The organism is Mycobacterium pseudoshottsii JCM 15466, from assembly GCF_003584745.1.
Taxonomy (GTDB): Bacteria; Actinomycetota; Actinomycetes; order Mycobacteriales; family Mycobacteriaceae; genus Mycobacterium; species Mycobacterium marinum.
This window is the reverse complement of the sequence record NZ_AP018410.1, coordinates 2,593,731-2,651,401: the sequence shown is the minus strand read 5'-3', so window position 1 is coordinate 2,651,401 and position 57,671 is coordinate 2,593,731. Positions and strand designations below refer to the sequence as shown.

Annotated in this window: 46 protein-coding genes and 6 pseudogenes (2 of these 52 cut by a window edge); 18 read left to right on the top strand and 34 right to left on the bottom strand. The window is 64.9% G+C overall.

The window, feature by feature from the left end:
- The 7 genes and pseudogenes from MPSD_RS12085 to MPSD_RS12055 form a co-directional block, all read right to left on the bottom strand.
- A protein-coding gene (locus tag MPSD_RS12085; RefSeq protein WP_012394163.1) for an NINE protein crosses the window boundary here: on the bottom strand, positions 1–182 show its 5' end (the start). It extends 214 nt beyond the left edge of the window; only the first 182 of its 396 coding nucleotides appear in the window; the start codon lies at positions 180–182; the stop codon falls past the left edge of the window.
- A gap of 63 nt (positions 183–245) precedes the next feature.
- Positions 246–2,571 (bottom strand): annotated as a pseudogene (locus MPSD_RS30780) (prolipoprotein diacylglyceryl transferase).
- Positions 2,568–3,380 carry a tryptophan synthase subunit alpha gene (gene trpA / locus MPSD_RS12075; protein ID WP_036427377.1) on the bottom strand — a complete coding sequence of 271 codons (813 nt, stop codon included), beginning with the start codon at positions 3,378–3,380 and terminating at the stop codon, positions 2,568–2,570. Before trpA ends, MPSD_RS30780 begins: the two are co-directional and overlap by 4 nt.
- Positions 3,380–4,657, bottom strand: coding sequence for a tryptophan synthase subunit beta (gene trpB / locus MPSD_RS12070; protein WP_012394160.1), 1,278 nt, complete (start codon positions 4,655–4,657; stop codon positions 3,380–3,382). The genes trpA and trpB overlap by 1 nt, the downstream gene beginning before the upstream one ends.
- A gap of 35 nt (positions 4,658–4,692) precedes the next feature.
- A complete protein-coding gene (gene trpC, locus MPSD_RS12065; protein WP_012394159.1) occupies positions 4,693–5,511 on the bottom strand; it encodes an indole-3-glycerol phosphate synthase TrpC in 819 nt (272 codons plus the stop codon).
- A gap of 89 nt (positions 5,512–5,600) precedes the next feature.
- A complete protein-coding gene (locus tag MPSD_RS12060) occupies positions 5,601–6,248 on the bottom strand; it encodes a TIGR02234 family membrane protein (RefSeq protein WP_020787689.1) in 648 nt (215 codons plus the stop codon).
- 40 nt (positions 6,249–6,288) lie between these two features.
- The gene (locus MPSD_RS12055; protein WP_086084698.1) at positions 6,289–7,827 is read right to left on the bottom strand and encodes an anthranilate synthase component I; all 1,539 of its coding nucleotides are present in this window, start codon (positions 7,825–7,827) and stop codon (positions 6,289–6,291) included.
- 50 nt (positions 7,828–7,877) lie between these two features.
- Here MPSD_RS12055 and MPSD_RS12050 point away from each other — a divergent pair, with 50 nt between their 5' ends.
- The gene (locus MPSD_RS12050; protein WP_086084699.1) at positions 7,878–8,336 is read left to right on the top strand and encodes a peroxiredoxin; all 459 of its coding nucleotides are present in this window, start codon (positions 7,878–7,880) and stop codon (positions 8,334–8,336) included.
- Positions 8,337–8,360: 24 nt separating this feature from the next.
- Here MPSD_RS12050 and MPSD_RS12045 read toward each other — a convergent pair whose 3' ends face one another.
- Positions 8,361–9,443: a calcium:cation antiporter gene (locus MPSD_RS12045; RefSeq protein WP_086084700.1), complete on the bottom strand. Its 1,083-nt coding sequence runs from the start codon at positions 9,441–9,443 to the stop codon at positions 8,361–8,363.
- Between the two features lie 243 nt (positions 9,444–9,686).
- Here MPSD_RS12045 and MPSD_RS29245 point away from each other — a divergent pair.
- Both MPSD_RS29245 and MPSD_RS29240 read left to right on the top strand, forming a co-directional pair.
- Positions 9,687–10,148: pseudogene (locus MPSD_RS29245) on the top strand (protein kinase domain-containing protein); the annotation flags it as partial.
- Positions 10,149–10,156: 8 nt separating this feature from the next.
- A complete protein-coding gene (locus MPSD_RS29240) occupies positions 10,157–10,504 on the top strand; it encodes a TPM domain-containing protein (protein ID WP_232022824.1) in 348 nt (115 codons plus the stop codon).
- 25 nt (positions 10,505–10,529) lie between these two features.
- On the opposite strand, the pseudogene MPSD_RS12035 reads toward MPSD_RS29240, so the two are convergent.
- Positions 10,530–10,681: pseudogene (locus MPSD_RS12035) on the bottom strand (IS30 family transposase); the annotation flags it as partial.
- Between the two features lie 26 nt (positions 10,682–10,707).
- Positions 10,708–12,202, bottom strand: a pseudogene (locus tag MPSD_RS12030) (amino acid permease).
- Between the two features lie 593 nt (positions 12,203–12,795).
- Here MPSD_RS12030 and cphA point away from each other — a divergent pair.
- From cphA to MPSD_RS12010, 4 genes are all read left to right on the top strand, one after another.
- Complete coding sequence (gene cphA, locus MPSD_RS12025; RefSeq protein WP_036426659.1) at positions 12,796–15,531, top strand: cyanophycin synthetase; 2,736 nt, start codon at positions 12,796–12,798, stop codon at positions 15,529–15,531.
- A 178-nt stretch (positions 15,532–15,709) separates the two neighbouring features.
- Positions 15,710–17,752 carry a cyanophycinase gene (locus MPSD_RS12020; protein ID WP_020787697.1) on the top strand — a complete coding sequence of 681 codons (2,043 nt, stop codon included), beginning with the start codon at positions 15,710–15,712 and terminating at the stop codon, positions 17,750–17,752.
- Positions 17,753–17,773: 21 nt separating this feature from the next.
- Positions 17,774–18,118, top strand: coding sequence for a hypothetical protein (locus MPSD_RS12015; protein ID WP_020787698.1), 345 nt, complete (start codon positions 17,774–17,776; stop codon positions 18,116–18,118).
- Positions 18,119–18,122: 4 nt separating this feature from the next.
- Entirely contained in the window at positions 18,123–19,214 is a 1,092-nt protein-coding gene (locus MPSD_RS12010) for a succinylglutamate desuccinylase/aspartoacylase family protein (protein WP_015355998.1), read from the top strand.
- Between the two features lie 122 nt (positions 19,215–19,336).
- Here the strand turns inward: MPSD_RS12010 and hisI are convergent, their stop codons facing one another.
- From hisI to hisD, 8 genes are read right to left on the bottom strand one after another with little or no spacing between them, the layout of a single operon-like run.
- Complete coding sequence (gene hisI / locus MPSD_RS12005; RefSeq protein WP_011739710.1) at positions 19,337–19,672, bottom strand: phosphoribosyl-AMP cyclohydrolase; 336 nt, start codon at positions 19,670–19,672, stop codon at positions 19,337–19,339.
- On the bottom strand, positions 19,669–20,454 hold the full coding sequence (gene hisF / locus MPSD_RS12000) for an imidazole glycerol phosphate synthase subunit HisF (RefSeq protein WP_015355999.1): 786 nt from the start codon (positions 20,452–20,454) through the stop codon (positions 19,669–19,671). The genes hisI and hisF overlap by 4 nt, the downstream gene beginning before the upstream one ends.
- A 1-nt stretch (position 20,455) precedes the next feature.
- A complete protein-coding gene (locus tag MPSD_RS11995; RefSeq protein ID WP_012394147.1) occupies positions 20,456–21,268 on the bottom strand; it encodes an inositol monophosphatase family protein in 813 nt (270 codons plus the stop codon).
- Positions 21,269–21,274: 6 nt separating this feature from the next.
- Positions 21,275–22,009: a bifunctional 1-(5-phosphoribosyl)-5-((5-phosphoribosylamino)methylideneamino)imidazole-4-carboxamide isomerase/phosphoribosylanthranilate isomerase PriA gene (priA, locus tag MPSD_RS11990; RefSeq protein WP_015356001.1), complete on the bottom strand. Its 735-nt coding sequence runs from the start codon at positions 22,007–22,009 to the stop codon at positions 21,275–21,277.
- A gap of 11 nt (positions 22,010–22,020) precedes the next feature.
- Entirely contained in the window at positions 22,021–22,653 is a 633-nt protein-coding gene (hisH, locus tag MPSD_RS11985) for an imidazole glycerol phosphate synthase subunit HisH (protein WP_036426660.1), read from the bottom strand.
- Positions 22,650–23,282 (bottom strand): imidazoleglycerol-phosphate dehydratase HisB, encoded by a 633-nt coding sequence (gene hisB, locus MPSD_RS11980; RefSeq protein ID WP_011739705.1) that lies wholly within the window; start codon positions 23,280–23,282, stop codon positions 22,650–22,652. Before hisB ends, hisH begins: the two co-directional genes overlap by 4 nt.
- A complete protein-coding gene (locus tag MPSD_RS11975) occupies positions 23,279–24,427 on the bottom strand; it encodes a histidinol-phosphate transaminase (RefSeq protein WP_086084701.1) in 1,149 nt (382 codons plus the stop codon). Before MPSD_RS11975 ends, hisB begins: the two co-directional genes overlap by 4 nt.
- A complete protein-coding gene (hisD, locus tag MPSD_RS11970) occupies positions 24,424–25,740 on the bottom strand; it encodes a histidinol dehydrogenase (RefSeq protein WP_086084713.1) in 1,317 nt (438 codons plus the stop codon). Before hisD ends, MPSD_RS11975 begins: the two co-directional genes overlap by 4 nt.
- 111 nt (positions 25,741–25,851) lie before the next feature.
- Here hisD and MPSD_RS11965 point away from each other — a divergent pair, with 111 nt between their 5' ends.
- Positions 25,852–26,262 (top strand): nitroreductase family deazaflavin-dependent oxidoreductase, encoded by a 411-nt coding sequence (locus tag MPSD_RS11965; RefSeq protein WP_086084714.1) that lies wholly within the window; start codon positions 25,852–25,854, stop codon positions 26,260–26,262.
- 61 nt (positions 26,263–26,323) lie between these two features.
- Here the strand turns inward: MPSD_RS11965 and nadC are convergent, their stop codons facing one another.
- From nadC to nadA, 3 genes are read right to left on the bottom strand one after another with little or no spacing between them, the layout of a single operon-like run.
- Complete coding sequence (gene nadC, locus MPSD_RS11960; RefSeq protein WP_020787702.1) at positions 26,324–27,181, bottom strand: carboxylating nicotinate-nucleotide diphosphorylase; 858 nt, start codon at positions 27,179–27,181, stop codon at positions 26,324–26,326.
- Positions 27,181–28,755, bottom strand: coding sequence for an L-aspartate oxidase (locus MPSD_RS11955; protein WP_020787703.1), 1,575 nt, complete (start codon positions 28,753–28,755; stop codon positions 27,181–27,183). The genes nadC and MPSD_RS11955 overlap by 1 nt, the downstream gene beginning before the upstream one ends.
- Positions 28,752–29,810 carry a quinolinate synthase NadA gene (gene nadA / locus MPSD_RS11950; RefSeq protein WP_086084715.1) on the bottom strand — a complete coding sequence of 353 codons (1,059 nt, stop codon included), beginning with the start codon at positions 29,808–29,810 and terminating at the stop codon, positions 28,752–28,754. Before nadA ends, MPSD_RS11955 begins: the two co-directional genes overlap by 4 nt.
- Before the next feature lie 47 nt (positions 29,811–29,857).
- On the opposite strand from nadA, the gene MPSD_RS11945 reads away from it, so the two are divergent.
- Complete coding sequence (locus MPSD_RS11945; protein ID WP_036426662.1) at positions 29,858–30,565, top strand: NUDIX hydrolase; 708 nt, start codon at positions 29,858–29,860, stop codon at positions 30,563–30,565.
- Positions 30,566–30,921: 356 nt separating this feature from the next.
- Positions 30,922–32,262, top strand: coding sequence for a lipase family protein (locus MPSD_RS11940; protein ID WP_036426663.1), 1,341 nt, complete (start codon positions 30,922–30,924; stop codon positions 32,260–32,262).
- 45 nt (positions 32,263–32,307) lie between these two features.
- Here the strand turns inward: MPSD_RS11940 and MPSD_RS11935 are convergent, their stop codons facing one another.
- The 7 genes from MPSD_RS11935 to MPSD_RS11905 all read right to left on the bottom strand — a co-directional run bounded on the left by MPSD_RS11935 (position 32,308) and on the right by MPSD_RS11905 (position 38,125).
- The gene (locus MPSD_RS11935) at positions 32,308–32,880 is read right to left on the bottom strand and encodes a DUF2567 domain-containing protein (RefSeq protein WP_231395692.1); all 573 of its coding nucleotides are present in this window, start codon (positions 32,878–32,880) and stop codon (positions 32,308–32,310) included.
- 122 nt (positions 32,881–33,002) lie between these two features.
- Entirely contained in the window at positions 33,003–33,242 is a 240-nt protein-coding gene (bsaP, locus tag MPSD_RS11930) for a biotin synthase auxiliary protein BsaP (RefSeq protein ID WP_085979814.1), read from the bottom strand.
- Positions 33,243–33,245: 3 nt separating this feature from the next.
- Positions 33,246–34,295, bottom strand: a complete 1,050-nt coding sequence (bioB, locus tag MPSD_RS11925) for a biotin synthase BioB (RefSeq protein ID WP_015356010.1) — start codon at positions 34,293–34,295, stop codon at positions 33,246–33,248.
- 152 nt (positions 34,296–34,447) lie between these two features.
- Positions 34,448–34,957: a 2'-5' RNA ligase family protein gene (locus MPSD_RS11920; protein ID WP_020787707.1), complete on the bottom strand. Its 510-nt coding sequence runs from the start codon at positions 34,955–34,957 to the stop codon at positions 34,448–34,450.
- 1 nt (position 34,958) lies between these two features.
- Entirely contained in the window at positions 34,959–35,639 is a 681-nt protein-coding gene (gene bioD / locus MPSD_RS11915) for a dethiobiotin synthase (RefSeq protein WP_011739692.1), read from the bottom strand.
- Positions 35,636–36,805, bottom strand: coding sequence for an 8-amino-7-oxononanoate synthase (locus MPSD_RS11910; RefSeq protein WP_020787708.1), 1,170 nt, complete (start codon positions 36,803–36,805; stop codon positions 35,636–35,638). The genes bioD and MPSD_RS11910 overlap by 4 nt, the downstream gene beginning before the upstream one ends.
- A 6-nt stretch (positions 36,806–36,811) precedes the next feature.
- Positions 36,812–38,125, bottom strand: coding sequence for an adenosylmethionine--8-amino-7-oxononanoate transaminase (locus MPSD_RS11905; protein ID WP_015356014.1), 1,314 nt, complete (start codon positions 38,123–38,125; stop codon positions 36,812–36,814).
- A 93-nt stretch (positions 38,126–38,218) separates the two neighbouring features.
- Here MPSD_RS11905 and MPSD_RS28565 point away from each other — a divergent pair, with 93 nt between their 5' ends.
- From MPSD_RS28565 to treZ, 6 genes and pseudogenes are all read left to right on the top strand, one after another.
- Entirely contained in the window at positions 38,219–38,662 is a 444-nt protein-coding gene (locus MPSD_RS28565) for a hypothetical protein (protein ID WP_012394130.1), read from the top strand.
- A 345-nt stretch (positions 38,663–39,007) separates the two neighbouring features.
- Positions 39,008–39,772: an NlpC/P60 family peptidoglycan-binding protein RipD gene (gene ripD, locus MPSD_RS11895; protein ID WP_015356015.1), complete on the top strand. Its 765-nt coding sequence runs from the start codon at positions 39,008–39,010 to the stop codon at positions 39,770–39,772.
- 107 nt (positions 39,773–39,879) lie between these two features.
- Complete coding sequence (locus tag MPSD_RS11890) at positions 39,880–42,045, top strand: acyltransferase family protein (RefSeq protein WP_020787709.1); 2,166 nt, start codon at positions 39,880–39,882, stop codon at positions 42,043–42,045.
- A gap of 99 nt (positions 42,046–42,144) precedes the next feature.
- Positions 42,145–44,322 (top strand): glycogen debranching protein GlgX, encoded by a 2,178-nt coding sequence (glgX, locus tag MPSD_RS11885; protein ID WP_086084702.1) that lies wholly within the window; start codon positions 42,145–42,147, stop codon positions 44,320–44,322.
- Between the two features lie 3 nt (positions 44,323–44,325).
- Positions 44,326–46,623 carry a malto-oligosyltrehalose synthase gene (gene treY, locus MPSD_RS11880; protein ID WP_086084703.1) on the top strand — a complete coding sequence of 766 codons (2,298 nt, stop codon included), beginning with the start codon at positions 44,326–44,328 and terminating at the stop codon, positions 46,621–46,623.
- Positions 46,620–48,385 (top strand): annotated as a pseudogene (treZ, locus tag MPSD_RS11875) (malto-oligosyltrehalose trehalohydrolase). The gene treY and the pseudogene treZ overlap by 4 nt, the downstream one beginning before the upstream one ends.
- Positions 48,386–48,397: 12 nt before the next feature.
- Here treZ and MPSD_RS11870 read toward each other — a convergent pair.
- Entirely contained in the window at positions 48,398–49,723 is a 1,326-nt protein-coding gene (locus MPSD_RS11870) for an aminotransferase class I/II-fold pyridoxal phosphate-dependent enzyme (protein WP_036426665.1), read from the bottom strand.
- A gap of 41 nt (positions 49,724–49,764) precedes the next feature.
- Between MPSD_RS11870 and MPSD_RS11865 the strand changes: the two genes are divergently transcribed.
- Complete coding sequence (locus tag MPSD_RS11865) at positions 49,765–50,301, top strand: pyridoxamine 5'-phosphate oxidase family protein (RefSeq protein ID WP_020787715.1); 537 nt, start codon at positions 49,765–49,767, stop codon at positions 50,299–50,301.
- Positions 50,302–50,328: 27 nt separating this feature from the next.
- Here the strand turns inward: MPSD_RS11865 and ilvA are convergent, their stop codons facing one another.
- The gene (gene ilvA / locus MPSD_RS11860; RefSeq protein ID WP_011739681.1) at positions 50,329–51,609 is read right to left on the bottom strand and encodes a threonine ammonia-lyase; all 1,281 of its coding nucleotides are present in this window, start codon (positions 51,607–51,609) and stop codon (positions 50,329–50,331) included.
- 33 nt (positions 51,610–51,642) lie between these two features.
- Positions 51,643–52,081: pseudogene (locus MPSD_RS11855) on the bottom strand (nitroreductase family deazaflavin-dependent oxidoreductase).
- Positions 52,082–52,183: 102 nt separating this feature from the next.
- Here MPSD_RS11855 and MPSD_RS11850 point away from each other — a divergent pair.
- Positions 52,184–52,414: a hypothetical protein gene (locus tag MPSD_RS11850; protein WP_015356023.1), complete on the top strand. Its 231-nt coding sequence runs from the start codon at positions 52,184–52,186 to the stop codon at positions 52,412–52,414.
- Between the two features lie 7 nt (positions 52,415–52,421).
- On the opposite strand, the gene MPSD_RS11845 is transcribed toward MPSD_RS11850, so the two are convergent.
- From MPSD_RS11845 to dnaE, 3 genes are all read right to left on the bottom strand, one after another.
- Complete coding sequence (locus MPSD_RS11845; protein WP_086084716.1) at positions 52,422–54,296, bottom strand: lysophospholipid acyltransferase; 1,875 nt, start codon at positions 54,294–54,296, stop codon at positions 52,422–52,424.
- A 14-nt stretch (positions 54,297–54,310) separates the two neighbouring features.
- On the bottom strand, positions 54,311–56,137 hold the full coding sequence (fadD11, locus tag MPSD_RS11840; protein ID WP_086084704.1) for a fatty acid--CoA ligase FadD11: 1,827 nt from the start codon (positions 56,135–56,137) through the stop codon (positions 54,311–54,313).
- Between the two features lie 126 nt (positions 56,138–56,263).
- Positions 56,264–57,671, bottom strand: partial view of a DNA polymerase III subunit alpha gene (dnaE, locus tag MPSD_RS11835; protein WP_020787720.1) — the final stretch only. It continues 2,135 nt past the right edge of the window; 1,408 of the gene's 3,543 nt are visible here — the last part of the coding sequence; its start codon lies beyond the right edge, outside the window — the gene reads right to left on this strand; its stop codon occupies positions 56,264–56,266.

Sequence of the window (57,671 nt, the reverse complement as noted above, 5' to 3'; positions counted from 1 at the left end):
GTCTTCGACTTATCTGAAAACGGCTGGCCGGTAACGGGATGCCGGCCAAAAGGCGCCGCTGGGTCGTAGTAACTGCGGGGCGCCGAGTAGTCCGGATAGTACGGCGGCGGAAATGGCGGTGGGTATCCCGGTTGCTGTCCGGGACCAGCGCCGCCGCCGGCCCACGACTGGTCAGTCACCATTTCAGCATGCCAGATCCGATGAGCTGGTGCCCGAGCCGCTCGCCGAACTTGGCGGCCTGACGGCTACCGGCCCGAACGACGCATCCGGTTCCTCAGCCGCCACGCCAACCTTGCCGGGTTGGGCCGGTATCGCCGTCCACCGCCGCGCTCGGAGGCGGGCCCTCGCCGTCGCCAGCCGAGGTTTGGTCGGAGCCCTGCTCGATAGTTTGGCTCTGCTCCAACTCACTTTGGGTGTCGGATTCACCGGACGAAGTGTCCTCGGCCGAGTCCTCCGGTGCGGACTCGTCGGCTTCGGGCTCCTCGGAGTCTGCGGCGGGCTCGGGCGACTCATCGCCGGATTCTTCGGCTTCGGTTGCCGTGGCGTCAACGTCAACGTCAGCGTCCTCGGCCGCGACAGCGTCGAGATCGTCGCTCGCCGGCTCGGCGGGCTCGCCATCACCCTCGTCGGCGTCCGTCGCTTCAGCGGCCGCCACCGCCTCCGCTTCGGGCTCTTGGGGTTCGATCTCTTCGATATCTGCTTGCTCGACCACGACCTCGGGTTCTGCCGCGGTGGAGTCGTCGTCTGGCTCAGCATCGGCCTCGCCTGCCTCGTCAACCCCCTTTTGGCCACCATCTATGGCCTGCGCTGTCTTGTCCTCGGCCTCAGACCCCTCGGCCTCAGCGACCTCTTCTGCCTCTTTTGGCTCGTCCTCGCCCGCCTCAGCCTCTTCGGCCTCAGCGGCCACTTCGACCTCACCCTCGACCGCCTCGGCAGCCTCTATCTCACCCACCTCGGGTGCCTCAGCCTCAGCCGCCTCGTCAACCGCCTCTACCTCACCCACCTCAGCCTCTTCAGCCTCAGCAGCCGCCTCAACCTCGCCCTCGACCGCCTCAGCAACCTCTACCTCACCCGACTCAGCCTCTTCAGCCTCCTCAACCTCGCCCTCGACCGCCTCAGCAACCTCTACCTCACCCGGCTCAGCCTCTTCAGCCTCCTCAACCTCACCCTCGACCGCCTCAGCAACCTCTACCTCACCCGACTCAGCCTCTTCAGCCTCCTCAACCTCACCCTCGACCGCCTCAGCAACCTCTACCTCACCCGACTCAGCCTCTTCAGCCTCCTCAACCTCACCCTCGACCGCCTCAGCAACCTCTACCTCACCCGGCTCAGCCTCTTCAGCCTCCTCAACCTCACCCTCGACCGCCTCAGCAACCTCTACCTCACCCGGCTCAGCCTCTTCAGCCTCCTCAACCTCACCCTCGACCGCCTCAGCAACCTCTACCTCACCCACCTCAGCCTCAGGCGCCTCAGCCTCAGCAGCCTCGCCAACCTCACCCTCGACCGCGTCGGACGCTTCGTATCGGCTGTCGACTCATCTCCGGCGACCGCCGAACCAACGGTTTCTGGTTCGGCGACTTCGGCCGCCTTGGCCGTTTCTGCCAGTCCGGTTGGCTCGTCGCCTTCCGTATCGCCAGCTGGCGCTGCGGCGGTCGCGACCTCGCCGGCAGGTTCGGGTTCGGGCACTTCGTCAGCAGCGGCGGCCGTACCACGCACGCTTGCCGGATCCTCGCGGCCTTTGGGCGCCAAGATGATGTAGACAACTGCGCCAATGAACACGAACGTCGACGTGAAAGAGTTGATTCGGATGCCAGCGATGTGTGTAGCGGTGTCGTCGCGCAACAACTCGACGCAGAACCGCCCGACGCAATACAAGGCCACATAGGACGCGAACAATCGACCGTGACCGATTGTGAAGCGGCGGTCCAGATAGATCAACGCGGCGAATACCAGCAGGTTCCAAATCAACTCGTAGAGGAACGTCGGTTGCACCACGACCGCGACCTGCCCGGTCGAGACGCCGTCGAGCGAATGAACGTCGACGAATCCGGAGGGATCCCGACGATAGAAAATCTCCAGGCCCCACGGCACCGTGGTCTCGCGGCCGTACAGCTCCTGGTTGAAGTAATTCCCGAGCCGACCGATCGCTTGGCCCATCACCACGCCTGGTGCGACCGCGTCCAAGAAGGCAGGTAGTGGAATTCCGCGACGACGACAGCCGATCCAGGCTCCAACGGTGCCCAGCGTCACTGCACCCCAGATACCGAGGCCGCCATCCCAGATGCGCAGCGCCGCGCCCAACCCGGCGCCGCCTTCGCCAAAGTATGTCTGCCAGTCGGTGCTCAGGTGGTACAGACGCCCGCCGATCAAACCAAACGGGACCATCCACAAAGCGATGTCGTAGATCACCCCGCGCTCACCGCCGCGTGCGGCGAAACGCCGGTCACCGATCATCAGGCCCATAACGATCCCGATGATGATGAAGAATGCGTACGCGCGAATCGGCAGTGGCCCGAGATGCCAGACGCCACGCGGCGGACTGGGGAAATACGCAAGTACGGTCGCCGTCATGGCGAGTTCCTCTGGCGAACGCCAGCGGCAAGTTCCTCCGTCAGTGAGCGCAAACTCGGCAATCCGTCGCCCAACGCCGATACCAACGCCGATCCCACGATGACACCGTCGGCGTAGCGGCCGATCTCGGCGGCCTGTTCCCGCGACCGCACCCCCAAACCAACACCGACGGGTATGTCAGACACCGCCTTGACCCTCGCCACCAGATCGGGCGCAGCGTTCGACACAGCGTCGCGCGCGCCGGTCACCCCCATGGTCGACGCGGCATATACAAACCCGCGTGACGCCGCGACGGTGTTGGCCAGGCGTTCGGGTGTTGACGACGGCGCCACCAGAAAGATGCGGTCCAGCCCGTGTTCATCGGAGGCGGCAAGCCACTGTTGGGCCTCGTCGGGGATGAGGTCGGGAGTGATCAGCCCGTGCCCGCCGGCGGCCGCCAGATCCCGTGCGAATGCATCGACCCCGTACCGCAGCACCGGGTTCCAGTACGTCATCACAACGGCACGCCCGCCGGCCTTGCTTATCGATTCGACCGCGGTCAACGCGTCCCGGACTCGCACTCCCCCGCTCAGCGCCGCCTCGGTAGCCCGCTGGATAGTCGGGCCATCCATGCCCGGATCCGAGTAGGGAACGCCGACTTCGACTATGTCGCAACCTGATTCGACGAGCTCAGTCATCGCTCGCACCGATGTGTTCACGTCGGGGTAACCGGTGGGCAGATATCCGATCAACGCCGCGCGATTTTCTGCGCGGCACGAATCGAAAAGCGGTCCCAGCCTGCTGGCTTCGCGTTGTTCAACAGTCATGATCAAACCGACTTGTTCGCGCTGCCGCCAGGCGTCAGCAGACCGAACCATTTGGCGGCCGTTTCGACATCCTTGTCGCCCCGCCCCGACAAATTCACCACAATCACCGCACCCTTTCCCAGCTCACGACCCAGCTTGAGAGCACCGGCCACCGCATGGGCGGATTCGATGGCGGGGATGATGCCTTCCATCCGGCATAGCAGGCCGAATGCCTCCATCGCCTCGGAGTCGGTAATCGGCTGGTAAGTGACGCGCCCGATGTCCTTGAGCCAGGCATGTTCGGGGCCGACCCCGGGATAGTCCAGACCCGCTGAGATCGAATGGGATTCGATGGTTTGACCGTCTTCGTCCTGCAGCAAGTAGGAGAAGGAGCCCTGGAACGCTCCGGGCGAACCACCGGCAAACGTCGCCGCGTGCCGACCCGTCTCGACGCCGTCGCCTGCCGCCTCAAATCCCACCAATCGAACATCGGGATCGTCGAGAAATGCATGAAAGATCCCGATTGCATTGGATCCTCCACCGACGCATGCCACGACCGCATCAGGCAGCTTGCCCGCCTGACCTTGGATCTGCACACGAGCCTCCATGCCGATGATCCGCTGAAAATCGCGAACCATGGTCGGGAAGGGATGGGGCCCAGCCGCGGTACCAAAGCAGTAGTAGGTGCGATCGGCGTTGGTGACCCAATCCCGGAATGCCTCATTGATGGCGTCTTTGAGGGTTTTTGAACCGGTTTCCACGGCGACGACCTCAGCGCCGAGCAACCGCATCCTGGCTACGTTGAGCGCCTGACGCGCGGTGTCAACGGCCCCCATGTAGATGACACATTCCAGGCCCAGCAGCGCACACGCGGTGGCCGTAGCCACACCATGCTGTCCGGCGCCGGTCTCGGCGATCACCCGGGTCTTCCCCATCCGGCGGGCCAGCAATGCCTGACCGAGCACATTGTTGATTTTGTGAGAGCCGGTGTGGTTTAGGTCTTCTCGCTTCAGGAAGATTCGAGCTGAGCCAGCGTGCTCGCTGAGCCTGGTGGCTTCGTACAGCGGCGACGGCCGACCGGCGTAGTGCGTTTGCAGCCGATCGAGCGTGTCCAGGAAGTCCTGGTTTACCCGCTCTTTCTCGTACGCGACGGTGACCTCTTCGATCACCGCCATGAGCGCCTCTGGGACGTAACGGCCACCGTAGGCGCCGAAATGCCCGCCTGAATCGGGATCGTGGGAGGTCCGTTCTGCAATCGCGGAACTGGTCCGCGGCAGGTCCGGGCGAGATAGGTCAGCCATCACCGAAGCTCAACGGGCACGATTGTCATCCCCGGTTAGCGGGCTGGTTTTGGGCAGGACGGATGGGTGCCTGCGGTGACCAGATCAGCAACCGCCGCCCGTGGGTCACCACTCTTGACCAGCCCTTCGCCGACCAACACGGCGTCTGCGCCAGCACCGGCATACGCCAGCAGATCATTGGTGCCGCGCACGCCGGACTCGGCAATCCTGATCACGTTGCTGGGTAATCCCGGAGCGATTCGCGCGAAGCAGTCCCGGTCCACCTCCAAGGTGGTGAGATCGCGCGCATTGACGCCGATGACCTTGGCCCCCGCCTTCAATGCCCGGTCCGCCTCCTGCTCGGTGTGCACCTCGACAAGCGCGGTCATCCCCAGCGATTCGGTCCGGTCCAGCATGGACACCAGCGCTGACTGGTCCAATGCGGCGACAATGAGCAGCAGCATGTCCGCACCGTGCGCCCGCGCCTCATGGATCTGATAGGGCTGAACCACAAAGTCTTTGCGCAATAGCGGAATAGAGACTGCCGCGCGCACCGCATCGAGATCGTCGAGCGAACCCTGAAAACGCCGGCCCTCGGTCAACACACTGATGATGCGCGCGCCGCCATCCTCATAGGCACGCGCCAGCTTGGCGGGGTCGGTGATGGGCGCCAACGAGCCAGCAGATGGGCTGGCACGCTTCACCTCGGCGATGACACCAATACCCGGCTGACGCAGGGCGGCCATCACGTCCAGTGGCGGCGGCGCCGCCGCGGCGGCGGCCTTGATCTCGGTCATGCCGACAAGCGCCTCGCGCGCGGCAACGTCGGCCCGGACTCCCTCGAGAATCGAGTCAAGCACTGTTGCCGGACTCATGCCTGTCGTTTCCTTCCGATTTAAACCAGGCTCTACAGCCGATTTACGACGACGTCCATGAAGGGTAGCGACCGTCGGCGCACCCTTGTTCACCGACCCTCGGTGTCTGGCTCAGGCGGCCGATCGGTAGGGTCCTGGCCCTCGTCCAGAGCATCCCAGATCGTGCGCTCCGACATGTCCAATTCCGCGCTCTTCGACGCCTTTTCCGTGGCTATAGCCGCGTCCTGGGCACGCGCCACGGAACGACGGGAAGCGGGCGACGCGTACTTTGTGGCGTTGTCGCCGAGTGATTCGACGATCGATGCCGAGCGCATCAACAACGCCGCGGCGGCCAGCGTGCACACGGCAGCGCCCACCGCGAGTCCCGCCCCCACGTAGTGCCTCCCGCTACCCACCAACGTGATCACCGAGACTTGAGCGAGCTCGGCCCCACGCAGTGCGACATCGGGAATCACCCACAGACTGACACCGAGATATCCGACCGCGAGGCTCACCATCGCCAGCAAGGCCGCTAGCCCCCGCAGTGGCCAGCCACGCACTGCCAGCGCCGCGACCGCGGCGGCCAACATCAGAAGCGCCATGGGCAGCAGCGCGGTGGACCACGTCGCGCCCGACAGGGTCACCTCCTTGGGCGGGCCGAGTCCGTCGAATGACCGGATGACAACCCACCCCAACCGCGAAGCAATCCACAGCACGCCGGCCGAGATCACCAGCAACAACTGGGCGATCCCGATCATTAGTCGGCTGTTCCGCCGCGCCCGGCGGTCATTCCCGGTATCAGTCACTGCACGCCGCATCCGGACGGGCCAGGGTCTCAGCGGCCGCAATCGCATTCAGTACCGCCCGCGCTTTGTTTCGCGCTTCGTTGTATTCGTAGGGCCCGTTGGAGTCGGCCACGACACCACCACCGGCTTGGACGTACGCCGTGCCGTTACGCATCAGCGCGGTGCGGATAGCGATTGCGAAATCAGCATTCCCGGCGAAATCGAGGTAGCCGACCACACCGCCGTACAAACCACGGCGAGTTTTCTCCATCTCTTCGATCAGCTCCATGGCCCGGACTTTGGGAGCACCAGACAGCGTCCCGGCCGGGAAGCACGCGGTCACCGCATCCAAAGCGCTGTGGCCCGCGTCGAGCAGACCTGTCACGGTGGAGACCAGGTGCATGACGTGGCTATAACGCTCGATGTGGCTGTAGTCCTCAACGCGAACCGTGCCCGGTATACACACCCGTCCAAGGTCGTTGCGCCCCAGATCGACCAGCATCAGGTGCTCAGCCAGTTCTTTCTGGTCGGCCAGCAACTCCTTCTCCAGGAGCTGATCCTCTTCGTCGGTCTCACCACGCCAGCGGGTTCCGGCGATCGGGTGAGTCGTTGCGCAGCCGTCATGAACGGTGACCAACGCCTCCGGGCTTGACCCAACAATCGAAAACTCAACCGAGCCATGGTCATTCGGAACCTGAATCAAGTACATGTAGGGACTCGGATTGGTGACCCGCAGGATTCGGTAGACGTCGATCGGGTCCACCGTGGTGTCCATCTCAAAACGCTGCGACGGCACCACCTGAAAAGCTTCGCCGGCAGCAATCTCTTCCACCAGGTGCTCGACGATCGCGCCGTACTCCTCGACGGTGCGCTGAGCACGGTAGTGGGGCTCCGGTCGGCTAAAAGTGGCCACCGACGACGGCAAAGGCTTACTCAGGGCAGCGGTCATCACATCCAGCCGGGCGATGGCATCGTCATAGGCCCAATCGACTCGCTCGTCGGTGCCATCCCAATTCACCGCATTGGCGATCAGGGTGATCGTGCCTTCGTGGTGGTCGACCGCCGCCAAATCTGTAGCCAGCAACAACAGCATCTCGGGAAGATGCAAATCATCCACGGCCAGGTTCGGCAGACGCTCGAGCCGGCGCACCATGTCGTAGGCGAAGAAGCCGACCATGCCGCCGGACAGCGGCGGAAGCCCCGGCATCACGCCCGTGGCAAGCACCTCCAAGGTGGACTGCAAGGCGCGCAGCGGGTCCCCACCGGTCGGAGCGCCCTCGGGCGCGGTACCCAGCCACACCGCTTCGCCGTCCCGCACGGTCAATGCTGTTGGCGCCCCGGCACCGATGAACGACCACCGCGACCACGACCGGCCATTCTCCGCCGACTCGAGTAAGCAAGTTCCCGGCCGGCCGTCAGCCAGCTTCCGGTACGCCGACAGCGGAGTTTCACTGTCGGCCAACACCTTGCGCGTGACGGGAACCACCCGATGTTCCGCGGCCAATGAGCGGAAATTTTCACGAGTAATCGTGGTTGCAAGGTCTGCGCGCATCGGCCTATCCAATCAGACGCGCCGTCCGGCCCGAGCGTAGCCTGACGGCCATGAAAATTGGTGACACCGTGGCCGACTTCGAGCTTCCCGATCAGACGGGAAAACAATGCAAGCTCAGCGCTCTACTTTCCGACGGGCCGGTGGTTCTATTCTTCTACCCCACGGCGATGACCCCGGGGTGCACTAAGGAAGCCTGTCATTTCCGCGATTTGGCCGCCGAATTCACCGCAGTCGGCGCGAGCCGCGTCGGTATCAGCGCTGACTCCGTGCAAAAGCAGGCCAAGTTCGCCGACATGCAGCATTTCGACTATCCCCTGCTGTCAGATGCCGAAGGCACCGTCGCCGGCCAGTTCGGCGTCAAGCGCGGACTGCTCGGCAAATTGATGCCGGTCAAACGCATGACGTTTGTCATCGACACCGATCGCAAAGTTCTCAACGTGATCTCCAGCGAATTCAGCATGGACACCCACGCGGACAAGGCTCTAGAGACCCTCCGCGCCCGCGCATAACGCCCCGGCGACGCGCCCACGCTCTCAGGGGCTGACCGCAAGAAAGATGTATGCGGCCAACACCACCAGATGCAGTTCGCCCTGTAGCCGCGTCGCCCGACCAGGCAAGACGGTGAGCGCACTGACGACAACGGTCAGCACCAACAGCACCAGCTGCAGAGCTCCCAGGCCCAGCAAGAGCGGGCCGCTAAGCCAGATGGAAGCCAGCGCGATGGTCGGAATGGTGAGACCGATGCTGGCCATTGCAGAGCCGTACGCCAGGTTCAGGCTGATCTGGAGCCTCCCCTGCCGCGCCGCGCGCCCGGCGGCAAGCGTCTCCGGCAGCAGCACCAGCGTTGCGATGATCACGCCGACGAAGGACTGCGGAAAACCAGCCGCCACCACCATCCGCTCGATGATGGGCGACTCCATTTTGGCCAGTCCGACCACGGCGACCAAGGCAACCAACAAAAGCGCAAGACTCGTCATCGCCGCCCGGGTACTCGGCGGATCGGCGTGCCGGTCATCGTCGACGGCGCCTTTTTGCGCCACCGGCAGGAAGAAGTCCCTATGGCGGACGGTTTGGGTGAAAACAAACAGCAGATAAAGCGCCAGCGAGGCGACCGCGGCAAAACCGAGCTGGCCAGGTGAAAACTCGGGACCCGGCTGACTAGTGGTGAACGTGGGCAGCACCAGGCTCAGGGTCGCGAAGGTAGTCACCGTGGCGAGCGCGGTGCCGCTGCCATGGGCGTTGAACAACGTCACGCCGTACCGCTGCGAACCAAGCAGCAATGACAGCCCAGCAATCCCATTAGTAGTGATCATCACCGCAGCAAACACGGTGTCGCGTGCCAGCGTGGCCGCCTGGTGCCCGCCAGAAGCCATCAGGGTGACAATCAGAGCCACTTCAATGACCGTTACCGCGACCGCGAGCACCAGTGAACCGAATGGCTCACCGACCCGGTGCGCGACAACCTCGGCGTGATGCACGGCGGCCAGCACCGCCCCTGCGAGCAGCACTGCTTCCAGCAGACCCACCACGGGGCCGATGTGCTGGCCCCAGGAAAGTACCAACGCGACAAGCGCAAGCAGCGGGGCCACCACGGTCCACGACAGGCGTTTCCACATCAACTGCCATTGTCGCTGAGGGCTCCAAACAGCCGAGCACCCCCCAAGGCCGCTGGTCAACTCCGCAGCCTGTGTATTGTGCTGCGACGCGACACCCCCCGAGCATCGGGGCACCAACGTGATTGGTGAACTTCGAGATTGCTATCCGGCTTCTGTCCGGCAGCCACAGCCCCGGCCTGGGAGTCACCACTGCTCTGGGTAGTTTCCCGATGGCCCCCTCGGCGCGATCAGTAGCATGCTCACATGCCGACAAGCGCTGGCCACAGCGAAGGCCTCCAAGAAGGTGAGCTGTTCGCCGGGTACACCATCGTGCGCCGGTTAGGTGCGGGCGGAATGGGTGAGGTGTACCTGGCGCAGCACCCCCGACTGCCCCGGCGCGACGCACTCAAGATCCTGCCCGCCGAGTTCACCTCCAGCCAGGAGTTCCGTCAGCGCTTCAACCGTGAGGCCGACCTCGCCGCAACCTTGTACAACCAGCACATAGTCGGCATCCACGATCGCGGCGAATTCCACGGACAACTCTGGATCTCCATGGACTACGTGGAGGGAACCGACGCCGCTCGACTACTGAACACCCAGTACCCGACCGGAATGCCATATGCCGAGGTGGTGGAAATCATCGCGGCGGCAGGGCTCCCCCGGGCGTCGGCGCGACACCGCCGTCAAAGCCAACCCTTCAGTTGTCTGACCACGTCACCGACCAGTCGGCGGTATTGACTCCGGCCGAGCGCGTGGTCATCGCGCGAGCGGTCACCAAGCTCTACAACCAGCGCGGCATCGGCCTCTGGGTGGTCTACGTCAAGGATTTCGGCGGCCTCACGCCGGCGAAGTGGGTCGAGAACACCATGCGCGCCAACGGCTTTGCCGACACTGAGGCGATGCTCGCGGTGGCCACCGAGACGCCGGAATTCTCCTTCCGGGTCCCGGCCGCGGTCAGTTCCGGACGGGTGGTTGCTATCGAGGTGATCCGCCGTCAGCGCATCGAACCGGCCGTTTCCCAGCGCGAATGGACTCGCGCGGCGCTGGCCGCAGCCGAAGGCCTCGCCAACCTTTCCCCCTAGCTACTTCAGCCGAAAAAGCGCGCGCGTGTGGGTTGCGGGCTTCGGCCGACGTTTTCCAGCCGAGTGTCTTTCTGGGCCTGATGTTGTAGGCGTGAGCGACTGCTTCGATGTCTTCAGCGGACCATCGGGATAGATCGGATCCTTCGGGAAGTACTGGCGCAGTGCGCCATTGGTGTTCGGTTAGCGCCACACCCTCACCGTCGTCAGTGATCCCGCTGCGCCAGAACGTCACTGTCGCCGGCATCGGCTGGCATGGCACCGATCACGCCGTCACTGCCATCGTTCAACGCACTGTGATGGCGGCCCCACACGAAGTAGAACACCAGCACCACCGAGACCCCATATGGAGAACGCCAACCAGGTGTACCAGGGCAGGCCGAACAGGATGTATCCACACGCCAGGACCGACAACACCGGTGTCACGGGGTAGAGGGGCACCTTGAATCCACGCGGGAGATCGGGTTCACGCACCCGCAGGATGACGACGCCGACGGACACGACGATGAACGCGACCAGGGTGCCGATGGACACCACGTCCGCCAGATAGCTCAGCGGGACGAAGCCGGCAAGAATGCAGATCACCACCGCGACGATGATGGTGTTGTACACCGGTGTCATGTTGGGTGGGCGAACCTTGGCGAACACTGGGGGCAGAAGACCGTCCCGGCCCATGGCGAACAGGATTCGAGTCTGGCCGTACAGGACCACAAGTGTGACCGAGAATATGGAGATCACTGCGCCGGCCGCCAAGACCGAGCCCCAGTAGTGGCCTGAGACGACTCTGTCGAGGACGGTGGCCAGGCCAGCTTGCTGGCCCTCGAAATCCCGCCAGGGCTGCGCGCCCAGTGCGGCCACGGTAACAACCACGTAGACCGTTGTCACGGTCACCAACGCGGCCATGATCGCCAAAGGCATGGTCTTCTGCGGATTCTTGACTTCGCCACCGGCGGTGGACACCGCATCCAGGCCGATGTACGAGAAGAAGATCGTGCCTGCCGCCGCGCCGATTCCGGCGACACCGAAGGGCGCGAACTCAGCGAACCGATCGGCGTCGAAGGCCGTTAAGGCGATTACGGCGAACATCACCAGAACGCTCAGCTTGATCAGCACCATGATGGTGTTGACCTTCGCCGACTCGCTGGCTCCGCGGATGAGAAGGACGGCGCACAACCCGACCAATACGACAGCGGGAAGGTTGATGATTCCCGGGGATGCGTCACCCCACGGCGCAGCGGAAAGCGCCTGGGGCAGATGATGGCCGAAGAAATTGTCAAGCAGCTTGTTGACGTACTGGCTCCAACCCACCGCAACCGCGGCGGTGGACACGCCGTATTCGAGCAGCAGGCAGGCCGCCACACCCATTGCGACCAGCTCGCCGAGAGTGGTGTAGGCGTAGGAGTAGGTTGACCCCGAAACCGGTACGGCTGAGGCGAGTTCGGCATAACAGACCGCGGCAAGTCCTGCCGCGATTCCGGCGATCACAAATGAGGCAACAACCCCAGGACCGGCTTCTGGAACCGCCTCGGACAGCACGAAGAAGATGCCTGTGCCGACGGTGGCACCTACCCCGAACAGCGTGAGTTGGAACGTGCCGATACTGCGTTTCAGTTGATCGGAGGCGCCGTGAGCCACGGGCGCCCCGATCACGGGCCGTCGGCGCAGCATCTGCTGGATCAGGCCGATTGTCGGGGCCGCCATGCGCTCCTCCTTGATTGGGTCCAAGCTGATTGTCGGCCCTAACCGCTACGCTTGCCTGTCGAACGATTGCGCTCAACCCACCCGCGAAGGCCCGACTAATTGAAACAGTCGAATGGAATGGTTCGTGGGCTAACCCAGTTAAGCCGCGCAGCAGGACCGGCGGTTCCTGCGATGAAATCTGCCGCCGCCATGCCGATGGCAAGACTCGCGCAGGCAATACACAAGAATGCGCGGGGGCCACGATGTCGGGATTTCCGAGCGAAAACTAGCGAGCACGTTTGATCGGCGTTATCGATCCAGATACCGCAATAACCGCTGTAGCGGCCTGCCAGTGGTAGCGCGGGAATACCGCCACACTGTGCCCCAGACTCTCCGGGCGGCGACCACCGGGCCAACACTCGGCCCCGGTCCGGTCGGGTTGCCGGCGTTGGCCGGTCACCCTCTCCCCTCACCCATAAGGAGCCAGGTTCCTCGTGATGCTCCGGTTCTGCGGATGAGCGTTCCGCATGTTGGACTATGCTCCACTGCGTTGCGCGGCTCTGTCTGACCGCGTTCTCGTGTGCAGACACCCGACGCTTGATGAGGATGCCCCATTGAATATCGATTCCATTTCGGTCTATGTCGGTCCGAACGTTCATGCGCTGGAGGCGGTAATCCGGCTCCAAGTGGACGTCAAGCCGAGCTATGCGGAAACCCTCAGGGGCCTGGGGGCGGGCGTGATCGACAGACTGGCAGCGGTGTTGCCGGGGCTTGCGCTCGAACATGCCGAGTGGGTTGCCGCATTGCACGCCGGCGCGGGGCTTTCCATCGGCGATCTGGTCGCAAGGCTGGCTTTGGCGCTCGAGCATGCCGCTGGCATTGACGGCACACTGGCGTGGTCGAGATCGACGGACGATCCCGATATCGTCGAGGTGTTCTACAGCTATGGCAATGAAGACATCGGTATCGAGGCCGGCGAGGTTGCCTGCGACATGCTCGCGGCCATTGCCCGCGCCGACTCCGATGATCAAGAGGCTCCCGACCTCGACAAGAACGTCGAGGATTTCCTGACCTATGCCGACAGGCGTTCGCTGGGGCCCTCGGCCATGGAATTGGTGCGTACGGCCCAGGCCCGCGACATTCCGGTCTACCGGCTCAACGACGCCAGCCTGATCCAGATCGGCCAGGGCAAGTACCAGCAGCGGATTGAGGCGGCGCTGACGTCGAAAACCTCGCATATCGCCGTCGAAATCGCCTCTGACAAGAATCTCGCCAATAACCTCCTTGCCGATCTCGGTCTGCCCGCCCCGAGGCAGAAGCTGGTCTACAGCGTGGACGAGGCAGTGGGGGCGGCCGAACGCATCGGCTATCCCGTGGTTATCAAGCCGCTCGACGGCAATCATGGCCGGGGCGTCACCGTCAACATCACGTCCGAGGACGGCATCGCCGAGGCCTTCGAGACCACCGATGCCGAGGGATCGGCGGTGTTGGTGGAGACCATGCTGCGCGGCGACGACCACCGGCTTCTGGTGGTCAATGGCCAGCTCGCCGCCGCCGCGCGCCGGGTGCCGGGTCATGTGAAGGGCGACGGGCGCCACACCATTGCCGAGCTGGTGAATATCGTCAATCAGGACCCTCGCCGTGGCGTCGGGCATGAAAACGTGCTGACCCGGCTCGAACTCGATGACCAGGCGACGCGCTTGCTCGAGGAAAAGGGCTACACCGCAGAGACGGTCCCCGCCGAGGGCGAGGAAGTGTATCTGCGCAAGACCGCAAATATTTCGACGGGCGGCACGGCGGTGGATGTCACCGACACGATCCATCCCGACAACAAGCTGATGGCCGAACGGGCGATCCGGGCGATCGGGCTCGATGTCGGCGCCGTAGATTTCCTGACCACCGATATCACCAAGAACTATCGCGAGACCGGCGGCGGCATCTGCGAGATCAATGCGGGACCAGGCCTGCGCATGCACATCGCACCCTCCGAGGGCACGCCGCGCGACGTGGGCGGAGCGATCATGGACATGCTCTTCCCGCCCGGAACCCAGGCGCGCGTTCCCATCGCCGCCTTGACCGGAACGAACGGCAAGACCACGTGCTCGCGCATGCTGGCGCACATCCTGAAAATGGCGGGTCATGTCGTGGGGCAGACCTCGACCGACGCCGTGCTGATCGACGGCAACGTGACCGTCAAAGGCGACATGACCGGGCCCGTCTCCGCCAAGATGGTGCTGCGGGATCCCTCGGTCGACATCGCAGTCCTGGAGACGGCGCGCGGCGGCATCGTCCGCTCCGGCCTGGGCTACAACTTTTGCGATGTAGGCGCGGTGCTGAACGTCGCGTCCGATCATCTGGGGCTTGGCGGCGTCGACACGCTGGATGACCTTGCCCGGGTGAAACGCGTCGTCGCCGAAGTCACGCGCGGCACGGTGGTGCGGAACGCCGACGACGAGCAGACACTGAAAATGGCGGCCTTCTCGCCCGCCAGGCAGGTCATGTATGTGACGCGCAACCCGGAACATGAACTGGTGCGCGAACATATCCGGCTCGGCAAGCTTGCGGCCGTACTCGAGCAGGGCGTGAACGGCGACCAGATCGTGATCTACGACAACGGCACCCAAATGCCGCTGATGTGGACCCAGCTCATCCCGGCGACTCTGGAGGGCAAGGCACTACACAACGTCGAAAACGCCATGTTCGCCACCGGCATGGCCTATGCGCTCGGCAAGACACTGGATCAGATAAGCGCCGGATTGCGCACCTTCGACAACAGCTTCTTCCAGAGTCCAGGCCGGATGAATGTCTTCGATGAACACGGATTCCGGGTGATCCTCGACTACGGGCACAACGAGGCGGCGGTGGGGGCCATGGTCGACCTGGTCGACCGGCTCAAGCCGCGCGGGCGCCGGATCGTCGGCCTCACCTGCCCGGGCGACCGGCGCGACGAGGACGCGACGGCGATTGCGGCGAAGGTCGCCGGCCATTTCGACACCTATATCTGCCACCGCGACGACAATCTGCGCGATCGCGAGCCAGACGAAGTGCCCGAGCTGTTGCGCGACGCCCTGATCGCCGAGGGCGTCGCGCCCGACGCGATCAGCATCATCGGAGAGGAAGAAAAGGCCCTCGACGCGGCGCTCGAGCAGGCGCAGCCCGACGATTTGGTGCTGTACTTCTGCGAGGCGATAACGCGCTGTTGGAAGCAGATCATCCACTTCACCCCGAAATTCACCGCGCCCGAACCGGAGTCCGTCGCAAAGCGTCTGGCAACGTCCATATTCGACGTTCCCGATGGCTTCGCTCTCACGTCGGATGATCGAGGTGTGCTGATCGTTCCGGCGAAATGACACGGCAGCTCAGCAGAATCTCACTCACTGACCGTGGGAGCGCCACCCCGAAACTGGCGATCATCGGCGGCCGACTGGAGGACGACAATGCCGCCGTCTATCACGAGATGCACCGTCTGGCAGGCGGAAGGATCGTCTGGCAGGCGGAAGGATCGTCGTCTTCCCGACGGCTTCGTCGGTGCCTGATGAGGTCGGAGCCGAAGCGGTCGGTGTGTTTCGCGCCTATGGTTTCGATGCCGCCCTGGCCGGGGTTTACGGCGCCGGGGCGGTGGCGGCCGCGCAGGACACGGCGATCGCCGATCTCGTCGAGGACTATGGCAGCGTCTATTTCACCGGCGGCGACCAGGCCCTGATCACCGGGGCGCTGGCGCCGAAGGGCACGGAAAGCCGGGTGCTGAAGGCGATCCGCACAGCGCAGCTCAACGGTGCGATGGTCGCCGGGTCGAGTGCTGGGGCCGCCATGATGTCCGATGTGATGATTTCCGGCGGCACATCGCTGGAAGCTGCGACCTACGGTGTCGTCGATGACCCGGACGAGCCCGGAATGCTGCTGGAGCCGGGGCTCGGCTTCTTTCCCTGGGGCATGGTCGACCAGCATTTCATCAAACGCGGCCGATTCGGCCGGTTGGTCGTCGGCATGCAGGCGTCCGGCGCCAAGCGCGGCTTCGGCATAGACGAAAACACCGCGTTGTTCATCGAGGGCACGAGTGCGCGGGTGATCGGCGAATATGGCGCCTTCGTGCTCCATCTCCAGGAGGCGAAAGTCGATCGCCGCCGCAAGCTGATCGAAAACATCGGTTTCAGCTATGCCGACGACGGTGACAGCTATGACCTGGAAACGGGTGAGGTCCTCCCCGGTCCGAGCAAGCGGCCGGTGACCCAGCGCGACATCGCCTACCGGGCCCCCGCCCGCTCGCTTCGCAACGTCTTCGCCGCCTATACCCTCTACGACCTCACGGCGCGGCTGGTGTTGGGGGACCCCGAGGCCTATCCGGCGGATCGGGCGCGCGCGATAGAGCCCAAGGCGGGTGCCGCCACCAGCGTCGAAATATCCCGCCAGGGCGGCCGTGCGGCCGCCTACATTCCCGGAGCCGGGCGTGATTTCCGCATGACGGCGGTGGATTTTCGGGCCAGCATGCGCACCCGCCAGCTCAATGCGGCGCAACTGGCGGAGAACCGGTGGGCGGCGCTGTCCCGCGACTACGGTATGAAGTCGGGGCAGCAGGCGCGCATGATGATGCTGGGCTCGGCGCCACTCGACCGCGGCAGTCCGCTGCTTGCGGAACTGGCGGCGCAGTGTGAGGGGCCGGTCGGTGTGCTTGCCGCCGCGTCCGCCGAGCCCAACGCGGCCGCGCGCGAGTACATCGGCGCCTTGCGCGGCCACGGCGTCGAGGCCACCGATCTGCGCGTCACCATCGACAATGTTGATCGCCGGATGCGCGAGGAAGCGTTGGTCGAGCAGATCGCCGCCCTGCGCACCATCATCCTGACCGGCGGTAACCAGATCAGGCTGGTGGAATCCTTGCTCTACCGTGGCGATGTCACGCCGCTGCTGACCGCCATTGCGCGGGCGCGGGCCGCCGGCGCCATGATCGTCGGGGTCGGCGGTGCCGCCTCGGCGCTGTCCGGTTTCATGATCGGAGGCGGCACGTCCTACGAGGCGCTGCGCTTCGGCATCGCCTCGGATATGGGACGGCACGGATTGGTGATCCAGGAAGGGTTGGGGTTTTTCGGCGCCGCCATCGTCGACCAGAAACTGTCGTCCTCGCTTCGTCTCGGCCGCCTCGCCGTCGCCTGCGCCGAGGAAAGCGTGCGCTTCGGACTCGGTCTTCTCGAAGACAGCGGGGTCATCGCCAACCACGACAACACCCAACTCACCGCGATCGGCGCGCGCGGCGCCGTCCTGGTCGAGCTCGATCCGCTCAAGACCGAGCTGGCTGGGGACGATTTCATCGCACCCGACACCAAGCTGTGTTTTGCCGGTCCAGGGGATGTCATCGATATGGTGACCGGGACCGTCACCCGGGCGGCGCCGGCCACCGCGTCCGCCGCCGCGCTGGACACGCTGGTGGGCGCACTGATCAAGGATTGCGTTGGCGATGCCGGCCCGGTAACCGCGCCCGGTGCCACACACGAAGCGCATATTGCCTTGCGCTATCGCTCACACGATGATGGCACCGGCCATCTCGATATCGAAAGCATCCGTGATCGGCACGGATGAAAATCAATAGAAAGGACAGACATGTATTTCGATGGGACCACCCTGACCACACTGCTTTCCGATACGGAGAAAGCGGCTGCAAACGCCCCCGTCATTGCCGCCGCAGGGCCGCGCTACACCTCGGCGCTCGCCGTCATCGAGGTCGCCATGGAGCTGCCGGAATTGGGTGAGGCCGGCGTGACGAACTTTCTCGATGTGCAGGGAATCGAACTGCGCGACATGCCCCCCGGTCATCGTTTGATCGCAGGGGCGCTGGCGACGGAAGGCAAGCTGAACGATCGCCTGCATGCCGCCTGCGCGGCCTATTTCGAGACAGAGGTGTTCGTGCTTCCGACCGGTGAGCCGGCTGCTCCGCCGACGGAGTGAGAACGTGCTGCGCCAGACCCACGAACTGCCGGGCTCGCCACATCGACTGACTGTGCTCAGCTTCGGTGCGGCGGGTACGGGCAGGAAAGCCTATTTGCAGGCCGGCCTGCATGCCGACGAGTTGCCCGGCATGCTGGTCTTGCGCATTCTGGCCGGGCATCTGGCCGAAGCGGAAGCTCGCGGCGCGGTCCATGGTGAAATCCTGCTGGTGCCGCAGGCAAACCCGATCGGCCTGACACAGACCGAAACCAGCTTCCTGTTCGGTCGGCTCGAAAGCGGCACCGGGGAAAACTTCAACCGGAACTATGCCGATCTGTCAGACCTTCCAAGCCTGTCGCTGGGACCGGACGCGGCGGCGAACGTCGAAACGATCCGGGCCGCGATGTCCGCGCGGCTTGCGGCGATCCCCCCGGATGGAGCCTTGGCGCAGCTGCGCCACAGATTGCTGACGCTCGCCCATGACGCCGACCTCGTGCTCGATCTTCACGCCGACAACGAGGCTGAGCCGCACATGTATGTCGGCCCGGCGCTATGGCCGGCGGCCAAGGACATCGCCGCCGCGATCGATGCGCGAGCAGTGCTTCTGGCAGAGGTGTCGGGCGGTCGCCCCTTCGATGAGGCCTGCGCCGGTCCGTGGTGGGCGCTGGCCGCGAACCATCCCGGTCTGCCCATTCCGCCGGCCTGCCTGGCCGCCACGCTGGAAATGGGCTGCAATGACGATGTCGATCCCGAACGTGCCGCCGATCAAGCCATGGCGCTGCTGCGCATGTTGGCCGGACGCGGCTTTGTCGATGGGCCGGGCGGGCAGCCGGCTTTGTCCTGCCGCGCCACGGCGTTGACGGCCATGGCGCAGCTGCGCTCGCCGGTCACGGGGCTCGTCGCCTATCGCCGCCGGCTGGGAGATCTGGTCCGCAAGGGCGATCTCGTCGCCACGGTGATCGATCCGCTTGGCGAGGAGACGGAATTGCGGGCCGAGACCGACGGGCGGCTCTTTGCTCGCCATAGCCAGCCTTATGCCTGGCCGGGACGGGTGATCGGCAAGATCGCGGGCGAGATTCCGCTGGAGGGTAGAAAGGGCAATTTACTTTCGGATTGATGCAGGTCGCGCGGAATGTGTCGCGGCAGCCCGATCCGGCGGGCCTTCACTTCCCGTGCGTCACTTCACTGTTCGTCGGAAGGCTGGCCGCTGCTGTTTCGGCTCGGCGGCACCTTCCCCGTTCAAAGCAGCACGGTGGCGTCGAAGCAGGTGTGGTCACCCGTGTGGCAGGCCCCACCCACCTGATCGACGGTGAGCAGCACCGTGTCACCGTCGCAGTCCAACCGCACGGAGTGCACATACTGGGTGTGTCCAGAGGTCGCTCCCTTGACCCACTGTTCGCCGCGAGATCGCGAATAGTAGGTTGCTTCACGGGTTTTCAAGGTCCGATCCAAAGCATCGTCATCCATCCAGGCGACCATCAACACGTCCCCGCTGCCACGCTCCTGGACCACGGCGGTGAACAATCCGTCGGCGTTGCGCTTCAGGCGGGCGGCGACGTTTGGGTCAAGAGTCATCGCACGGTGATCCCTTCTGCGGCCATCGCGGCCTTGACCTGGCCGATCGTCAGCTCCCGGAAGTGAAAGACACTGGCCGCCAATACCGCGTCAGCGCCGGCGGCAACAGCGGGAGCAAAATGGTCCACGTTCCCGGCGCCGCCGCTGGCGATCACCGGAACCGTGACCGCCGCGCGAACCGCGCGCAACATTGCCAGGTCGAATCCCGCCTTGGTGCCGTCAGCATCCATGGAATTCAACAAGATCTCCCCTACTCCAAGGTCGGCGCCGCGGGCGGCCCATTCCACGGCATCGATACCGGTGCCGCGGCGGCCGCCGTGAGTAGTGACCTCCCAGCCCGAAGGTGTCGGGGCTGAGCCAACCGGCACCTTGCGCGCATCCACGGACAACACGATGCATTGGGACCCGAATTGCGTTGCCATGTCGGCCAGCAGGTCAGGGCGAGCGATCGCGGCCGTGTTCACCGAAACCTTGTCGGCCCCCGCACGTAGCAATAGATCGACATCAGCCACGGTACGCACCCCGCCGCCAACCGTGAGCGGAATGAACACTTGCTCCGCGGTGTGGCGCACCACTTCCAACATGGTGGCCCTGCCCGACGACGACGCGGTGACGTCGAGAAAGGTAAGTTCGTCGGCTCCCTCGGCGTCATATGCGGCCGCAAGCTCCACAGGATCGCCCGCATCCCGCAGATTCTCGAAATTGACCCCCTTGACCACCCGTCCGGCGTCAACATCCAGGCACGGGATGACGCGCACCGCAAGGCCGGTATCCGTGTACATATCAGTAGTCCTCCGGGTCGCCTGTCTTACGCACGATCTCAAGGATCTCTTCGTGGACTCCCGGCGCCGCGGCCAGCACCGAACGCGAGGTTGGGGTCCACGGATCACCGGTCAAGGTCGTGACGGTGCCTCCCGCGGCCCGCACCTGCGCGACTCCCGCAGCATGATCCCAAACCTGACCACCGAAACTAATTGCACCGCCTAGGATCCCGTCGGCTACATAAACAAGGTCGATGCCGGTGGACCCATGGATACGCAACCGCGACGACACCCGGCTGAGGTTCTCCAGCACCGCAAGCCGATAACGCCCCGGAAAACGGCCCCGGGAGTCGGCGCTGAATGTGCCTACACCCATGAGGCTCTCCGACAACTTCGCGGGAGCCAGCGATGCCTGCGGGAGGCCATTTCTCAGCAACGGGCCACCTGCCACCGCGGTGTAGCGCTCGCCGATGAACGGTAACCAGGTCAGGCCGGCCACCGGTTCACCCTCGTGCAGCAGGCCCAGCAATATAGCGGCCATCGGCGAGCCGGCGGCATAGTTGAAAGTGCCGTCGACCGGGTCGAGCACCCAAACCCAGGGCGAATCCACATCGGTACCACCGAATTCTTCGCCGTGTACCCCGATTCCGGTAGCAGCTTCCAGCGCCGCAACGACTTGTCGCTCAATCGCGAGATCCACCTCTGTGGCAAAGTCGTTGCCCTTCTTGGGAACTGCCGAATCGGCACGGTGGCCGCCGAGGAACCTCGGCACCGCGGCATCCAAAATTGCCGACGCCTGCTCAACCAAGGTGACCAACCGTGCAGCCAAATCCATTGCGGTCTACTCCCGTACCGCGGTCAGCGCCTGCGGCAAGGTGAACCTTCCGGCGTAGAGCGCTTTACCCACGATGGCACCCTCGACCCCCTGGCCCGTCAGGGTTGCGATCGCACGTAAGTCATCCAGGCTGGAAACACCGCCGGATGCGATCACCGGCGCCTCGGTACGACCGGCCACACCTGCCAGCAGTTCGAGATTGGGGCCTGCCAACGTGCCATCTTTGGTCACGTCGGTGACGACGTAGCGTGAACATCCTTCGCTATCCAGGCGCTGCAGCACCTCCCACAGATCACCGCCGTCGGTTTCCCACCCCCGGCCGCGCAGTCGATGCTTGCCGTCCACGATTTGGACGTCGAGTCCGACCGCCACCTTCTCACCATGCTCGGCGATCATCCGGGCGCACCATTGTGGGTTTTCCAGCGCCGCGGTACCCAGGTTCACCCTGGCGCAACCGGTTGCCAGTGCCGCGGCCAGCGAGTCGTCGTCGCGAATACCCCCGGATAGCTCTACCGCAACGTCGAGTTTGCCCACCACCTCCGCGAGTAGTTCGCGGTTGCTCCCTCTGCCGAATGCGGCGTCGAGGTCGACCAGGTGAATCCACTCCGCGCCGTCGCGCTGCCAACCCAGCGCGGCATCCAGCGCCGAACCGTATTCCGTTTCACTGCCGGCCTTGCCTTGGACCAATCGCACGGCGCGACCCTCGACCACGTCGACAGCGGGCAACAATATCAATGGCACAGTCTCTTCCTTCACAAGTTTTCTACCCAGTTGCTCAGTACGGCCGCACCGGCGTCCCCGCTCTTCTCCGGGTGGGACTGGGTTGCGGCCAGCGGGCCATCCTCGACCGCGGCCAGGAAAGGTACCTGATGGGTGGCCCATGTCAATCGGGCTCCGGACGACCCTTCCCAGCGCTGCGCGGCATAGGAGTGCACGAAATAAAACCGGGCCTTGGGCTCCAGGCCTTTGAACAGCACACTGTCCGCGGGAGCGGTCACGACGTTCCAGCCCATGTGCGGGATCACCGGGGCGTCCAGCCGGGTAACGGCACCCGGCCACAGGCCACACCCCTGAGTTTCCACCCCGAACTCCACCCCGCGGGCGAACAGAATCTGCATGCCGACGCAGACTCCGAGCACCGGGCGCCCCGCGGCAACCCGCGCGGCGATGATGCGTTCACCGCCGATCTTGCGCAGACCGGTCATACAAGCCTCGAACGCGCCAACCCCCGGCACCACCAGTCCGTCCGCGGCCATCGCAGCCTTCTCGTCGGCGGTCACGACGGTGTCGGCACCAACCCGCTGCAAGGCGCGCTGCGCCGACCGCAGATTGCCGGAACCGTAGTCGAGCACGACCACCGATTTTGGCCACGGCGTGCCACTCATAGAACGCCTTTGGTGGACGGCACGCCCGATACCCGAGGATCCGGCTCGACGGCTTGGCGCAACGCCCGGGCAACAGCCTTGTACTGCGCTTCAGTGATGTGGTGTGGATCGCGACCGTAGAGCACCCGAACGTGCAGCGCGATCCGGGCATTCATGGCCAGCGACTCGAACACGTGCCGGTTGATCACGGTGTGGTAAGGCACCGAATTCCCGGCAATAGTGGTGTGCTGCAGGTGATCCGGCTCTCCGGTGTGCACACAGTACGGGCGCCCGGACACGTCCACCGCGGCGTGGGCCAGTGTCTCGTCCATCGGAATGAAGGCGTCTCCGAACCGCCGGATGCCTTTCTTGTCACCCAGGGCCTGCCCGAGCGCCTGGCCCAGCGCAATCGCGGTGTCCTCGACGGTGTGATGCGCCTCGATCTCAACATCGCCCTTGGTACGCACCGTCAGATCAAAGCTGGCGTGACTGCCCAGCGCCGTGAGCATGTGGTCGAAGAACGGCACACCGGTGTCGACGTCGACTTGTCCGGTGCCATCCAGATCCAGGTCGATGACGATGTCGGATTCGCGGGTGCGCCGCTCGATGCGCGCCCGACGGACGGCGGTGCCTGTTTCGGTGGCTGTCATGGTGCTCCTACGGGGCTTGCTGCAGCTGGGGCCAGGTCGGTGGCAGCAATCCGCGCACTCGCCCGCAGAAACGCATCGTTTTCGTCGGCCAGCCCGGTAGTTGCCCGCAAGTAGCCGGGTATCCCAACGTCACGGATCAAGACACCCTGGTCGAGGTATCGCTGCCAGGCGGCCGGGGCATCGGCGAATTCGCCGAACAACACAAAGTTGGCATCGCTTGGTATCACCCTAAAGCCCATGCCGGCCAACTTTTTTGACACACGCTCACGCTCGGCGATCAACGTCGCGACACTGCCCAGGGTGTCCTGGGCGTGCCGTAGCGCGGCTCGCGCTGCCACCTGAGTTACCGACGACAAGTGGTAAGGCAGCCTCACCAGTAGTAAGGCATCAATCAATGCCGGCGTAGCCACCGGGTAGCCGAGCCGCCCGCCGGCGAACGCGAACGCCTTGCTCATGGTGCGGGTGACGACCAGCCGGGTCGGGTACTCCTCGATCAATCCCACCGCGCTGGGCTGCGAGGAAAACTCGCCGTAGGCCTCGTCGACAATCAGAATGCCCGGGACCACGTCGAGCAGCCTGCGCAGTTCCGTCAGCGAAACGCTCTGTCCAGTGGGGTTGTTGGGACTGGTAATGAATACGACATCCGGTCTGCGGTCGGACACGACGGCGATGGCAGCGTCGATGTCAAGGCCAAAGCCATCGGCCCTGGCTGTCTCGACCCATTCCGTGTGAGTGCCGTCGGAGATGATCGGGTGCATCGAGTACGAGGGGACGAAACCGATGGCGGTGCGGCCCGGCCCGCCGAATGCCTGCAGAAGTTGCTGCAGAATCTCGTTGGAACCGTTTGCGGCCCAGACGTTCTCGAAGCCGATGCGGGTACCGGTCTGGGCGGTCAGGTAATTAGCGAGGTCGGTACGCAGGGCCACGGCGTCGCGGTCGGGATAACGGTGCAAGTCGACCGCCGCCTCCCCCACCGAACGCACCACATCGTCAACGAGCGCCTGAGTGGGCGGGTGCGGGTTCTCGTTGGTGTTCAGACGTACCGGAACCGCCAGTTGTGGCGCTCCGTAAGGCGATTTGCCACGCAGATCCTCACGCAAGGGCAGATCGTCCAGGGTGGGCCGTGGCCGGGGCGCGCTGGTCATCGTTCGAACCTCCGCCTTACCGCTTCCCCGTGCGCCGGCAGATCTTCGGCCTTGGCGAGGGTAAGCACATGCCCCGACACGTCTTTGAGAGCCGCCTCGGTGTAGTCGACAACGTGGATGCCACGCAGGAAGGTCTGCACCGACAGGCCGCTGGAATGCCGCGCAAATCCCGCGGTCGGCAACACATGGTTGGACCCCGCGCAGTAGTCACCGAGGCTCACCGGCGCCCACGACCCAACGAAGATGGCGCCAGCCGAACGTATCCTGCTGGCGACTTGTGGCGCGTCTGCGGTCTGGATCTCGAGGTGCTCAGCCGCATAGGCATTCACCACCTTGACGCCGGCATCGAGATCGTCGACCAAGATGATCGCCGACTGGCGACCCCCCAACGCGGTTGTCACTCGCTCGTGATGCACCGTCGTCGCCAACTGAGCAGCCAGTTCGGCATCGGTGGCATCGGCGAGGTGCTCACTCGAGGTAACCAGCACACTGGCAGCCATCTCATCGTGCTCGGCCTGACTGATCAGATCCGCGGCAACGTGTGCGGGGTCGGCTGTGTGGTCGGCCAGGATCGCGATTTCGGTCGGCCCCGCTTCGGCGTCAATGCCTACCTGCGAACGGCACAGCCGCTTTGCGGCCGTGACGTAGATGTTGCCCGGCCCGGTGATCATGTCGACCGGCGCCAACTCGTGACCGTCGACGTCGGTGCCGCCATAGGCCAGCAAGGCAACCGCCTGTGCCCCTCCGACCGCCCATACCTCGTCGACTCCCAACAGGCGGGCCGCGGCCAGAATGGTCGGATGCGGCAGCCCGCCATGGCTGGCCTGGGGCGGGCTGGCGACCACGAGCGAATCCACCCCCGCCGCCTGCGCGGGCACCACGTTCATCACCACACTGGACGGGTAGACCGCGTTGCCCCCCGGCACGTACAAACCGACTCGCTCGACGGGGATCCAACGCTCGGTCACGGTAGCTCCCGGGCCGAGCGTCGTGACGACATCGGTTCGGCGCTGATCGGCGTGCACCGCCCGGGTCCGCTCGATCATCACCTGCAGCGCGTCGCGAACGTCTGGGCTGAGCTCGTCCAGCGCCGCTGCCAGCGCGGCCTGGGGCACCCGGACGGCCGCGGGCCGCACCCCGTCGAACGACTCACAGAATTCCAGCGCGGCCTGCGCCCCGCGTTCGGCCACCGCCGCCACAATCGGCCGGACCTTCGGCAAGACCGCCTCCACGTCGGCTCCGCCACGCGGTAGAGCGGCCCGCAACCCGGCGGCAGTCAACTCTGCTCCCCGTAGGTCAACACGGGCCAACAGTGAACGCGGTGTACTCACGCCAACCATTGTCCCAGAGCAACTCAAGTCGAATTCCGACCGGTACAGTGCCGGTAGAGCCGCCCAGGTACGCACTTGCGAAAGGGAGCCAACATGTCGGCAAAGGACCACCCGAACAACGCTCCCGGCGTGCCGATGGTATTCCCGCCCTGGTTCGAGCGTTTCCAGATCAAATACATCAATCCCGCACTCAAACCCATTGCGCGCTACCTTCCGGGTACGGCCACTATCACCCACCAGGGCCGCAAATCCGGCAAACCGTACAAGACAATCGTGACGGTGTACCGCAAGGGCAATGTGTTGGCCATTGCGCTGGATCACGGAAAAACCGACTTGGTGAAAAACGTTCTGGCCGCGGGCGAAGCCGATGTTTTCTTTGCCCGCCGTCAGGTGCACATCGTCAATCCGCGAATTCTGCCGGCCGGCTCCCAAAGCGATGAGCTGCCGATGATGGCGCGTGTGCAATTGCGCCGCATCGGAGTATTCGTCGCGGATATCGCCTGAGGCCCGCACGCTGCCACAGCAACGGCAGCGTCGGCGCGCGGATGATCCCGTCAGCCAGGGCTCACATGTCCAAACCGATGTCGAGCACCCGCACCGAATGGGTCAGCGCACCGACTGCGAGGTAGTCCACACCTGTCGCCGCATAGGTCGCCGCGGTGTCAAGGCTGAGCCCGCCCGAGGACTCGAGCAAGACGGTGGGTGCTCGCGAATCCCGCCGCTGCACCGCCGTCTGGGTCTGCCAAACCGGGAAATTGTCCAGCAGGATCAGTTCGGGCTTCTCGGGCAGTACCTCGTCAAGCTGTTCGAGGGAGTCAACCTCGACTTCACAGGGCAGATCGGGCGCCGCAGCCCGCACGGCCCGCAATGCTTCAAGCACCGATCCGGCGGCGGCGACATGATTGTCTTTGATCAGCGCGGCATCGCCGAGACCGAGCCGGTGGTTGACTCCGCCGCCAACGCGAACCGCGTACTTCTGCAAGGCCCGTAGGCCGGGCAGGGTTTTGCGGGTGTCGCGAATCTTGGCCTTCGTTCCGTCCACCGCCTCTACCCAGGCTGCCGTTGCCGTCGCGATCCCCGACAAGTGGCAGACCAGGTTCAACATGGTGCGTTCGGCGGTCAGCAGACCTCGCGTTTGCGCCCGGATCGTCAGCACCGGCTCGCCGGTCTGCAACCGGGCGCCATCGTCGACACGGCCGAGCACCTGATAGCCGTCTTTACCGATGACCTCATCGAGCACCATCAGCGCGACGTCCACCCCGGCGATCACTCCGGCCTCCCGGGGAACCATTGACGCCGTCGCGGTCGCATCAGCCGGCACCGTCGCGATCGTGGTGACATCGGGCCCGTAGCGGAGGTCCTCGTCGAGGCCGCGCCGAATGGTCTCGCGCGCCGCGTCGCGTTCTTGATCGGTAAGCGTCATCAACCCACCGCCGCCAACGCCTCCACACAAACCGTGTCCTGGTCGCCAGCCAATCGGACCACGATGCCGCGTCCCTGCTCGGGCACCACGTCCGGGTACTCGGCGCGGTGGTGGCAACCGCGACTTTCGTTGCGCGCCAGGGCGCCAGCACCCACGACGCGGGCGGCGAGCGCCAGGGCCACGTCTTCGAAATCATTGCGGTCGGCAATGCCACGAGTCGGCCCGTCCAGCATCTCGGCCAGCCGGTGCAACCCCGCCGCATCGCGAACCACCGACGCGTCCCGACTCATCGCCCGCTGCAGGTCATCACGGCGGGGCGCGGTATGCGCAATCGGCTCGGGCATCGTCGCGTGCGCAAGCCCGGCGGCCGCCGCATGCGCGGCCGCGCCCTTGCCGGCCCGGCCACCGACCACCAGCCCTTCGAGCAAGCTGTTGGACGCCAGCCGGTTGGCGCCGTGCATGCCGGTGCGGGCCACCTCACCTGCCGCGAACAAGCCTGGCAGCTCGGTGTTTCCGTACACATCGGTAATGACGCCGCCGCAGCTGTAATGGGCTCCCGGGACCACCGGTATCGGCTGCCGAACGGGATCGATGCCAGCCGCCCGACACGATGCGGTGACGGTCGGGAACCGCGACTCGAAACCCTTGATGCTGCGCGCGTCCAGGTAGGCGCATGGATCTCCGTTGGCCTTCATCCGCGCGTCAATGGCCGCCGCCACCACATCACGAGGCGCCAAGCCTCCCAGCGGGTGAACACCGGCGGTAATCGACCGGCCCTGCCGGTCAAGCAATATCGCGCCTTCGCCGCGAATTGCCTCGGTGATCAGCGGACGACGGCCACCACTGCTCCCGTCGAACAGCATGGTCGGGTGGAATTGGATGAATTCGAGATCGCTGACCGTGACGCCGGCCCATAGCGCCAGCGCGATTCCGTCACCGGTGGCGCCATCGGGGTTGGTGGTCGCGCTGTACAACTGCCCCAGCCCACCGGTGGCCAAGATCACCGACGGCGCGCTGATGATGCCCACACCGTTCGGGTTGAGCACCAACACTCCCGTTACCGCGGTGTCGTCGTGCAGTATTCGCAACGCCACGTGGCTGGCGCGGATGTCCAGCAAACCAGCGGCTTGATCGAGTGCGCGCTGGACTTCGGCACCGGTCGCGTCGCCTCCGGCATGCACGATGCGCCGCCGCGAGTGCCCACCTTCACGCGTGAGAGCCCAACGACCGGTTGATGTTTCGTCGAACTTCGCACCATCGCCGACCAGGTCGGTCACCGCGCGGAACCCGTCAGCGACGATCGAGTACACGGCTTCGAGATCGCACAGCCCGGCACCCGCGGTCACGGTGTCGGCCACGTGCGCATCGACCGAATCGTCGCCACCCGGCAGTACCACCGCTATGCCGCCCTGCGCGTAGTGGGTTGCGGTGGCTCCAACGGTGTCGGCGGCCTTGTTGAGCAGGACGACGCTGCGGCCAGCACGATGAGCGGACAGTGCGGCGGCCAGACCGGCCACACCGGTGCCGATTACGACGACGTCGGCCGCATCCCGCCAAGTGGGACTCGTCCTCATTCGCCACCACCGGGCTGGCCGATTTCGATCATCCGCTGGACACTGAGCCGGCCCGCTGCCGCCACGTCGGGATCGACATGAACTTCGTCGGCCCCTTCGACCAGGCAACGCAGCAGGGCTGCGGGAGTGATCATCTTCATGTACTTGCATGACGCCCGGTCGTTAACCGCTTGGAAGTCGACCTGCGGTGCGGCCCGGCGCAGTTGATGGAGCATCCCGACCTCGGTGGCCACCAGCACCTTGCGCGCGCGGGTCTCGTGCGCCGCGTCGAGCATCCCGCCGGTGGACAGGATCTTTACCCGCTCCGCGGGGACGGCACCTTCTCCGGCCAGGTAGAGCGCAGAGGTGGCGCACCCACACTCGGGGTGCACAAAGAGTTCAGCATCGGGGTTGGCGCGAGCTTGCTCACTGAGTTCATCGCCGTTGATCCCAGCGTGCACATGACATTCACCGGCCCAGACGTGCAGGTTTTCGCGGCCGGTCTCGCGACGCACGTGGGCGCCCAGGAACTGGTCGGGGCAGAACAGCACCTCGCGGTCCGGATCGATAGACGCGACCACGTCGACGGCGTTCGACGAGGTGCAGCAAATGTCGGCGAGCGCTTTCACTTCCGCGGTGGTATTGACGTAAGAGACAACGACAGCACCCGGGTGCTCGGCTTTCCAGGCCCGCAATTCGTCGGGACTAATGGAGTCGGCCAATGAACAGCCGGCTCGTTGATCGGGAATCAATACCGTCTTGTTCGGGCTCAGGATTTTCGCGGTCTCGGCCATGAAGTGCACCCCGCAGAACACGATGGCGCCTTCGGGCACCTCGGCGGCGATGCGCGACAGCGCCAGCGAGTCCCCCACATGGTCGGCTACGTCTTGGATGGCCGGCAGCTGGTAGTTGTGCGCCAGGAGCATAGCTCCTCGTAACCGCGCCAACCGGCGAACTTCTGCGGCCCACTGTTGGTCACCGTCGACCCCGACGTAGCCCAGCGGCGAATCGCTGATGCGGTCGGTCATACCACTCACGTCACAAGCGAGCGTGTCCATGCGATTCAAGACCGTCACGGCAGCTCCTTTCACGCCCAGGAGGTTTTCGACTTACAATCGAAAACATGGCCAATAGTAACACCGCTCATGAAGTTCTGGCTGCGGTCTTTCAGGTTCGCCAGATCACAGCGGCATCTCGAGGGGGGAAACCGCAGCTTAACGTGCTGCTATGGCAACGTGCGCAAGATCCACAGAAAGGCGCCTGGTCACTACCTGGCAGGCGGCTGCGCAGCGACGAGGACTTGACCACCTCGGTGCGTCGCCAGCTCGCGGAGAAAGTTGACCTGCGCGAATTGTCCCACCTAGAGCAACTCGCGGTGTTCTCGGATCCGCACCGGGTGCCGGGCGACACCCGCGTCATCGCGTCGACATTCCTCGGCCTGGTCCCCTCCCCGGCCACCCCCGAGCTGCCGGCCGACACGCGCTGGCATCCGGTGAATGCACTGCCCCCGATGGCATTCGACCACGGCCCGATGGTGACCCACTCCCACGCTCGACTGGTGGCGAAAATGTCGTATACCAATATCGGATTTGCCTTGACACCTAAAGAATTCGCACTCTCCACGTTGCGCGACATCTACGGCGCGACACTGGGCTATCAGGTCGATACGACGAATCTGCAACGAGTCTTGGCCCGCCGAAAGGTGATCACCCAGACCGGCACCTTCGCGCAGTCCGGCCGCAGCGGCGGCCGCCCCGCAGCGATGTACAGGTTTACCGATTCCCAGCTCAGAGTCACCGACGAGTTCGCGGCGCTGCGCCCTCCAGGCTGAGGCCGGCCGGCTTGAGACCGCGATCAACCACCATTTTTTCGCCACCGCCAAATACCCGAGCCCGATTCCAAATACCCAGCCTGTAGTGGCATTTTGGCGGGCCCCAGGGTGCCGTTACGAAACAACCGACATTGCCGATCCAAGCCCGGTGCAAATTGTGACCGGGACCACGCCATGTCAATGTCAATTTCGCGGTTGAATCCTGTAGCTTGTATGAGACTACTAAGAGTTCGTTAAGAGATGCTGGCGCCGTTCGGCTGCCGGCACAGAACCGTAACTGGCTTACTGCGCTGCCATCCCATCTGGTTCGGGATGGATCGTGCGCGAGAATGCCGAAGGCCATGAAGGGAGCCTTAATGGTGAAGCTCGGCAGTCTGGCAGACGCGCGCGCCGCCGAATGGATCGGCCGGCCGCCGCATGAGGAACTGCAGCGCAAGGTACGTCCCCTGCTGCCGAGTGACGATCCGTTTTATGACCCGCCCGCCGGCTACCACCATGCCGAACCGGGTACCGTGCTGCGCTCGCGCGAGGTCGAGCTGGCGTTTCTGGGCTTGATCCCGCAGTCCATCACCGCCACTCAACTGCTGTACCGGACCACGGACATGTGCGGCAATCCCGAGGCCACCGTGACCACGGTGATTCTTCCCGCCGAAGTTGCGCCCGGACAGACCTACCCGCTGCTCTCCTACCAGTGCGCGATCGACGCCATGTCCTCGCGCTGCTTTCCCTCCTACGCGCTGCGCCGCGGAGCCAAAGCGATCGGCTCATTGACCCAGTTGGAGCTGCTGCTGATCACCGCCGCCGTTGCCGAGGGGTGGGCGGTCTCAGTACCTGACCACGAGGGTGTCCGGGGGCTTTGGGGAACGCCCTACGAGCCGGGCTACCGGGTCCTGGACGGTATCCGGGCGGCCCTGAGCGCCGAACGTCTGGCGCTGCCGCAATCGGCGCCGATCGGATTGTGGGGCTACTCGGGCGGGGGCCTGGCCAGCGCATGGGCTGCCGAAATGTGCGGCGAGTACGCGCCTGAGCTCAACATCGTCGGAGCCGTGCTGGGTTCGCCGGTCGGCGACCTGGGTAATACCTTCCGTCGGCTCAACGGAACCCTGCTTGCGGGCCTGCCCGCAATGGTGGTGGCCGCCCTCGGACACGTCTACCCGGGGCTGGACCGGGTGATCAAACAACATGCCAACGAAGATGGGATCGAGTTGCTCGAGCGGCTCGAGCAGATGACCACCGCCGAAGCGGTCATCCGGATGGCCAACAACGACTTGGGCCACTACCTGGACGAGCCGCTCGAAGATGTTCTGTCCACACCAGAAGTTGTGCACGTCTTCGACGACATCAAACTGGGCGCCGCCGTGCCGGCACCCCCGGTGTTGATCGTGCAGGCCGTCCACGACTATCTCATCTCCGTCGATGACATCGACACGCTGGCCGAGTCCTATTCGACGGGTGGTGCCAGGGTTACCTACCACCGGGATGCCTTCAACGAGCACATGATGTTGCACCCGCTGTCCGCCCCGATGACGCTGCGCTGGCTCACCGACCGATTCGCAGGCCTGCCGCTGACCGAACACGTCATTCGAACCACGTGGCCGACGATGTTCAACCCGATGACCTATGCGGGCATGGCACGATTGGCCGTCATCGCCGCCAAGATGATCACCGGACGCAAGATTCATCGCCGCCCGCTGTAAGGCCGCCCACCGTGGATTGTCCACTTTGAGCCGCACCGAAATCCGTTACGGCACGGGCGCTTCGGGGGCTTTTGCGGGTGCGGCCGGCCGGGGCTCGACCGGCGGGTAACCGCCCAGATCATCACGCACGGTTCCGGCCGCCATCAGTGCGTACACCAGTGACCCGACGGCCGCGGGCAACAACAGGGTGGCCGCTACCAAAGACGCGTGGCGGGCGAAAAACACCGGCGGCGCCTCGATCACGTATGTCAACGAGTGATCGCCGCTGGCCAGCGGCACCGTGTCGAAATCCAACGCGCCATAGCGCCAGTACACCAGCAACGCACCGACGGCGGTTGCCGCCGCCGCGGCGCCCACCAGCCCGGCCGCAAAGGCGGCCACCATCGCGGGCCCTCTGTGTTCACGCCACTGCCAGATCAGCACCGCCGCCACCACGGCCACCACACCCAACAGCCCGAGCATCAAGAACGGTGCGACAAAGAAATTCTCTGACTCGCTACCCAAGTAATCGTGCACACGCTCGCCCGTCCGGGTGACGGCGACCACGGCATGAACGGCCGGCGCCACCCAGGCCCAAAGTCCGCCAACCAAGAGGCCAACCGCGGTAAGACCGAGCATCACGGTGGTGATTGCGCGGGTTCGCGACGTTCGAGGGCCACCGGAATCCGGCAGCCCCACCGCGTCGACGGGCGGCTGCGGCTCGTGGGACGTGGTGGGAACAGCAGGCACCGATTCCTCGGTCACCGACGCGTCTCCAACTCCGAAGAGTCCACCTGCCCGTGCCGCGAGCATCGTGCCCACCAACCATCGGGACGAATCTGCACGATCATCCGCCGTCCGCATTCGGCACAGAACCGCGGCGGCTCCAGACCTAACTGGGCCGCTGTGGGCGTGGTCGTACCCGCCAGTTCGCCGGTGTAGACGTTGTAGACGCCGGCAGTGACCGGAGCACCGAGACTTCCCACCACAATGTCCTTGATTTCCTACAAACTTGCGTTGAGCGCCTTCAACGGCATCTGTAGGTCTTCCAACAGTTCCAGGTCAGCTTCGGCCGGACGGCCGAGCGTGGTCAGGTAGTTTCCGACGATCACCGCGTTGATGCCGCCCAGGATCCCACGCTTGGCGCCCAGGTCGCCGAGGGTGATCTCGCGGCCACCGGCAAAGCGCAGCATCGTGCGCGGTAGCGCCAATCGGAACGCACCAACCGCCTTGAGCGCTTCGCCGGCCGGCAGCACCTCGAGGTCACCGAAGGGGGTGCCGGGGCGGGGGTTGAGGAAGTTCAACGGGACCTCGTCGGGGTCCAGCTCGGCCAGGTTGGCGGCGAATTCGGCGCGCTGCTCCAGCGTCTCCCCCATACCGAGGATGCCGCCGCAGCACACCTCCATGCCGGCGTCGCGCACCATCGTGAGCGTCTGCCAGCGCTCCTCCCACGTGTGCGTCGTAACGACGTTGGTGAAGTACGAGCGAGCGGTCTCCAGGTTGTGGTTGTAGCGATGCACACCCATCGCCGCGAGCTGTTCCACCTGCTCGGCGGTCAGCATGCCCAGCGAGCAGGCGACGTTGATTTCGACTTCGTTTCGAATCGCCTCGATGCCCGCGGCGACCTGGGACAGCAGCCTGGCATCGGGACCGCGGACCGCCGCCACGATGCAAAATTCGGTAGCGCCGGACTTGGCCGTCTGCTTGGCCGCCTCGACCAGGCTGGGGATGTCCAACCAGGCGCTGCGTACCGGCGAGCTGAACAGGCCCGATTGCGAGCAGAAGTGGCAATCCTCCGGGCAGCCACCGGTCTTTAGGCTGATGATGCCCTCGACCTCGACCTCGGGGCCGCACCAGCGCATCCGGACGTCATGGGCCAGCACCAGCAGTTCTTCCAGGCGGTCCTCCGATAGCTGCAGGACCTGCAGGACCTGCTCCTGATTCAAGCCCTCCCCACGCTCCAGCACCTGCTGCCGCGCCACGGCCAGAATGTCTGGTTCGGTCACGCCATCCTGGCCGGCGTCATTGCTGGGTCGAGTAGCCGCCTGAGTCACCAAGTACTCCCCTGGTCTTCGTCAAAATCTGTGGTCTGGCCCGAGCCTGTCGAGCACAGAACTGCCAACTTAGGGTAGCCGTGCACGGCTGCACAAACCTGACGCGGTAGCCCACCGCGCGCTGTGCTGTGATTTCACCGTGCTGAGCACCGTCATGTGATCGGTTGCTCAGCGCGTTTGTTCCCGTCCCAGCGGCGCAGGCCGGCGAAACTGCCATTGATTTGTGCGGGGCGGCCGGCAATCCGCAATGCCCGCCCCAGCTGGGCCCCACCGACCCGCCGGGCCAGGGTGACATGGCCGGTCCAATGCCCGGGCAGGCTATTCGGCATCGGCGCCGGGTCCAGATAGGGCGCACACAACCGGTGTACCTCGGAGTGCAGTGCCAACAGCTCGACTGTTGGCACCACCAGGCGTGCGAAGACCACACTTGCCCGGCCGAACAAGACCGGCGCACCGATCGCACAACTCAGGGGAAGTGTTGCGGCAACCGGGCTCAGCAGCTCGTCCACCTCGGAGCTGATCCGATCGGCGACGGCCATTGTCACGTGCGGACGGCTCGCCGGCGCCTGGCTGGGGATCCCGGCACCGGCCAGCTCCTCCCAGATGCGGCGGACCGCGGCCTCGGTGTCGCGGTCAAAGACCAGCTCGATCGAATGCACCATCTCAACCGACCAACGTGGCTACCCATTCGCGGTCGAACGCGCCCGCACTCATGACCGCGAAGTCCGCAACGCTGAGCTGCGCGGCTCCGGCGGAAAGCACGGCCCGCATGGGAGCCAAGCGAGCCAGGGCGTCCCGATTCGAGGATTCCACCAATCCGGGATGCGCCGGCCAACTGCCGAGCACCAGACCGGCGCATGAAACCTTCTGCGCCGCAAGCGCTTCCAGGGTCAATGCAGTGTGATTGAGCGTGCCCAGTCCCGCGGCGACCACCACCAGCATGGCGGCACCCAGATCGACGGCGAGGTCCCGCAGCGTGCCGCCGGAGTCGGCGAGCTCGACGAGCAATCCGCCTGCACCTTCGACGAGCGTCAACCGGCCCGGACGGTCCAGACCCCGAATGTGCTGCACCAACTGATCGCGGCTGGGCAGCGGCTGCCCGGCCTGCTCCGCCGCCGCGACAGGCGCCATCGGCAACGGGTAACGCGCCAAGCCGACCAGCTCGGTTACCCCGGATAGCCGACCTATCTCGGCCAGATCGTCGTCGCCGTTGCCGGTGCCAGTCTGAACGGGTTTGCACACAACCACGTCGATACCCGCTTGGTTCGCCTGGGACGCCAGCGCCGCGGTGACGACCGTCTTGCCGACCCCGGTGCAGGTGCCGGTGACGCACAGGACGGTCAACGGCGTGCCGCGGCAGGGCCGAGAAGAACGTCGGTCAGCACCCGCCGGGCCAGCTCCATCTCGTCAGGACTCAACGACGCGCGCGCCGTCAGTCTCAGCCGTGATGCCCCGGCGGGCACCGTCGGGGGCCGGAAGCACCCCACCTTGACACCGGCGTCCAGACAGGCCGCCGCGGCGGCCAGCGCCACCTCCGGGTCGCCCAGCAACACGGACACCACCGCGGACTGCGGCGTCTCGGGCACGTCGCAGATGTCGGCGAGTTCACGGGCGTTCTGCAACACCGCGTCGGGCCGCCACTGCTCGGCCTTGAGCACACCCAGCGCGGCCCGCGCCGCGCCCACTGCGGCCGGCGCCAAACCGGTGTCGAAGATGAACGGCCGGGCCGCATCGATGAGGTGCGCACGCACCGCGGCCGGCCCCAGAACGGCACCGCCCTGGCTGCCGAGAGCTTTCGACAGCGTCGTGGTCAGCACCACATCGGGCGCACCCGCCAGCCCCAGCTCGTGCAACAGCCCGCGCCCGCCACCGCGAACGCCCAGTCCGTGCGCCTCGTCGATGACGAGCAGGGCCCGGTGCCGGCGGCAGGCGGCGAGCAACTCACGAAGCGGGGCCAAGGTGCCGTCGGCGCTGAACACCGAGTCGGTGATGACCATGGCCCGTTGCTCGTCGCGCGAGGCCAGCGCCGCGTCCACCGCAGCAACGTCGCGGTGCGGCGTCACGACCACCCGAGCGCGCGAAAGGCGGCAGGCGTCCACCAGGGACGCGTGCGAGTACGCATCGGAGACCAAAAGCGAACCCGGCCCGGACAGACCGACGACGGCTCCCAAGTTCGCCGTGTAGCCCGACGAAAACAACAGGCCCGCGGCAGCGCCGACGTATTCGGCGAGTTCGGCTTCCAACTGCTGGTGCAGCTCGGTGTCGCCGGTGACCAGGCGCGAACCGGTGGCGCCTGCGCCCCAGATGCGCAGTGCCTGGACACCGCCTTCAATCACGTCGGGGTGCTGGGACAGCCCCAGGTAATCGTTGGACGCAAGGTCCAACTCGGTACCGACGGGAGGACGCGGGCGCAGCGAGCGACGCAGCCCAGCATCGCGGCGCTGCCGTTCGACAGCGTCCAGCCAGGCCAGTGGCGACGTCTCAATCGGAATCTGTGTGGGGGCGCCCATGAGCCTTCAGCCTACGAGACGCGCGACCTCGACCATCGCGGAGCTGATCTGCGCGATCTCATCCGGGGCGCAGATGTATGGCGGCATCGCGTAGACCAGGTTGCGAAACGGACGCAGCCAGACACCGTGCTCTAGGGCAACTGGGGTGGCGACAGACAAATTGACCGGTCGGTCGCATTCGATCACGCCGATCGCGCCGCGTACCCGCACGTCGGTCACCCCTGGCAATGCCCGAGCGGGTTCGAGTCCGGTGGTCAAACCGGAAGCGATCCCGGCGACCGTGCCTCGCCAGTCCTGTTCGAGCAGCAGCTCGACGCTGGCCACCGACACCGCGCAGGCCAGCGGATTCGCCATGAAGGTCGGTCCGTGCATCAGCGCGCCGGCCGCACCGGCGCTGATGGTGTGCGCGATGTCCGTCGTGCACAACGTGGCGGCCAGACTGAGATAACCACCGGTGAGCGCCTTGCCGACGCACATGATGTCCGGGCTCACCCCGGCATGGTCGGCAGCGAAGAGTTCGCCGGTGCGGCCGAAGCCGGTGGCGATCTCGTCGAAGATCAAAAGCACCTCATGGCGCCGACAGAAATCTCGCAGGTCAGCCAGATAGCGCGGGTCGTGGAAGCGCATCCCGCCCGCTCCTTGCACCACCGGTTCGACGACGACGGCCGCCAATTCGGCGGCATGCTGTGCCAGTTGCGCTTCGAACGCCGCACTGTAGGCGGGGTCGTAATCGTGAGGCACGTGCGGCGCGAACACTTGCCGGGCCAGGATGTCGGTCCATAGCGAGTGCATCCCGCCCTCGGGGTCGCAGACGCTCATCGGCGTGAAAGTGTCGCCGTGGTAGCCGCCGCGCCAGGTCATCAGGCGGTGCTTTCCCGGCCGGCCACGACTGCGCCAATACTGCAACGCCATCTTCACCGCGACTTCTACCGCCACCGATCCGGAGTCGCTGAAAAAGACCGTTTCCAAACCGGCCGGGGTGATATCGACGAGCAGTTTGGCCAGCCTGGCCGCCGGTTCGTGGGTCAACCCACCGAACATGACGTGGCTCATCGTGCCCACCTGGGCGCTCACGGCCGCGTCCAGCACTGGGTGCCCATGCCCGTGGACCGAGGTCCACCAGGAGCTCATCGCGTCGAGCACCTCGATCGGCTGGCCGTCGTGGATCAAGGTCAGCCAGGCGCCGCGAGCCGAGACCACTACCAGGTTGGGTGCGGCCGTGGTGCCAATGGTGCTGTAGGGGTGCCACACGTTGGCGGCATCGATCGCACCGATTTGCTCGGGCGTCAAACCGCCCCTCGATGTGTCGGCGGCAGACATGGAATCCGAGGGTAACCGAGCCGAACGCGGCCGCACCTGGGCCCACGCGGCTGCGGGTCGCACAAAGCCCGGACATCGGGAAGCATGCATGACATGGCTTTGCCGAACCAGCACGACCACACGACCGGTTCAGATACCGACGCAACGCCGATCCCCGACCACACCGAGGATCGGCCACCGCAGATCCTCACGCTGCGCATTGCTCCACTGGATGTGATCCTCACGGTCGCGTTCTTGGGCGCGCTACTGGTTGTGGTGACCACGACCAGTTGGCCGTCGCAGCTATTCGCCTTCTCCCAGAACGTGTGCATTTCCGAGGACTGCCCCCCTGTGCCATTCGCCGTCAACTACTACATCTATCCGGTCATGTGGGGCGGCATCGGCGCGGCCGTGGCCGCAGCCGTGATCGGCCCGCTGGTTTCCATGGTGAAGGGCTGGTACATGTCCTTCTGGCCGATCATCGCCATCGCCGTCATCACGGTCACTTCGGTGATCGGGTACGCGCTGACCGGCTTCAGTGAAACCTACTGGCACTGACCGACACGGTTCCCCGAGCGCGGCCAGCAAGGCTGCTGAGACCGAAATCACAACCGCCGATAGGCCACTGACCAGCACAGTCACCGTCCGGTCACGTTAAGACAAAAAATGACCTGGGGACCTGGCGAGCGAACACATCCGTTGTCAAAGTGGCTGTAGTGACTGATGTGAATACAGCGACCTAACCGACTGGTTCACGTTTCCAACTGTCATGCAACGGCGTTAGGTCTCGACGTAGCGGCCATCGCGTGAGTCATGGAACAGCGGCGGACGCGCGAAGTCACCGCGCTGAGGCACAGGAGGCCCACCAGAGGGCCTGGGAGAGCCTAGGAGATTGGAATCCCGATGAAACGCATCTACGCCTTCGCGATCGGTTTGGTGATGATGGCGGCCCCGATGGCGGCCGCCCCGGGCATCGCGGCCGCCGACCCCAGTGTCCGGCCGGTGGACTACCAGCAGGCAACCGACGTCGTGGTCGCGCGCGGACTTTCGCAGCGCGGCGTGCCGTTCTCCTGGGCCGGCGGCGGTATCACGGGTCCGTCCCGCGGCAAGGGGACGGGCATCTACACCGTCGGATTCGACGCGTCGGGGTTGATCCAATACGCCTACGCCGGCGCTGGGATCAAGCTGCCGCGCTCCTCCGGTGAGATGTACAAAGTCGGCCAGAAGGTCCTGCCGCAGCAGGCCCGCAAGGCCGACCTGCTCTTCTACGGCCCCGAGGGCACCCAGAGCGTGGCGATGTACCTCGGAAACGGGCAGATGTTGGAGGTGGGCGACGTCGTGCAGGTCTCGCCGGTACGCACCACCGACATGATGCCTTACCTAGTCCGGATCATCGGCGCTTCGCAAGCGCCGTTGCAGCAGACACCGCTGCCGCAGACCCCGCTTCGACAGGCACCGCTGCAGCAGGTGCCGACTCAGCAGGCACCGCTGCAACAGGCACCCGCCCAACAGTTGCCGACTCAGCAGGCACCGCTGCAGGCACCGACCCGCCAGGCGCCGACCCAACAAGTCCCCCTGCAACAGCTGCCGACCCAGCAATCCCCAGTTCAGCAGGCACCGACACAGTTGGTGCCGCTGCAGCCGGCTCCGGCCACCACCGCGCGGTAACCGACCGTCAACCTGGGTAGTTCCCAACCCACGCCACCTGCATCTCTCGCTGACATCGCTGCTCAGCGAGGGAAGCAGGTGGCTTTTCGGTAAATTGTCAGTCGACCATGCAGACGCTGACACCGCCCACATCACCGACCGCCGCCGCGGCGCCGGTCGCTATGGGGACCCGAAAAACCGGTTTTTACCGCCATGATCTGGACGGTTTGCGCGGTATCGCGATCGCCCTCGTAGCCATATTCCACGTTTGGTTCGGCCGGGTTTCCGGCGGAGTGGACGTCTTCTTGGCGCTATCGGGGTTCTTTTTCGGCGGCAAGATTCTGCGCACCGCCCTGAATCCGAGTCTGAAGCTCTCACCGATAACTGAGCTGATCCGGCTGATCCGCCGGCTGCTGCCGGCCATGGTCGTGGCCCTAGCCGCCTGTGCGTTGCTCACCATCCTGGTTCAACCGCAGACCCGATGGGAAGCGTTCGCCGACCAGAGCCTGGCCAGTCTGGGCTACTACCAGAACTGGGAACTGGCCAACTCTGCCGCGGACTACCTGCGCGCCGGCGAAGCGGTCAGCCCGCTACAGCACATCTGGTCGATGTCGGTGCAGGGCCAGTTCTATCTGGCCTTCCTGCTTTTGATCACCGGGTGCACCTTTTTGTTCCGGCGTCTGCTCGGCACCCATCTGCGGACCATGTTCGTGGTGCTGCTCAGCGCGCTCACGATCGCGTCCTTTGTTTATGCGATCATCGCCCACCAGGCCTACCAGCCGACCGCGTACTACAACAGCTTTGCGCGGGCCTGGGAGCTGCTCCTGGGGGCGCTGGTGGGTGCGCTGGTGCCCTACATTCGCTGGCCGATGTGGCTGCGCACCATCGCGGCCACCGTGGGGTTGGCGATAGTCCTGTCGTGCGGCGCCCTGATCAACGGCGTCAAAGAATTTCCTGGCCCATGGGCGTTGGTACCAGTCGGCGCCGCGATGCTGATGATCATGGCTGGGGCCAACCGGCAGGCCCATCCGAGCACCCGCGACCGTCTTCCGCTACCCAATCGACTGCTGGCCGCCGGGCCACTGGTGACGCTCGGCGCGATGGCCTACTCGCTGTACCTATGGCACTGGCCGCTGCTGATCTTCTGGCTCTCCTACACCGGCCACCGGCACGCAAACTTCATCGAGGGTGCAGCGATACTGCTGGTATCGGGAGTACTGGCATTTCTGACCACTCGCCACGTCGAAGACCCATTGCGGTATCGCGCGCCGTCGGGCACCGCCGCCGCAGTCAAGACGCAAGCGATTCCCTGGCAGCTCCGGTTGCGCCGGCCGACCATCGCGATGGGGTCGGTCGTGGTGTTGCTGGGCGTCACCCTGACCGCTACGTCGTTCACCTGGCGAGAGCACGTGATCGTCGAACGCGCCTCCGGCAAAGAGCTCCGGGGACTCAGCGCCAACGACTATCCCGGAGCACGTGCCCTGACCGACCATGTCCGGGTGCCCAAACTGCGGATGCGCCCCACCGTGTTCGAAGCCAAAGGCGACTTTCCCGCTTCCACTCGAGACGGCTGCATCAGTGACTTCGTCAATCCGGCGCTGGTCAATTGCACCTACGGCGATGTGGACGCTTCCCGGACCATCGCGCTCGCCGGAGGTTCGCACGCCGAACATTGGCTTCCGGCACTGGATCTACTCGGGCGTCTGCATCACTTCAAGGTGGTGACGTACCTCAAGATGGGCTGCCCGCTGTCCACCGAAGAAGTCCCGCTGATCATGGGCAACAACGCCCCGTACCCGCAGTGCCGCGAGTGGGTGCAGAAGACGATGGAGAAACTGGTCACCGACCGTCCCGACTATGTGTTCACCACGTCGACACGGCCGTGGAACATCAAGCCGGGCGACGTCATGCCGGCCACCTACATCGGTATCTGGCAAACATTTGCCGACAACAACATTCCCGTCCTCGCGGTTCGGGACACCCCCTGGATGGTCAAGGACGGCCAGCCGTTCAAACCGGCGGACTGCCTGGCCAAGGGGGGCGATGCGCAGTCCTGCGGAATCAAGCGCTCTGAACTGCTGTCGGACTACAACACCACGTTGGATTTCGTAGACCGGTTCCCGAACCTCAAACCGATCGACATGTCAGACGCGATATGTCGGCCCGACTACTGTCGCGCGGTCGAGGGAAATGTGCTGATCTACCGTGACGCTCACCACATGACACCCACCTATGCCCGCACCATGACCCCCGAACTCGGGCGGCAGATCGCAGCAATCACCGGCTGGTGGTGAGATCCGCCCTCGCCTGTCCGGCCGCGCCGGCCCGACAGGGCGCCGGGCTTGTCAGCGCGAAATACGCGGACCAACCCCCAACGCGGATAAGGTCATACGATGTCGCCGAACAACGCCGTGGACTCTGGCGTAACGCCACCTCCACTGCCCACCGTATGGCCGGGCAGCGCGTATCCACTGGGAGCCACCTATGACGGCGCCGGCACCAACTTTTCGCTCTTTTCCGAAATCGCCGACCGGGTCGAGCTCTGCCTGATCGCCGACGACGATAGCGAATCGCGGATCTCTCTCGAGGAGGTCGACGGATACGTCTGGCACGCCTATCTCCCCAACATCAGCCCCGGCCAGCGCTACGGCTTTCGGGTCTACGGGCCATTCGACCCCGCGGCCGGGCACCGCTGTGACCCGAGCAAGCTGCTGCTCGACCCGTACGGGAAGGCGTTCGACGGCGATTTCACCTTCGGGCAGGCGCTGTTCTCCTATGACATGAAGACTGTCGACCTGGGCTCGGCCGACCCCGGTATCCCTCCCATCGTCGACTCCCTGGGCTCCACCATGACAAGTGTGGTGATCAACCCGTTCTTCGACTGGGGTTATGACCGGGCTCCGATGATTCCCTACCACGAGACCGTCATCTACGAAGCCCACGTCAAAGGCATGACCCAGACCCATCCGGACATCCCCGAGGAACTTCGCGGCACCTACGCTGGGCTGGCCCACCCGGCGATCATCGACCACCTGAAGTCCCTCAATGTCACCACCATCGAACTGATGCCGGTGCACCAATTCATGCACGACTCGCGACTGCTGGACCTAGGCCTACGGAACTACTGGGGCTACAACACCTTTGGATTCTTCGCCCCGCACAACCAATACGCAGCCAACCGCCAAGCCGGCAGCGCGGTGGGAGAGTTCAAGTCCATGGTGCGCAGCCTGCACGAAGCAGGCATCGAGGTCATCCTCGACGTCGTGTACAACCACACCGCCGAAGGCAATCGCCTCGGCCCAACGATCAACTTCCGCGGTATCGACAACTCCGCGTACTACCGGCTGGTTGACTCCGACCTGCGCTGGTACAAGGACTACACCGGCACCGGCAACAGCCTCAACGCCCGCCACCCCCACGTGCTGCAGCTGATCATGGACTCGCTGCGCTACTGGGTGATCGAGATGCACGTCGACGGATTCCGCTTCGACCTGGCCGCGACTTTGGCCCGCGAGTTGCACGACGTGGACCGACTGAGCGCGTTTTTCGACCTGGTGCAGCAGGATCCGGTGGTCAGCCAGGTCAAGTTGATCGCCGAGCCGTGGGACGTCGGCGAAGGTGGCTACCAGGTCGGCAACTTTCCCGGTTTGTGGACGGAGTGGAACGGGAAATACCGCGATACTGTGCGTGACTACTGGCGGGGCGAGCCCGCAACCCTTGGCGAATTCGCTTCCCGGCTGACCGGGTCGTCGGATCTCTATGAGGCGACCGGTCGACGGCCGAGCGCCAGCATCAACTTCGTCACCGCTCATGATGGGTTCACCCTCAACGACCTGGTCTCTTACAACGAAAAGCACAACAGCGCCAACGGCGAAGACAATCGTGACGGGGAAAGTCACAACCGCTCCTGGAACTGCGGCATCGAGGGCCCCACCGACGATCCCGACATCGTGGCGCTGCGCTACCGCCAAATGCGCAACTTCTGGGCCACCTTGATGGTCAGCCAGGGCACACCGATGATTGCCCATGGCGATGAAATCGGGCGCACCCAACAGGGCAACAACAATGTCTACTGCCAGGACTCCGAAATATCGTGGATGGACTGGTCATTGGTTGAAGCGAATGCCGACCTGCTGGCATTCGCCCGCAAGGTGACCACGTTGCGCAGAAACCATCCGGTCTTTCGTCGGCGACGGTTTTTCGAGGGTGAGCCGATCCGAACCGGCGACGAGGTGCGAGACATCGCCTGGCTGACCCCGAGCGGCCAGGAAATGTTGCACGACGATTGGAACCGCAGCTTCCACAAGTGCGTTGCGGTGTTCCTCAACGGTGAGGCGATCACCGCACCCAACGCCCGCGGTGAACGAGTCGTTGACGACTCATTTCTGTTGTGCTTCAACGCCCATGACGAAACGGTGGAGTTCGTCATGCCGCACGATGACTATGCCAACGAATGGACGGTGGAGCTGGACACCAACCATCCAGCCGGCGATGCCGACGCGGTGGTGAAGGCCGAAGACACCGTATCTGTGCCCGGCCGTTCGCTGATCTTGCTGCGTAAGACCGCGTAGCCCATGGGCTTTCCCGTCCTGTCCACCTACCGACTACAGCTGCGCGGCCCATCAAGCGGATTCGGATTTACTTTCGCAGACGCCGAGAATGTGCTGGATTACCTCAGCGAGCTTGGTGTTTCCCATCTTTACCTGTCCCCTATCCTGACCGCCGTAGCGGGGTCCTCCCACGGCTATGACGTCACCGACCCGACCACGGTGTCAGCCGAGCTCGGCGGCCTCGACGGCTTGGCGCGGCTATCCGCGGCGGCGCGGGCTCGCGGCATGGGCCTGATTGTGGACATCGTGCCCAACCACGTGGGTGTCGATCGGCCGCAACAGAACATGTGGTGGTGGGATGTGCTGCGTCACGGCCGCAACTCCGAGTATGCGGGGTATTTCGACATCGACTGTGATCTCGACGAGCACGGTCGAATCGTGCTGCCGGTGCTGGGTTCTGACGCAGACGTGGCCGACCTGTTGGTCGACGGGGACCTGCTGCGGCTGGGCTCGCTGGCATTCCCCATCGCTGCGGGTACCGGTACCGGCACCGGAGCCGAGGTGCATGAGCGCCAGCACTACCGATTGGTGGGCTGGCGACGCGGCCTGTGCGGTTATCGCCGGTTTTTCTCGATCACCTCGTTGGCCGGGCTACGCCAAGAGGATCGCGCGGTTTTCGATGCCAGCCATGTCGAGATCGCACGTTGGTTCGCCGACGGACTCGTCGATGGTCTTCGTATCGACCACCCCGATGGGCTGTCCGATCCCTGCGGCTATCTGCAATGGCTGCGCGAACTGGTCGGCCAGCAGGCCTGGATTGTGATCGAGAAGATCCTGGCCGCCGACGAGGCGTTGGAGCCCACGCTGCCGGTGGACGGCACAACGGGCTATGACGTGCTACGAGAACTCGGCGGACTCTTCGCCGACCCGGCCGGAGCGGCAGAGCTCACCGCGCTGGTCGAGTCCGCCGACGTGGACTACCAGGCCATGGCGGCACTGTTGGCCGATCTCAAGATCCGGGCGACAACCGACACCCTGTCCAGCGAATTGAGCCGGTTGAGACGAAGCATTGCCGCAACGGCCGGCCGGGATCATCCGCTGCCGGGTGAGGCGGTGGCCGCGTTGCTTACCCATATCGGCGTCTACCGCTGCGACTACCCCGGGCTGGCCTCGATCATGCCGACCGCGATCGCCGAAACCTGTATTGCGGCACCCGAATTAGGCCCGCCGCTGCAGCTGGTGGCGATGGCTTTGGCCCACGGCGGCGAACCCGCCAACCGGCTGCAGCAACTGTGCGGCGCGGTGACCGCCAAGGCCGTCGAGGACTGCTTGTTCTACCGAGACGCCCGGCTGGTGTCACTCAACGAGGTGGGTGGCGAGCCGCACCGGTTTGGAGTCAGCGCCGCAGAGTTTCATCACAGTGCGGCCACCCGCACCCGGATGTGGCCGCAGACCATGACGACGTTGACCACCCACGACACCAAACGCGGCGAAGACGTGCGAGCGAGAATCAGCGTGTTGTCCCAGGTTCCGTCACTATGGGCCGAATTCGTCGCCCGCGCCGAAAGCCAAGCCCCCTCCCCTGACCGAGCAACGGGACAGTTCCTGTGGCAGAACATCTTCGGCGTCTGGCCGGTCACCGGGGAAGTCAGCGAGCAGCTGCGCGACCGGCTGCACAGCTACGCGGAGAAAGCAATTCGGGAAGCGGCTTGGCACACCAGCTGGAACGACCCGGACTCCACTTTCGAAGACGCGGTACACCGGTGGCTGGACGCTGTCCTGGATGGTCCGGTGGCCGGGCAGCTGACCCAACTCGTGGATCGCCTCAATCCCCATGCCGCCAGTGACGCGCTGGGCCAGAAGCTGCTCGCGCTGACCGTGCCCGGGATACCCGACGTTTATCAAGGCACCGAGCTGTGGGAGGACAGCCTGGTCGATCCGGACAACCGGCGCCCCGTCGACTACGCCGCCCGCCGAGCCGCGCTGCGAGAGTTGCGGCATCCCAAGATCCGGGTCGTAAGCACGGCCCTTCGAATGCGGCGTTCCCACCCGGAGTGCTTCCTGCGCGGCGCCTACATTCCGGTGCTTGCCAGTGGCACCGCCGAAGATCACATCGTGGCGTTTCGCCGTGGCCAGGACATCCTGGTCGCGGTGACCCGCTGGACGGTAGGACTGCAAGAAAATGGCTGGGATGACACGGTATTGCCGTTGCCCGAGGGGTCCTGGACCGACACTCTCACCGGCGCCTTGGCAAGCGGGCCGGCACCTGCCGCCGAACTGTTCTCTGAGCTGCCCGTCGTCCTGTTGGAGCGCCAAGCATGACTGAATTCCGGGTGTGGGCGCCCAAGCCCGAATTGGTGCGGCTAGATGTCGAGGGCGGCGTGTACCCGATGAGGCGCACCGACGACGGCTGGTGGCACACCGCGATCGAGACTGCGCCAGCTGCCCGCTACGGATTTCTGCTCGACGATGACCCCAAGGTGCTGCCCGACCCCAGATCTGCCCGCCAGCCCGATGGGGTGCACGCCCGCTCCCAGCTGTGGAACCCCGCCGCGGCCACCTGGACCGACGGCGCCTGGACCGGTCGCTCCGTGACCGGCGCGGTGATCTACGAGCTGCATGTCGGCACCTTCACCGCCGCGGGCACATTTGACTCCGCCATCGAGAAGCTGGACTACCTAGTCGATCTCGGGATCGACTTCGTCGAGCTGATGCCGGTGAACTCCTTTGCCGGCACTCACGGCTGGGGATATGACGGTGTGCTCTGGTACAGCGTCCACGAGCCCTACGGCGGCCCCGCCGGACTGGTCCGGTTCGTCGACGCTTGCCATGCGCGCGGTCTGGGAGTGCTGATCGATGCGGTGTTCAACCATCTCGGGCCTTCGGGAAACTATCTGCCCCGATTCGGGCCTTACCTGTCCTCGGCGAGCAACCCGTGGGGGGGGAAGGCATCAATATCGCCGACGCCGACTCGGACGAGGTTCGCCGCTACATCATCGGCGCCGCGCTGCGCTGGATGCGCGAATTCCATGCCGACGGTCTGCGGCTGGACGCCGTCCACGCGTTGGTGGACACCACCGCAGTACCCATCCTCGAAGAACTGGCCACCGAGACCGACTGGCTGTCAAAGCAAGTCGGTCGCCCGCTGTCGCTGGTCGCCGAGAGCGACCTCAACGATCCGCGGCTGATCACCCCGCGCGATGGTGGTGGCTACGGGATCACCGCGCAATGGGACGACGACATCCATCACGCGATTCACACAGCGGTTTCCGGGGAACGCCAGGGTTACTATGCGGACTTCGGCGCCAATTCCGATTCGATGGCCACGCTGGCACACACACTTCGTCGGGGCTTCTTCCACGCCGGTACCTATTCGTCGTTCCGGCGCCGCCGCCACGGACGTCCGCTGGACACGGCCACGATTCCGGCCACCCGTCTGCTCGCCTACACCTGCACCCATGATCAGGTCGGCAATCGTGCGCTTGGCGACCGCCCTTCACAAAACCTGACCAGCGGCCAGCTGGCCATCAAAGCCGCATTGGTACTCGGTTCGCCCTACACGGCGATGCTGTTCATGGGCGAGGAATGGGGGGCCAGCAGTCCTTTTCAGTTCTTCAGCTCGCACCCCGAGCCCGAGTTGGCGGTTGCCACCGCGCAGGGACGCAAAGCGGAGTTCGCCGAGCACGGATGGGATGCCGACGAGATCCCCGATCCCCAAGATCCGCAGACTTTTCTGCGCTCCAAACTGGTTTGGGGCGAAGGCGATTCAGGCGAGCATGCCCAGCTACTGCGCTTCTACCGCGATCTGATCGCGTTGCGACACCACGAGACCGACCTGGCCGATCCGTGGCTGGACCACCTGGTGATCGACTATGACGAGCAGCAGAGCTGGATCATCATGCGCCGCAGCCGGTTTGGCATTGCGTGCAATCTCGGTACCGAGGCGACGACGGTGCCACTATCCGGTGCGCTGGTGCCGGGTTGGGGTGAGCCGAACACCAGCGACTCCGGCACCGAACTAGCCGGGCATTCGGTTGCGGTGCTGCGCTGTGACCAATCGACGGCGCCCGCCGAGCCCGCCTGAGCGTCGTCGCCGCTAGACGGTGGGGCGCCCGGTGCGCTGTATCGCCTCGGCAATCGCATCGGCAAGAGGCTCGATCTCTTCGGCGCTTAGACCCGCAATGGTGACCCGTATCCCCGGCGCGCTACGGATCCGGAACCGCGCGCCCGGCGCAGCGGCCCAACCCCGGTTCAGCAGGCGGGTAATCGCCGCGGTTTCGTCGGGGACGGGAATCCAGACATTGAGCCCAGACCGGCCATGTGCGGCGACACCGCGGGCGGACAGCGCGGCGCACAACCGGCCGCGGGCGTCTGCGTAGCGCTCCTGCGCCTGGCGAACCAGCCCGGTAGCGGCATCGTCAGCGAAGAGCCGCACGGCGAGATCCTGCAGAATGTGGCTCACCCAGCCCGGCCCTAGGCGCAGCCGCCCGTGCACCCGCTCGACCGTGCGCTGGTCCCCGGCCAACACGGCAAGCCGTAGATCCGGCCCATAGGCCTTGGCCGCCGACCGGACGAAGGCCCAGTGCTGCGTCGCCCCGGCCAGGGTGTGCAGGGGTACGCCGGCGATGCCGGCGCAATGATCGTCCTCAACCAGCAGCACCTCCTCAGCACCCTGGCTCAACACCTCACGCAGCTCCTCGGCCCGGGCCGCCGACAGCGCCGCTCCGGTTGGGTTTTGCGCGCGACTGGTGACCACGACCGCCCTCACCCCGCGGCCCAGCGCCCGCTGCAGGTCAGCAACCAGCGGACCGTCGTCGTCGACGCCCATCGGCTCAACGGGAAGCCCAAGTGCGGCAAGGAGATCCAGGAGGTTTGCCCAGCCCGGGTCCTCGACGGCAACCCGGTCCCCCGGGCGCAGATTCGCGCTCAGCGCTCGCTCGATACCGTCCAGCGCACCGTTGGTCACCGCGAGATGGTCGGCCGCTACACCGTCGGCCGCCAAAGCGGCTCGAGCGTAGTCGACCAGCTCCGCTGACATTGCCGGAGCACCGTAGAGCAACGGCAGCACCGAACCGTCCGGCCATCCGACGGCGGCCAGCGGCAATAGCTCGGGGGCCGGGTTGCCGGTCGAGAGATCTCGCGCGCCGGCAGGCACCCCAAGGTCAAGCGAGGACCGGGGCGTGGATGCCGGCCGGTCGCGCACCCTGGTCCCGCGCCGTCCCGCGGTTTCGACCGTCCCGCGATCACGCAACAGGCGGTAGGCCGCGGCCACGGTGTTGGGATTCACACCCAGCTGACCGGCGACTTCGCGGATCGACGGCAGAGCGTCGCCGGGCGCCAAGCCGCCCTGGGAGATGGCCGATTCAATGCTGGCCGCTATGGACTCGGCGCCACCACCCGCTCTCCTATATTGTACTGGCATAGTTACTAGTATGTACTAGTACATATCGAACGGGCAACCACATGACCACTTCCTACGGCCCGACGGCACGCACCACTCCCACCCGCTACCGGGAGCGAGCACGCTACGACAGCGAGACCGTCCATCGAATCCTCGATGAGGCCTTGATCTGCCACTTGGGATACATCCGGGACGGCGAGCCGGTGGTCTTGCCAACCACCCACACACGCCGCGGCGAAACGCTCTACATCCATGGGTCCACCGGCAGCGGCCCAATGCTCGCGGCAAGGGTCGCCGAACTGCCCCTCTGCATCACCGTCACCCTCGTGGACGGGCTGGTGCTGGCCCGCTCGGCAATGCACCATTCCCTGAACTACCGCTCGGTGATGGTGTTGGGCACCGCGCGTGTGGTGGAAGACCCGGACGAGAAGCTGCTGGCCTTGCATGCGCTACTCGACCACATCCAAGCCGGGCGCGCCGCGGACTGCCGGGGCCCGAACCCGCGTGAACTAGCCGCCACCACAGCGCTCAGGGCCGGAACCCCGGAGCCCGCCGCGGATCTAGACCCCGCTACCCCACTGCCGGCCTATCTGCGGTGACCGCGCCGCCCCCGCGCCGGGCTGCGGTTACAGGAGGTACCGGTATGCCGGCGAACCCGGGGCAAGGGGTTCCACGTGAACTTCGGTCTCACGCATCCGAGCCAGCAGGCCATCGAGATTCGCCGCAGACCCCAGCTCGACACCGACCAGCGCCTCACCGGTTTCCCGGTTGTTGCGCTTGACGTACTCGAACAAGGTGATGTCGTCGTTGGGACCAAGCACCTCGTCGAGGAATCGTCGCAACGCGCCGGGTTCTTGTGGGAAGTCCACCAAGAAGTAGTGCTTGAGGCCCAGGTGCACCAGCGAACGCTCCAGGATCTCCCCGTAGCGGGAGACGTCGTTGTTGCCCCCCGAGATCAGGCACACCACGGTCGATCCGGGTTCGATATCGGCTTCCAGCAATCCCGCGACCGACAATGCTCCCGCGGGTTCGGCGATGATGCCCTCGTGCTGATAGAGGTCAAGCATCGCCGTGCAGACCGCACCTTCGTCAACGGTGGTGATCGACACCATGTCGCCGGCCGCGGACAATGCCGCATAGGGCAGCGCCCCCGCCCGATTCACCGCCGCGCCGTCGACGAATTGGTCAACATGGTCCAGCGTGACCGGTTCACCCGCTGCCAGCGCAGCCATCATTGCGGCGGCCCCAGCGGGCTCGATGCCCAGCACCGCCGTCTTGGTCGTCCGCTCCGCCAGGTAGGAGGTGATGCCGGCGATGCAGCCGCCACCACCGACCGGGACCACCACCAGGTCGGGCTCCGCATCGAGTTCGGCGAGCAGTTCGACGGCGATGGTGCCCTGTCCGGCCATCGTGCGCAGGTCATCGTAGGGCGGCACGAGAGTCGCACCGGTACGTTCGACATCCTCACGAGCCGCGGCGGCGGCAAGATCGTAGGTCTCCCCACCAACGATCAGGTCGATGAACTCTCCACCGTGGTAGCGGATGCGATCCCGCTTCTGTTTGGGCGTCTTGGCCGGTACATAAACCCGACCGCGCACACCCAGGGTTTTGCAGGCGAAAGCGAAGCCTTGTGCGTGGTTGCCCGCCGAAGAGCACACCACGCCCGCGGCCAGCTCCTCGGCCGTTAGCTGAACCAGCAGGTTATAGGCGCCGCGCAACTTGTAGGACCGTACGATCTGCAAGTCCTCGCGCTTGAGGTAGACCGTCGCGCCGGTGATGTCGGACAACCGCTCGCACAGCTGCAGCGGGGTGGGGGTAATGACGGGGGCGATCCGCTCAGCAGCGTTGTCGATATCAGCCGCAGACAGCGGCGACCTGCTTGGAGTCTGACTCAGTTCGGCGGACACCGGTCAATGGTGCCATGCCGACCAATAAGCAACTCAGCTCACCGGCGTCAGCACAAAAACTGGAATCTGACGGTCGGTCTTTTTCTGGTATTCCGCGTAGTCCGGCCACACCCCTACAGCCCGTTCCCACCAAATCGACTTCTCGTGATCGAACACCTCACGAGCGTCATAGTCGCGGATGACAGTGCCGTCCTGAAGCTCGACTCGAGGATTCTGCACGACGTTGTAGTACCAAACCGGGTTTTTGGGCGCCCCACCCAGCCATGCGACGATCGCATACTCCCCGTTGTGCTCGACGCGCATCAGCGGGGCCTTGCGCAGTTTGCCGCTCTTGGCCCCGACGGTGGTCAGTAGCACTACCGGTTTCCCTTGTAACTGTGTGCCCTCCGGTACCACCCGATTCCAAGTATTTGTCGGCCTGTTCACGAGACCAGTCGAGTGGGCTGGGTGCGTATTCACCTTCTAGCGGCATACGCACCACTCTAGGCCGTGCGCCCCCGCACCCCGCCGCGATCAGCGCCGCCGACACCAAATTTTCGGTGACCCGAAAATCAGAGTGGGGTAGGCTGAAACCATGACCACGGCAGAACGATTCTCGACGTTCGCCGCCGCGAACCGAGGCGATGTGCTGATCGCGGGCGTGCCCTGGCCTCGGCACAAGCTGTTTGCCGTGATAGCCGGGCTGGTCACCGTCGTGCTTGTCGGCGCGATCACCAGCAGCGCGGCACCGTCCGTTCTGGGTGCGACCGCCGTCGGGGTCGTCGTTGCGGTGGCGCTCAAGATGATCGCCAAGGACATCGACTAGTCGCGGTTCAGCGCGTCCTGGCCAACTCGGCGATCGTGTTAACCCGTCGTGTCGCCGTAGCGACCTCGTCCGCGAACTCTCGCCGGCGCCGAGAAACGTCCGCAAAATCGGCCCCATCCACCAGCTCGCGATGGCGAGCAAGCCGCAGCGCGGTCTTGAAAAGTTCCATCGACCTCGACTCGGCGTTGGCGATGCGGCGCTGCAACTCCCACTGCTTACCGACATCCAGACATTCGGCCAGGAAGGCCTCTTCGTCGAACGACTCATCCTCGAGGGCGGCCAGTCGATCGGCGACGATGTGATAGGCGTCCAGGAACGGACGCAACACCAAATGCGCCAGCAGCAAGTCGGCCGATTCCAGCAGTTCGCGGACATCGGCCGTGTTGACGGCCTTGGTGATGTCTTCCACCGGCCCGATCAGGCGCACCTCGTCGGCCAGGTCCTTCTCGAACTGCGCGCGCGCCGAGAATAAGAACTCGAACTTCAGCAACTCACGCAGCCGCAACGCCTCGTCGCGCACCGTCGCCGGTGCAACCGAGCTATCCGCCGACATCACCGATATCTCGGCGGCGGCAAGCAACGCCATCTCAGCGATGGCGCGATCAACCAGAATGTGGATCGCGGTGTTGCGATAGAACGCGGCGACGAGGTGTTGATCTTCGCCGATACCCCACACGGCTTCGGTACCAGCGTCATAAACCCGCACGACCCCGGAGGCCACCATCTGGTGCAAGGTCCATCGGATCGTCGAACGGTTGGTCAGGTCGGCCGCACCGGCCACCGCCCAGTTGCGGGCGGCGATGTAGCTCGCCAGCGGGCGCACCGTGGCCAGCACTTCGCTGATCGACAATGACCGATCCGCGCCCAACAGCGCGAGACTTACCACCGCGGTGGGTGTCACCGGGGTGGCCCGGTTGATCCGGTGCTCCACATCCAGGGCAATGCGTTCTATTTCGGTCCCGGTCCCCGATTCGTCGGTACGCAGTTCTTCCAGCCGCTTGCGCAGCGGCAATGGCTCACCGAAGTCCAGGTACGCACGTCCGACGCGCTCCCCCTGCTGGCGAGCCAACCGGACCAGGAATCGCAGGTCTTCGGGCCGCTTCACCGCACCGTAGGCCTCGGTCGTCATGGCCTCAACCTCGTGCAACTGGTCGTACACGATGGACGTGGGCACCAAATACACCTCGGGACCGTCGATTTCATCGACCGCGTCGGCGATGTAGCGCAGGATGCCGAATACCGGCGGCCGCAACTTGCCCGTCCTGGTCCGCCCACCCTCGATCGACCAGGTCAGATTCGCATGGTTCTGCACCAACTGTGCGGCGTAGGCCCGCAGCACAAAGCGATAAACCGGAATGTCTTTGGTCTGGCGCCGGATGAAAATCGCACCGGTCCGCTTGGCCCAGGCACCCATTGGAAAGAAGTTCAGATTCGCACCACCGAACGTCAGCGCCGGCGAGAGCCGATTGGCCTGAATCACTTCCGGAAGCAGCATGCCGTCCAGGTAGGAGCGATGCGAGAAGGCGAACGCCAACGTCGCCTTGCGGTCCAGCTTGCGCAGCTGGGCGATCTGATCTTCGTCGACCAGCACGTCGTAGGCCCGCATCAGCCAACGACTGAAACCGCGCCAGGCCTGCACTGCGCGCTCATCGAGCGTGGCCGCCATCTCGCGGAGATACCCCGCGGCCTCCGCACGCACCCCGTCGGGATCGCGCCCGAGTTCGGCGGCCAGCTTGGCAAGCCGCTCGTCATACCATGGGGCACTCATCAGCTCAGCGACCTCGGCCGCGTCAGTCGACAGCGGCGATATCGATTCATCGATAATCCCACTGCGCTGCAACAGCTTTCGCGCTCCGACCCGACCAACCTCGCGCGCAGTCATCAGTGGCCCCTTCATCACGCCGGTTGTACCGTTGCCGCGGACGCGGGTTCGTGGACGTGAGGTCCCGGCTTGGCCGCATAGAGTTCTTCGATCTCGGCCGCGTATTTCGTCACGATCGGCCGGCGCTTGAGCTTCATGGTCAGCGTTATCTCGTCTCCCCCGGGTTCCCACAGTGTCGGCAATATGCGGAAGCGCTTGATCTGTTCCACCCGCGATAGTTTGGCGTTGCCTTCGACCACGCCCGCGGCGATCCGGGCAATCACTGCTGGGTCAGCGGCAAGCGCGGCCGGCGACGCATCCGAAATCCCGTGCTGGGCCGCGTAGGGCCCCACCGAGTCGGCATCGAAGACCAGCAGCGCAGTGTTGTACGGACGACCGTCACCGATCGCGATCAGCACGCCCACCATCGGACAGGCCGCCAAGATGGTGTTCTCAATGTTTGCCGGCGACATGTTCTTTCCGGCCGCGTTGATGATCAGCTCCTTCTTGCGATCCACCACCCGCAGGTAGCCGTCCGCATCGACATCGAAGATGTCACCGGTGTGCAACCAGCCATCCTCGTCGATGGCCTCCGCGGTCTTGGCGGCTTCTTTGCAGTAGCCCTTCATCACTAGCGGACCGCGAACCAGGTACTCGCCGTCATCGGCGATCTTGCCTTCCAATCCGGGCAGCAGCTTGCCGACGCTACCCAGTCGCGCATCGCGCGGATGGCTGGCGGTGGCAACGCAACTCAGCTCGGACATTCCCCAGATCTCCGTTATCGGAATGCCGATACCGCAGAAGAATCCCAAAGTCTCCTTGGGGATCAGCGCCGCTCCTGAGACCGCCCACCGGAGTTCGCCGAATCCCAGCCGTTCGCGCAACTTCGACAGCACCAACTCGTCGGCCTTGGTCCATTCGTCGACCACCTCGGCTGACATCGGTTCATCGGCAAGCATGGCCTCTGCGCGCTTGGCGGCCACTGACATCGCCCAGATCAGGGCCTGTTTCTTCATCTCATCGGTCTCGTGGCTGATCGTGAATTCGATGCCGGCCTTGAGCTTCTCCCAGACCCGCGGCACCGCGCACCACACGGTGGGTCGCACATCGGGCAGGGCGGAGACGATCGCCCGTCCGTCGGCCACCGCGGTGACCTGGGTGCCGAACATCTCCTGCAGATACAGGCCGGTCATCCGGTCGGCGATGTGCGCGGTCGGGAGGAAGGAGGTAACCCGGTCACCGAACTGAATGCCGAACACCTCCTCGATGGCGAACCCCTCGAACAGCAGGTTGGCGTGGGTCATCTCGACCCCCTTGGGGTTCCCGGTGGTACCGGACGTGTAGATCAGGGTCACCACGTCATCGGGCTGCACTGCTGCCCATGTCGCCTCGAAATCGAAGTCGTCCGGCGCGGCCGCGTACAGCTCCTGCACCGACATGGTGCCCTCCGGCGCGCCGTCGATGCAGACGATGTGCTCGATGGGTGCGCCGCTAGCACGGATGCGGTCGACGTATTGCTCCTCGCAGATCACGACCTTGGTGCCAGCGTTGTCGAACACATAGGTCAACTGTTCGGCGGGCAACGTGTTGTACACCGAGAACGACGTGGCGCCAACGTGTTGCGCGCCGACTTCGAGTGGGTAGAACTCGACCCGGTTGGCCATCATCAGCGAAACGGTGTCCCCGCGTCCCACCCCCAGCCCCGCGAGGCCGCCGGCTACCTGCCGCACCTGGTCGGCATACTCTCTCCAGGTCAGCGTCTGGGCGCCCCCCGGCGTCCGGAGTGCGATGGCATCCGGATTGATCGCGGCGCTGCGCTGGAACGCCTCGCACATGGTGGTCGGACGCTCGGTTGGGGTCATTTCCGTCCTCCTTGATCGACCGGCGCTCCATCGCTGAGCCTACGTCCGCGACACACCAAGCGTCACGCTGGTGTTGCGCCCAAAAACGAGCGTCACGCTAGCCTGACGCTGGGCGCCAGCCCGCCGTCAGCTGCCCAGGCAGCCGGGACCGAGCAGCTCTTTCAGATCGCCCATCAACGCCGGCGATGGCGTGACCCGTAGTGACTGGTCGAGCTCCAGCGTGGTGATCCGATCCCCACTGATCAGCCGCAGATGCACCTGAGACGTACCCGGGTGCCGAGCCAGCACCTGTTTGAGTGCGGTGACCTTGTCGATGGTGCACTGCCGGGTGGGCAGGCTCACGGCCAGCGGCCGATCCGCCTGGGCATTGGAAAAGTCGGGCACCACGAGCTCGTTGGCGATCAAGCTGATGCGGTCGTCGCGAATCGCGACCTTGGCGTTGACCAGCACCACGGCGTCGTCGGCGATATCGGCGCCATAGTTGGAGTAGGTGTGCGGGAAGAACATCACCTCGATACCACCGGTGAGATCTTCCAATTGAGCTGATGCCCAAGGCATCCCGTTCTTGTTGACCCGCCGGTTCACGGCCGCCAGGATGCCACCCACCCGCACCTGGGCATCGTTGGAGACATCACCATCCAGGATTGCCGGGATCGCGGTATCAACCTGGGCGGCCAACAGATGTGCCACCCCGTTGAGTGGATGCCCCGACACGTACAGGCCCAGCATCTCGCGTTCCAGTGCGAGTTTGTGTTTGTCTTCCCACTCGTCCTCGGGAACCTTGATGGTGAACACCGCGTCGGCACCCGAGTCGCTGCCGCCGAAGAGATCGAACTGTCCCATCGCCTCGGCCTTCTTGGTACCCAGCACCGAGTCCACGGCGTCGGTGTGCACCAGGAAGAGGCCTTTGCGCGGGTGCCCGAGCGAGTCGAACGCCCCCGCCTTGATCAGCGACTCGGTGACTTTCTTGTTGCAGGCCGAGATGTCGATCTTGTTCAGGTAGTCGGAGAAGTCGGTGAATTTGCCTTTGCCGCTGCGGGTACCGATCAACGAACCGACGACGTTGGCCCCGACATTGCGCACCGCACCCAACCCGAAGCGGATGTCCTGCCCGACCGAGGCGAAGTTCACCAATGACTCGTTGACATCGGGCGGTAGCACGGTGATGCCGAGCTTGCGGCAATCGGCCAGGTAGACCGCGGCCTTGTCCTTGTCGTCACCGACCGAGGTCAGCAACCCTGCCATGTACTCGGCCGGGTAGTTGGCCTTCAGATAGGCGGTCCAATACGAGACCAGACCGTAGCCCGCGGCGTGCGACTTGTTGAAGGCGTATCCGGCGAACGGCAGGATGGTGTCCCACAGCGCCTTGACCGCTTTTTCGGAGAATCCGTTGGCGGTCATGCCTTCGTAAAAGCCCTTGTATTCCGCCTCGAGCACCTCGAGCTTCTTCTTGCCCATCGCCTTGCGCAGCGCGTCGGCCTTACCCATCGTGTAGGAGGCGACCTTTTGGGCGATGAACATGATCTGCTCTTGA

What these genes read in the sequence shown, in the direction of transcription:
- trpB (WP_012394160.1), bottom strand. Translation starts at nt 4,657, where the DNA reads ATGGCTGACCTATCTCGCCCGGACCTGCCGCGGACCAGTTCCGCGATT.
- trpC (WP_012394159.1), bottom strand. Translation starts at nt 5,511, where the DNA reads ATGAGTCCGGCAACAGTGCTTGACTCGATTCTCGAGGGAGTCCGGGCC.
- MPSD_RS12060 (WP_020787689.1), bottom strand. Translation starts at nt 6,248, where the DNA reads ATGATCGGGATCGCCCAGTTGTTGCTGGTGATCTCGGCCGGCGTGCTG.
- MPSD_RS12055 (WP_086084698.1), bottom strand. Translation starts at nt 7,827, where the DNA reads ATGCGCGCAGACCTTGCAACCACGATTACTCGTGAAAATTTCCGCTCA.
- MPSD_RS12050 (WP_086084699.1), top strand. Translation starts at nt 7,878, where the DNA reads ATGAAAATTGGTGACACCGTGGCCGACTTCGAGCTTCCCGATCAGACG.
- MPSD_RS12045 (WP_086084700.1), bottom strand. Translation starts at nt 9,443, where the DNA reads ATGTGGAAACGCCTGTCGTGGACCGTGGTGGCCCCGCTGCTTGCGCTT.
- MPSD_RS12015 (WP_020787698.1), top strand. Translation starts at nt 17,774, where the DNA reads ATGTATTTCGATGGGACCACCCTGACCACACTGCTTTCCGATACGGAG.
- hisI (WP_011739710.1), bottom strand. Translation starts at nt 19,672, where the DNA reads ATGACTCTTGACCCAAACGTCGCCGCCCGCCTGAAGCGCAACGCCGAC.
- hisF (WP_015355999.1), bottom strand. Translation starts at nt 20,454, where the DNA reads ATGTACACGGATACCGGCCTTGCGGTGCGCGTCATCCCGTGCCTGGAT.
- MPSD_RS11995 (WP_012394147.1), bottom strand. Translation starts at nt 21,268, where the DNA reads ATGGATTTGGCTGCACGGTTGGTCACCTTGGTTGAGCAGGCGTCGGCA.
- hisH (WP_036426660.1), bottom strand. Translation starts at nt 22,653, where the DNA reads ATGAGTGGCACGCCGTGGCCAAAATCGGTGGTCGTGCTCGACTACGGT.
- hisB (WP_011739705.1), bottom strand. Translation starts at nt 23,282, where the DNA reads ATGACAGCCACCGAAACAGGCACCGCCGTCCGTCGGGCGCGCATCGAG.
- MPSD_RS11975 (WP_086084701.1), bottom strand. Translation starts at nt 24,427, where the DNA reads ATGACCAGCGCGCCCCGGCCACGGCCCACCCTGGACGATCTGCCCTTG.
- MPSD_RS11965 (WP_086084714.1), top strand. Translation starts at nt 25,852, where the DNA reads ATGTCGGCAAAGGACCACCCGAACAACGCTCCCGGCGTGCCGATGGTA.
- nadC (WP_020787702.1), bottom strand. Translation starts at nt 27,181, where the DNA reads ATGACGCTTACCGATCAAGAACGCGACGCGGCGCGCGAGACCATTCGG.
- MPSD_RS11955 (WP_020787703.1), bottom strand. Translation starts at nt 28,755, where the DNA reads ATGAGGACGAGTCCCACTTGGCGGGATGCGGCCGACGTCGTCGTAATC.
- MPSD_RS11945 (WP_036426662.1), top strand. Translation starts at nt 29,858, where the DNA reads ATGGCCAATAGTAACACCGCTCATGAAGTTCTGGCTGCGGTCTTTCAG.
- MPSD_RS11940 (WP_036426663.1), top strand. Translation starts at nt 30,922, where the DNA reads ATGGTGAAGCTCGGCAGTCTGGCAGACGCGCGCGCCGCCGAATGGATC.
- MPSD_RS11935 (WP_231395692.1), bottom strand. Translation starts at nt 32,880, where the DNA reads ATGCTCGGTCTTACCGCGGTTGGCCTCTTGGTTGGCGGACTTTGGGCC.
- MPSD_RS11920 (WP_020787707.1), bottom strand. Translation starts at nt 34,957, where the DNA reads ATGGTGCATTCGATCGAGCTGGTCTTTGACCGCGACACCGAGGCCGCG.
- MPSD_RS11910 (WP_020787708.1), bottom strand. Translation starts at nt 36,805, where the DNA reads ATGGGCGCCCCCACACAGATTCCGATTGAGACGTCGCCACTGGCCTGG.
- MPSD_RS11905 (WP_015356014.1), bottom strand. Translation starts at nt 38,125, where the DNA reads ATGTCTGCCGCCGACACATCGAGGGGCGGTTTGACGCCCGAGCAAATC.
- MPSD_RS28565 (WP_012394130.1), top strand. Translation starts at nt 38,219, where the DNA reads ATGGCTTTGCCGAACCAGCACGACCACACGACCGGTTCAGATACCGAC.
- ripD (WP_015356015.1), top strand. Translation starts at nt 39,008, where the DNA reads ATGAAACGCATCTACGCCTTCGCGATCGGTTTGGTGATGATGGCGGCC.
- MPSD_RS11890 (WP_020787709.1), top strand. Translation starts at nt 39,880, where the DNA reads ATGCAGACGCTGACACCGCCCACATCACCGACCGCCGCCGCGGCGCCG.
- glgX (WP_086084702.1), top strand. Translation starts at nt 42,145, where the DNA reads ATGTCGCCGAACAACGCCGTGGACTCTGGCGTAACGCCACCTCCACTG.
- treY (WP_086084703.1), top strand. Translation starts at nt 44,326, where the DNA reads ATGGGCTTTCCCGTCCTGTCCACCTACCGACTACAGCTGCGCGGCCCA.
- MPSD_RS11870 (WP_036426665.1), bottom strand. Translation starts at nt 49,723, where the DNA reads ATGCCAGTACAATATAGGAGAGCGGGTGGTGGCGCCGAGTCCATAGCG.
- MPSD_RS11865 (WP_020787715.1), top strand. Translation starts at nt 49,765, where the DNA reads ATGACCACTTCCTACGGCCCGACGGCACGCACCACTCCCACCCGCTAC.
- MPSD_RS11850 (WP_015356023.1), top strand. Translation starts at nt 52,184, where the DNA reads ATGACCACGGCAGAACGATTCTCGACGTTCGCCGCCGCGAACCGAGGC.
- MPSD_RS11845 (WP_086084716.1), bottom strand. Translation starts at nt 54,296, where the DNA reads ATGACTGCGCGCGAGGTTGGTCGGGTCGGAGCGCGAAAGCTGTTGCAG.
- fadD11 (WP_086084704.1), bottom strand. Translation starts at nt 56,137, where the DNA reads ATGACCCCAACCGAGCGTCCGACCACCATGTGCGAGGCGTTCCAGCGC.